The organism is Saccharopolyspora endophytica, assembly GCF_018070075.1.
GTDB lineage: Bacteria > Actinomycetota > Actinomycetes > Mycobacteriales > Pseudonocardiaceae > Saccharopolyspora > Saccharopolyspora endophytica.
This window is the reverse complement of sequence record NZ_JAGPXE010000015.1, coordinates 1-55,405: the sequence shown is the minus strand read 5'-3', so window position 1 is coordinate 55,405 and position 55,405 is coordinate 1. Positions and strand designations below refer to the sequence as shown.

Sequence of the window (55,405 nt, the reverse complement as noted above, 5' to 3'; positions counted from 1 at the left end):
CCGTTGCGGGGAGGGCATCATGGACCACGAGCACCACCACGGCGGTGTCGAGCAGCAGGACAAGCGGGCGTTGACCCGCTCGGCGATCAGCGCCACGGCGCACTGCCTGACCGGCTGCGCCATCGGCGAAGTCCTCGGCATGGTCATCGGAACCGCGTTGGGCTGGGGGAACCTGGCCACGATCGTGCTCGCGATCGCACTGGCGTTCCTGTTCGGCTACAGCCTGACGATCCTCCCCGTGCTGCGCGCGGGCGTCGGCCTCGGCGCGGCCATCGGCGTCGCCTTCGCCGCCGACACCCTGTCGATCACCGTCATGGAGATCGTCGACAACCTGTTCATGGTGCTCATCCCGGGTGCGATGGACGCGGGACTGACCAGCTGGCTCTTCTGGCTCTCGCTGGCCGCCGCCCTGGCCATCGCCTTCGTCCTCACGGTCCCGGTCAACCGCGCGCTGATCAGCCGAGGCAAGGGCCACGCCGTCGTGCACCAGTACCACTAGGAACTGTTGAGTTCATGCGTTGCGTGGCGGTGCGGGTAGCGGAACCTGAGCGCCTGCCCAGGAGCTGCCGAGCCGTTCGGCCCGGTGTCAACCTGAACCGGGCAACGCCGCTGGTGACAGGCCCGGTTAGGCTCAGGCCATGCCGATGTCTGTTCGTCTCGCCACCAAGGAGGACCGGCCCGCGATCCTCGCACTGCTCCAGTCCGCGCAGGAGAGCGCGGTGCCCGAGGCCAAGCGCGGGGAGCAGGGGTTCGTCCCGGGTGAGTGGGACGAGGAGGCGCTGGAGGCGTTCGCCGGCGGTCCCGGCACGTTCCTGGTGGAGGACAAGGACAAGCTCGCCGGGGTCCTGCTGACCGCCGAAGGCGACAGCGCGCTGCCCGGGCCGGGGCAGCGGACCGCGGTGCTGACCAAGAACCTCGAGGGTCCCGTCCTGCACTGCGGCCCGGTGGTGGTCGCGCCGAAGTACCGCGGCAAGGGCGTCGTCCGGATGCTGCTGTCGGGCATGGCCCTCATGCTCGGCGACCGGTACCCCAGCGCCGCGGTGTTCGTCGAGAACACCAACCAGCGCGCGGTGAAGGTGAACCGGGCGCTCGGCATGAGCAAGCACACCCGGTTCACCCTCGACGACCGCGCCTACACGGTCTTCACCTTCACCCCGGCGGACTTCAGCCCCCGACCGGCCAGGTGATCACCCGCCGAGGCGCGCGAGAGCCTCGGCGCTGCTCAGGCAACCGCCGGTCGTGAGGTTCAGGTTCGCCACGGCCGCCTCGTGCGCGGCCGGGTCCGCCGCCGTCGTGCAATCGGTGATCACGTGGGTGGTGAAGCCCAGATCGGTGGCGTGGCGGGCGGTCTGCTCGACCGTCAGGTTCGTGGCGACGCCGGTGATGAGCAGCGTGTCGATCCCCCGGGCGGTCAAGCGGTCGGCCAGGTCGTTGCCCGCGAGGCCGGAGAGCTTCTGGTTGTCGACCACGTCCAGGGCGCCGGACATCTCCGGGATCAGCTGCGCGCCGGGGGAGTCGGGGCGGAAGAGCTCCTGCGCCTCGCCGACCGCGCGCATGAACTCGGTGTTGCGCACCAGCCGCCCCTCGCCCTCCGGGACGGTGAAGCGGGTGAACACCACCGGCGCGGCCGCCTCGGCGTGGAAGCGCGCCGCGCGCTCGACCACGCCGCTGCGGGCCACCGGATCGGCCAGCATGCCGCCGAAGAACCCCTCGGGCTTGATCACGTTGACCTGCCAGTGCAGCGCCAGAACCGCGTGTGAACCGTTCGCCATGCCGGAATCGTGCCCGATGAAACCGCCTGGTGGTGGGAGGGCGCGGAATCCCGGCTCCCACATAGTGGATCTTGAGGCGGCGTCGCGGCGGTGGTCGTATGCTCCCGTCCACAGTGCTCGAACCGAGCACTGTGGACGGTGAGGAGTGGCCGATGCGGCATGCGCTCAGGTGCGCGCTGCTGTTGCTGACGTTGGTGATCGTCGCCCCCGCGCAGGCCGGTGTCGCCGCCGCGCAGGACGCCGGGCAACCCGTGATCAGAGTGGGAACCGAGGGCACCTACCCGCCCTTCTCGTTCCACGACCCCCGATCGGGTGCGCTCACCGGCTACGACATCGAGGTCGTGGAGGCGATCGCCGAGCGCGCGGGCTGGCGGCTGGAATTCGTCGAAACCCAGTGGGACGCGGTGTTCCCCGCGCTGGACTCCGGCCGGATCGACGTCGTGGCCAACCAGGTCTCCAAGAACGCCGAACGCGCGGCCAAGTACGGGTTGTCCTACACCTACACCTACTCCCACGGCGTGATCGTCCGGCGCACCGGCGACGAGAGCATCAAGACCCTCGACGACCTCCGGGGCAAGGTCACCGCCGAATCGGCCACCAGCAACTGGGCGGACATCGCCCGCGACGCCGGTGCCCGGGTGGAGTCCGTCGAAGGCTTCGCCCAGGCGGCGGCGCTGCTCACCCAAGGCCGGGTCGACGCGATCGTCAACGACAACATCGCCGTGCTCGACTACCAGGCGAGCACCGGATCGGGTGACGTCGAGGTCGCGGGCAAGGCCGGTGCGGAGACCAGCGAGCAGGTCCTCACCTTCCGGCAGGACGACCGCGAGCGGCTCGACGAGGCCAACCGGGCGATCAGCTCGCTCAAGGCCGACGGCACGCTGCGCGGCATCTCCGAGAAGTACTTCAAGGCCGACGTCTCGGTCCCCGACGGCGGCAGCGCCGACCTGTCGCAGGGGCGCGATCACCTGTCCACCTGGGAGGTCGTGCGCAACACCGCGTGGCCGATGTTCGTCGGCCTGGTGCAGGTGACGCTGCCGCTCACGGCGCTGAGCTTCGCGATCGGGCTGGCGCTGGCGCTGCTCGTCGCGCTGGCGCGGATCTCGTCCTACCGGGTGCTCTCCGGGCTGGCCCGGGCGTTCATCTCGATCATCCGGGGAACGCCGCTGCTGCTCCAGCTGTTCATCGTCTTCTACGGGCTGCCGCAGCTGGGCGTGAAGTTCCCGCCGTTCACCGCCGCGGTCATCGCCTTCAGCCTCAACGTCGCCGGCTACGCCGCCGAGGTGGTGCGCTCGGCGATCCTGGCGGTGCCGAAGGGGCAGTTCGAGGCGGCCGCGACGATCGGGCTGAACTACCCGCAGACCCTGCGCCGGATCATCCTGCCGCAGGCCACCCGCACCGCCGTCCCGCCGCTGTCGAACACCCTGCTGTCGCTGCTGAAGGACACCTCGCTGGGCTCGGTGGTGCTGCTGACCGAGCTGTTCCGCGAATCGCAGCTGGCGGCGGCGGAGAGCAACGAGTTCCTCGCGCTGTACGCGTTCGCGGGGCTGTACTACTGGGTGATCTGCGTGGCGCTGTCGGCGGCGCAGAAACGACTGGAAACGCGACTGGACAGGTACGTGGCCCGATGACCGAAACCGAGCACACCCCCCGCATCCGCGTCCGCGGGCTGGAGAAGTCCTTCGGCGACCGGCACGTCCTGCGCGGCATCGACTTCGACTCCCCGGCCGGGACCTCGACGGTGGTCCTGGGAGCCTCGGGCTCGGGCAAGTCCACGCTGCTGCGGTCGCTCAACGCCCTGGAGGTCCCCGAACGCGGTGTCGTCGCCATCGACGACGTCGAGGTCGACTTCGCCGGGCTCGCGACCGGCAGGGCCGGACGCCGGGAGACCGAGCGGTTGCGCGGGCAGAGCGGGATGGTGTTCCAGGCCCACAACTTGTTCCCGCACCGCACGGTCCTGGAGAACGTGGTCGAAGGCCCCGTCATCGCGCAGCGCCGCCCGCGCGAGGAGGTCGTCGCCGAGGCCCGCGCGCTGCTCGACCAGGTCGGTCTGGGCGACCGGGGCGACACCTACCCGTTCCAGCTCTCCGGCGGGCAGCAGCAGCGGGTCGGCATCGCGCGGGCACTCGCGCTGAGGCCGAAGCTCGTGCTGTTCGACGAGCCCACCTCGGCGCTGGACCCGGAGCTGGTGGGCGAGGTGCTGGCGGTGATCAAAGACCTCGCCTCGCAGGGCTGGACCACGGTGATCGTCACGCACGAGATCCGCTTCGCCCGTCAGGTGGCCGACCAGGTGCTCTTCCTCGACGAGGGCGTGATCGTCGAGAAGGGCACCAGCGACGAGGTCATCGGCGATCCCCGGGAGGACAGGACCCGCCGCTTCCTCAGCAGGATCCTCGACGCGGGCTGACCGCCGCTGGGGAACCGCTCAGTCGTGGTCGCCGTCGACGTAGAGCCAGGACTTGCCGCGGCGGGTGAAGCGGCTGTGCTCGGTGAGCGACCCGGTCGCACCGTCGAGGCGGTAGAGGGCGCGGAAGTCCACCGTTCCCTCGGCGTCGAAGGGACCGCCGCCGGTGCGGCTGAGGATCTCCAGGCGCAGCCACCGCTGCGACGGGTCGAGGTCGAGCTCCGCCGGGCGCGTCTTCGGGTGCCAGGTGCGCAGCAGGTAGTCGGCGTCGCCGACCGCGAACGCCGAGTAGCGCGAGCGCATCAGCTGCTCGGCCGTGGCCGCTTCGCGCTCACCGGCGTGCAGCGGTCCGCAGCACTCGCCGTAGGGCTCGCCGAGTCCGCAGGGGCACAGATCCTTCACGCTCACCTGGGAAGTTTCTCATCCGCCTCCCCGGTGCCGCCGGGTGCGCTCGATCGCGGCGGCGCGGTTGCGCAGGATCTCGTCGTTGAAGATGCGGGCGCGCTGGGCCAGCGAATCCCGGATCAGCGGGTGGGTGGCGGCGACGTCGGTGGATTCGGCGGGATCGGTCTCGAGGTCGACCAGCATCTCGCGGCCCAGCTCCGGCCAGACCGTCGCCGGCCACAGCAGCTTCCACCGGTCCTGGCGCGCTGCGGCGACGTTCCACACCGCGTCCGGGTCGACCTCGCCCGTCGGGCCCTCCTCCAGGTCGCCGTAGAAGTACAGCGTGCGACCGGGCGGCATCGGCTCGCCCGCCAGCGCGGGAGCGATGCTGATGCCGTCGATGGGCCGATCAGCCGGAGGCGGGGGAGCCCCGGCCAGGTCGATCAGCGTCGGCAGCACGTCCACGAACGAGATCGGGTAGCGGTTCTCGGCGACCGGGACCCGGCCGGGCCAGCGGACCATGAACGGCACCCGGAGACCGCCCTCGAACGGATCGGTCTTGCGGCCCCGCAACCCGCCGGTGCTGCCCTCGAACCACGGCCCGTTGTCGCTGGTGACGATGACCAGCGTGGACTCCACCAGCTCCAGCGCGCGCAGCTCGTCGAGCAGCCTGCCCACCTGCCGGTCGGCCTCGCGGATGACGTCGGGGTAGCGGCCGTCGGCCCCACCGGTCTCCTCGGGAACGTGGAACGGCTGGTGCACGGAGCTGTGCGGGACGTAGGCGAAGAACGGCCGTTGGCGCGCGACGCTCCTCCGGATGAACGCGATCGCGGCGTCGGTGTACTCGCCCGCCAGCCGCTCCTGACCCTGCTCGGTGTTGACGTCGTCCACCGCCACCGCATCGCCCCGGTACAGCGGCAGCCGCTGCTGGTCGCCCCACCCCTGGTCGTTGCTGTAGGGGATCCCGCAGAAGTGGTCGAAACCGTGCGCGGACGGCAGGAACCGGGGCCGCGCGTCCCACGGGTTGCCGGTCAGCCGCGGATCGCCCAGGTGCCACTTGCCGAAGATCCCGGTGGCGTACCCGGCCGCCCGCAAGGCCTCGGCGACCGTGTGCTCGAACTCCGGCAGCCCGCGGTCCTCCTCCGGCCACAGCACCTGCGGCAGACCGACGCGCTGCGCGTAGCGGCCGGTCAGCAGCGCGGTGCGCGACGGGGTGCAGATCGGCGCCCCGGCGCAGGCCTGCCGGAAGGTCATCCCCGCGCCTCCGACGGCGTCCATGCGCGGCGTGGCGACCGGCGAGCCGTACCGGCTCAGGTCGCCGTAGCCCAGGTCGTCGAGAACGATGAGCACGATGTTCGGTCGTGATCCCGAGAGCGCACCGGACATGTCAGCACCCCCTGACGCGGTCGCGGTCTCGATTCTCCCTGGAAGACGGCGGTTTTCCCGTTCTTGCCACCCGGTCAGCGCACGAAACTCGATCGTCTGGCCCAGCGCGGGGAGCAGGTGTGAGACGATTGCCCGACTCGACGAGGGATCGGCCGTGGTCACGGACATGGTTCGAGGTGATCGCCGCTCCTGCGACGAAGAGCTGCCCGACCCGAGGCACCTTCGTCCCCGCAGGAGCAGACCATGACCACGATCAGCTGGTCCGAGAACGGATCACCGAACTCCGCCCGTTGGCATTCCGAGAACTCGGCCCCCGCGCCGGCCAGCGTTGTCGTCGTCGACGACCGCACCACGGCGAAAGCCGCGCACCGCACCGCCGAGGCGGGCACCGCCATGATCTGGCGCGGTGACTTCCACGCGGCGCGCCGCCTCGTGCAGGACCTGGACCGCCGCCTGCGCCGCCGTCCTGAGCCCGAGGGCGACGCGGCGTCGCTGTTCCGCGCGCACCGCGCCGCGCGCGCCGAGCGGGCGGAGCTGCTCGGCCGGGTGCTGCTGGTGCTCGAACCCGACCGCACGCTGGCGCTGGATCGCGCACCCGACGTGCGCGAGGCGTGCCTGCACGCCTACGGCCCGCCCACCGGCGAGCCGATGTGCGTGTCCGCGCCCGAGCTGCTCGGAGTGGTCAGCGCCCACCAGTGGCACGAGAAGGGCGTGGACGTTCCCGCGCTCGGCGAGCGGATCCACCCCGACTACGGCGTTTTCGCGCCCGTCCGCAGCGAGTACGTCGACCTCGTCGCCGCAGCGCCGCTTCCGGTCGAACCCCCCGTCGCGTTCGACCTGGGCACCGGAACCGGTGTGCTCGCAGCGGTTCTCGGCAGGCGCGGCGCGCGCGTGGTGGCCACCGACATCAACCCGCGCGCCGTGGCGTGCGCCCGCGCCAACCTCCACCGGCTCGGCCTCGCCGAGCGGGTCACGGTCGAGGAGACCGACCTGTGGCCGAGCGGACGTGCCGACGTCGCCGTGTGCAACCCGCCCTGGATCCCCGCGCGACCCACCTCGGCGCTGGAACTCGGTGTCTACGATCAGGACTCGGACATGCTGCACCGGTTCATCGACGGCCTCCGCGAGCACCTCAACCCCGGCGGGGAGGGCTGGCTGGTGCTCTCCGACCTCGCCGAGCGGCTGGGCCTGCGGACCCGCGCCGCGCTGCTCGACCGCATCGCCGCCGCGGGGCTGGAGGTGCGGGACCGCTACGACACCGCGCCGAGCCACCCCAAGGCCTCGGACACCACCGACCCGCTCCACCAGGCCAGGCGTGACGAGATCACCTCGCTGTGGCGGCTCAGCGCAGGAAGTCCAGCAGCAGGCCGGTGACCTCGGCCGGCTTCTCCAGCTGCAGGAAGTGCCCGGCCCCGGACAGCAGCGCGGCGCTCGACGGCGCTGCGATGCGGGACCGCGCGACCGCGAAGAAGCGCGGGTCGATCGCGCCGTCCCGGTCGCCGTGGAGGTAGAGCAGCGGGCTCCGGGGTTCGGCGAGCGCCGCTCGGCTGCCGCGCGAGGCGAGGGCGCGGTAGTAGGACACGACGGCCTTCGCCCGGACCTGGTCGGGGACGGCGCGCGCGAGGTGGGCGAGGTCGTCGGTGGCGTCGTAGCCCGGTGACCACGCCCGCCACAGGTGCCGGGCCAGCCGGGTGAAGTTCCGCTCGGCCAGGCCGGGGACCTGGTTGTAGGCGATGTACCAGGAGTGCCGCGGCTGCCTGACCAGCCCCGACAGCCAGGCCCGGGCCACCGCCCGGGTCGGGTTCATCCAGGCCAGCGGAGGCACTGCCAGGAGGGCGACGCGCGCGTAGGGCGAGCACGGGTCGGCGGCCAGCGCACCCGCGGTGATCGCGCCCCAGTCGTGGCCGATCAGCGCGGTCGAGGAGTCGCCGCCCAGGCGTTCGTACAGCGCGACGGCGTCGGCGGCGAGCGCGCTCACCGAGTAGTCGCCATCGACCGGGACGTCCGAGGGCGCGTAGCCGCGCAGGAACGGCGCCACCACCCGGTACCCGGCCTCGGCCAGCAGCGGCCCGACCGCGCGCCACGTCCACGCGGTGTCGGGAAAACCGTGCAGCGCCACCAGGAGTTCACCGTCCACCGGCCCCCATTCCAGGACCCCGACGTCGTGCGTCGGCAGGCGGACGGTGCGCTCGCGAGGGGTCATGACCGGCGACGCTAACCGCTGGGAGCGCCCCGCGGCGATGGTGGATCGATCCCGCCGGTGAAAGCCGAGTGCAAGCGGGGGAACCTAGCGTCGGTGATCGACTTGGGAGACAAGATGACCACGATCGATCTATCCGACCTCGACTTCTGGGCCCAGCCGCGCTCGGAGTGGGACAAGACGTTCGCGGCGCTCCGCGCGGCCGACGAACCCGTGTTCTGCCCGCGCGACGACGGCCCCGGCTTCTACGCGATCACCCGCTACGACCAGATCGCCGAGGTCAGCCGGAACCCGCAGGCGTTCAGCTCGGAACCCATCGCCGTCGGCCTCGACGACCCGCCGCCGGAGGTGGCGGAGCTGCTGGGGTCGATGATGAGCATGGACGACCCGCGTCACGCGCGGCTGCGCCGCATCGTCGCCCGCGCCTTCACCCCGAGGATGATCGCCAGGGCGACCGACGACGTCGCCCGGCTGGCCGGCGAGATCGTCGACGCGCTGGTGGAGCGGGGGCCGTGCGACTTCGTCGCGGAGGTCGCCCAGCCGATGCCGCTGGAGATCGTGTGCCGGATGATGGGCGTTCCCGAATCCGCCCGGCCCGAGGTCGTCGAGGCGACCAACGCGTTCATCGCCGCCATCGGCGACCCCGACCACCAGGACCCGAGCGGCAAGCCCCGATCCGCGGTGCTGGTCGACTGCGCGCGGTTCATGCACGAGCTGATGGGCGAGCTCGCCCGCGACCGGCGGGCGCACCCGGCCGACGACATCGTCACCGCGATGGTCCGCGGCGACGTCGACGGCGAAGCGCTCAGCGACGCCGAGCTGGGCAAGTTCTTCGTGCTGCTGGTCGTCGCCGGCAACGAGACCACCCGCAACGCCCTCTCGCACGCGCTGGCGCTGTTCACCGACCACCCGGAGCAGCGCGACCTGCTGCTGTCCGACCTCGACGAGCGGATGCCCGCCGCCATCGAGGAGGTCATCCGCTACGCGACACCGGTCAACTGGATGCGGCGCACCGCGACGCGCGACGTGGACCTGCTCGGCCACCGCTTCCGCGCCGGTGACCGGCTGATCATGTACTACGCGTCGGCCAACCGGGACGAGACGGTCTTCGTCGACCCGTACCGGTTCACCATCACGAGGAACCCCAACCCGCATCTCGGTTTCGGCTCGCGCGGCCCGCACTTCTGCCTGGGCGCGCACCTGGCGCGACGCGAGATCGCGGTGATGCTGCGGGAGCTGTTCACCCGGGTGCCCGACATCCACGCCACCGGCGAACCGGTCCGCCAGCGGACCAGCTTCGTCAACGGGGTGCTGGAGCTCCCCTGCGCGTTCTAAGAGCGCGGTTCAGCGCCCGGCGGCGCGCAGCGCGGTGCGGATCATCGGCCACTGCAACGGCAGCCTGGCCAGGGTGCCGGCGAAGAACGCCGCCGGTGCCGCTCCGCCCTTGCGCTTCGCGCGCTTGCCCGCGTCCACGCTCATCTTGACGTTGCCGGGGAAGACACCGGCGAGCAGCGCGGCGCTGGCGAGCCCGGCGGCGCCGCGGGTGCGCGGGTGCAGCAGCCCGGCGGCGCACGCCAGCTCGGCGACTCCGGAGACCTCCACGACCCGGCGGGGCGCGGGCAGCGCGGACGGGATCAGCGGTTCGAAGATCTGGGGCCTGACCAGGTGCAACGTCCCGGAGGTGGCGAACAGCGCGGCGAGTCCGACGATCGGGAGGTCCAGCGGTGCCGGGCGTGAGGTCATGGTGCCGAACATAGTTGACCTGGTCGCGCGCGAGGGGACGAGATAGGTCACACCTGCCGTCGGCCACCTGGCCTGATGAGGCGCGATGTCCGGGTGGTCGGGACTTTGTCCCCTGTGCGGGTCCCCGGGTGGCCTGGATTCTCAAGAGTCGGTCGGGGCGCGGTGCGTTAGGCGGCCGTACCGTCCTGACCGGGGCGGATCCAGTCGGGGGAGGAATCAGATGGGTGTCGCGCAGAGAGCTCGCACTGACGTTCGGGCGCTGGAGGTCGAGTGGTCGCCCGTCGAGATCGGGGAGCTCGGCGAGGCGGTCTCGCGCGCTCCGTCGGTCCACAACAGCCGGCCGTGGTCGCTGACGCTGCACCGGCGCACCGCCGTGCTGCGCGAGGACCCGGCGCGGCGCATGCAGCACGATCCGGAGGGTCGTGACCAGCGCATCTCGTGCGGTGCGGCGGTGATGAACCTGGTGCTGGCGGTGCGCAGCCTGGGGTGGAGCGCGCAGGTCGAGCTCGGAGCCTCCGGGGGACTGGTCTCCGCGGCCGTCAACGCCGGTGAGCCCGCCGACCCGAGCCCGAGGGAGGCGGCCTGGGCTCGCGCGATCCCGGAGCGCCGCAGCCACCGGGAGCCGTTCTCGGGCAAGCCGGTGCCGGAGCTGCTCCGCGAGAAGATCTGGGACGCCGCCGCGGGCACCCGCTGCGGCGGGCGCTGGATCAACTCCGACGCCGAGGCCGCCGAGGTCGCGGGGATGCTGAGCCGGTCGGCCACCGGGTTCCAGGCCGACGCCGGCTACACCCGGGAGTTGGCCGGGTGGGTGACTCCGGAGGGCAAGCGGTTGCGCAGCGAGTCCGAGGGGCTGGGCGGCCTGGCGGCGGCCGGGCTGACCGCCATGACCACGCGCCTGCCCGACGAGCCCGTCCTGGCGCGGTTGCTCCGCGAGGAGTCGGTGCTGCTGGTGGGCACGCGCGGCGACCGCGCGATCGACCACCTGCGCGCGGGTCAAGCCGTCGAGCGGGCGTGGCTGGAGGCCGCCGGATCCGGCCTGTCGGTGTCGATGATGACCCAGCCGCTGCACGTGCCGGAGGTCCGCGCCGGCCTGGCCGAACGCCTCGGCACGTCCCTCATCCCGCAGGCGATCATGCGCTTCGGCTACCCGAAGGGCTCCTGAACCCCACCGGCGTCTCGCGTCCGGTGATCGTGGGCGGTTCTGGTCCGAACCGTCCGCGACCGACGTCTGCCCGCTCGGTTCGGGCCCCGACCGCTCGCCACCGGGCGGTCGGCGCGCTCGGAAAAACGGGAAAATCCGCTGGCTCTGTTAACGGAAGGTGATCTTCCGTTCACCTCGGCTATGTGCCGGTGTGCCTTCCTCCGCGTGCGCGCGCCCCCTGGTTCCGTTGCTGTCCCGGAGGGCGAGGTTTGTCGGGTTGTGGCAGGTCGCGCGGCCTGAATTCGGTTCTCCTCCTGGGAAAAATCAGAACTGGCGAGTATTGGTCACCGGGCTTCTCCGTCCGGGGGCGGTCGGCCACCGTATGGATCCAGATGTCCCACGGGATGGACCGGTTCGTCCCTCGATCAGAGGACAGAGGTGCCTGTGAGCGCGAACGGAACGGATGCCGATCGTCCGGGCGGGAGCACGGAGGTCTCCGCCGGTCCGCAACGCCGCGCGATCTGGGTTCCCGAACCCGCCGAGCTGTCCGATGTGGAATTGCTGCTGGACGGCGCTTTCCCGCCGCTGCGCGGATTCCTCACCGCCGACGAGGTCGAGTCGGTGCGCACCCGCCAACGCCTCGACGCCGACGTGCCCTGGCCCGAACCGATCACTCTGACGGTCCCGGAAGAGATCGCCGCGGCCGAGGAGATCGAGCTGCGCGACGTCGAAGGCGCCCCGGTCGCGGTGATCCGCAACGAAGCCCCGTGGTCCGACGAGGCCGGCGCGCACCCGGCCGGCCCGCTGGTGGCAGCCGAGGAACCCACCGGAGTGCTGCGCCGGATGCGCCCGCCCGCCGAGCGGGTCCGGGCCGCGCTCCCGGCCGGAACCGTGCTCGGCGTGCTGCCGGAGTCCCCGCTGCACCACCGCGAGCTCGCCCAGATCCGCCAGCTGGCCGCCGAGCTCGACGCGCACGTCCTGATCCTGCCGCGCATGAGCGGACCGCGTCCCGAAGCGCTGGTCCAGTCGGTGCTGGCCGCCCGCCCGGAACTGCCCGAGGGCACCACGATCGTCCCGGTCCCGCTGGTGCGCCGCGCCGACCCGAAGCGCGACGCCCTGCTCGCCGCGCACGTCGCCGCCGCCTACGGCGCCACCCACCTGCTCTCGGCCGGCCCTCTCGAACAGGCCCCCGTCCAGGCGATCGAAGCCCCGGAGGTGGTGCGCGACCACGCCGACCGCTGGCGCCCCGCCGCGCAGGTCGCCCCCTCCGAGAGCCGTCCCGGGCTCAGCGACGAAGGCCTGCGCGAACTCCTCGACAGCGGCGCTGCGCTGCCCGACTGGTTCACCACGCCCGCCATCGCCGAGCAGCAGCGCAGGCTCCACCCGCCGTTGACGGCGCGCGGGTTCACCGTGTTGTTCACCGGGCTGTCCGGCGCGGGCAAGTCGACCTTGGCCCGGGCGCTGCGCGACGAGCTCAGCAGGCACGACCACCGCGCGGTGACGCTGCTCGACGGCGACGTGGTCCGCCGTACGCTGTGCGAGGGACTCGGGTTCTCCGCCGAGGACCGCAGCCGCAACGTCCGCCGCATCGGCTACGTCGCCGCCGAGGTCACCCGCCACGGCGGTGCGGCGATCTGCGCGCCCATCGCGCCGTACCACGCCGACAGGGACGCGGTGCGCCGCATGGTCCACGAGGCGGGCGGGTTCGTGCTGGTCCACGTGGCCACGCCGCTGGGGGAGTGCGAGCGGCGCGACCGCAAGGGGCTCTACCGCAAGGCGCGCAACGGGTCGCTGCCCGAGTTCACCGGCGTCTCCGCTCCCTACGAGGTCCCCGACGACGCGGACCTCGTCCTGGACACCTCCGAGCTGTCGCAGGACGAGGCCGTGGGGCACGTCGTGACCTTGTTGCGCGAGCGGGGCTGGGTGCGGTCGTGGACCTCGGTGTAGCGGCGACGGGGCTGCTCACCGGCCTGATGGTGGGCGTGACCGGCATGGGCGGCGGTGCGCTGACGATGCCGCTGCTGACGCTGGTCTTCGGCGTGCCACCGCTGGCCGCGGTGTCCTCGGACCTGGTGGCCGCGGCGGTGATGAAACCGCTGGGCGCGGCGGTGCACCTGCGGCGCCGCACGGTGCAGCCCAAGCTGGTCGGCTGGCTGTGCCTGGGTTCGCTGCCGTGCGCGGCGGCCGGGTCGTTGCTGGCGGGATCGCTGGGCAGCGGGGCCGAATCGGTGCTCAAGGAGATCGTGGGCGGCGCGGTGCTGCTGGCCGCGATCACGCTGTTCGCCAGGATGCTGCTCTCGCGCCGAACCTCCACATCGGACGGAACGCGGGTGCGCCCGGCGCCCACGGTGCTGCTCGGCGCGGTCGCCGGCCTGGTGGTGGGCACGACCTCGGTGGGCTCCGGGTCGATCATCATCGTGGTCCTGCTGCTGCTCAACCGCGGGCTGAGCTCGGCGCGGTTGGTCGGCACCGACCTCGTCCAGGCGGTGCCGCTGGTGCTGGTCTCGGCGATCGGCCACCTGTTCGCCGGTGATGTCCACATCGGACTGGTCGGTTCGCTGCTGGCGGGCTCGATCCCCGGAGTGCTGGTGGGATCGCTGATCTCGGCGCGGGTTCCCGACCGTCCGGTGCGGGTGCTGCTCGGTGGGATGCTGGTGACCACCGGGCTGATGATGGTCGGCGCCGACGTCCTGCCGGGCGTGTCGGCGGGACTGCTGGTCGTGCTGCTCGGCGCGGTGATTCCACCGCTGCGCAACGCGATGTCGTCGCGGCGGGAGACCGCCGCGAGTGATCACAGGGAGGTAGTGGGGTGAGCGACGACCACGAGCTGGCCGCGCGGCTGGCGCGGCGAGCGGGCGAGCGCCTGGTCGAGCTGCGAGAGGAGTCCGCGGCGGAACCCCGGGCGCTCGGTGACGCCGGTGACGCCGCGGCCCACCAGCTGCTCGTCGAGGCGCTCGCGCAGGAGCGCCCGGCCGATCCGGTGCTGTCCGAGCACGGCGTCGCCGGTCCGGAACGCGTTGCGGGAGAACGAGTCTGGATCGTCGACCCGCTCGACGGCACGCGCGAGTTCACCGAGCCCGGCCGCGCCGACTGGGCGGTGCACGTCGCGCTCGCCGAACGCCACGAGGTCATCGCCTCCGCCGTCGCCCTGCCCGCCCAGGGCGTCGTGCTGGACACCGGCGCACCGCCGAAGCAGCCCACGCGCGCCATCGAGCGCCCGCGCATCGCGGTCAGCCGCAGCAGGCCGCCGGAGTTCGTCACCGCGATCGCCGCCGAGATCGGTGCCGACCTGGTCCCGATGGGGTCGGCGGGCGCCAAGATCACCGCCGTGGTCCTCGGCGAGGTCGACGCCTACCTGCACGGCGGCGGCCAGTACGAGTGGGACAGCGCCGCTCCGGTCGGCATCGCCCGCGCCGCAGGACTGCACACCAGCCGCCTCGACGGCACCGAACTCGTCTACGACCGCCCCGACCCGTGGCTGCCCGACCTGCTGGTCTGCCGCCGCGAGCTGGCCGTGGACCTGCTCGCCGCCCTGTCCGACCGAATCGAGGGGAGTCGCTGATGCCCGCCGGGCTGTCTCGTCTGGACGTACTGGAATCCGAGGCGGTGCACCTCATCCGCGAGGTGGTCGCCGAGCGCGACCGCCCTGCGCTGCTGTTCTCCGGCGGCAAGGACTCCGCCGTGCTGCTCAAGCTCGCGGAGAAGGCGTTCGCCCCGGCGCCGATCCCGTTCCCCGTGCTGCACGTCGACACCGGGCACAACTTCGAGGAAGTCCTCGACTTCCGGGACCGCCGCGCCGCCGAACTCGGCGTGCGCCTGGTGGTCGCCTCGGTGCAGGAGTCCATCGACGCCGGACGCACCACCGAACCCGAGGGCCTGACCAGCCGCAACCGGCTGCAGACGGCCTCGCTGCTGGAAGCCATCGCCGAGCACCGCTTCGACGCGCTGTTCGGCGGCGCCCGCCGGGACGAGGAACGCGCCCGAGCCAAGGAGCGCATGCTCTCCTTCCGCGACACCTTCGGCCAGTGGGATCCGCGCAACCAGCGCCCCGAGCTGTGGAACCTCTACAACGGGCTGATCCACCCCGGCGAGAACGTGCGCGCCTTCCCGCTGTCGAACTGGACCGAGCGCGACGTCTGGACCTACATCGACCACGAGGACGTCGAGCTGCCGTCGCTGTACTTCGCCCACAACCGCAAGGTCTTCGAGCGCGACGGGATGCTGCTGGCCGACAACCCGTTCCTGCTGCGCGGAGCCGACGAGCAGCTGGTCGAGCGGTCCGTGCGGTTCCGCACCGTCGGCGACATGACCTGCACCGGTGCCGTGGAGTCGACGGCGGCGACGGTGTCCGAGGTGATCGCCGAGATCGCCGCGACCAGGATCTCCGAGCGCGGCCAGACCCGCGCCGACGACCGCACCAGCGCGGCGGCGATGGAGGACCGCAAGCGGGAGGGATACTTCTGATGACCACCACCGAACCGGTCTTCGCCCCGGCCGACAGCCTGCTGCGCTTCGCCACCGCGGGCGCCGTCGACGACGGCAAGTCGACCCTGATCGGGCGGCTGCTGCACGATTCCAAGTCGCTGCTGGCCGACCAGCTCGAACAGCTGGAGGTGGCCAGCAAGGAGCGCGGGGACGAGCAGCTCGACCTGGCCATGCTCACCGACGGGCTGCGCGCCGAGCGCGAGCAGGGCATCACCATCGACGTCGCGCACCGCTACTTCGAGACCGCGCGGCGGGCGTTCATCATCGCCGACACGCCCGGCCACGCCCAGTACACCCGCAACATGGTCACCGGCGCCTCCACCGCGGACCTGGCGATCGTGCTCGTCGACGCCCGCAACGGGCTGACCGAGCAGAGCCGCAGGCACGCGGTGCTGGCCGGTCTGCTGCGCGTGCCGCAGCTGGTCCTGGCGGTGAACAAGATGGACCTGGTCGACTACGACGAGTCCGTCTTCCGCGCCATCACTGAGGAGTTCGCGGCGTTCACCGAGCGGCTGAACCTGCGCGAGGTCACCGCCATCCCGATCTCGGCGCTGCGCGGCGACAACGTCGTGGACCGCTCCGCGGCGATGCCCTGGTACGACGGGCCGTCGCTGCTGGAGCACCTGGAGCAGGTCGAGGTCGTCGACGAGACGGGCCTGTTCCGGCTGCCGGTGCAGTACGCGATCCGCGCGCAGGAGCAGGACTACCGGGGTTACGCGGGCCAGATCGCGGGCGGATCGATCGCACCCGGCGAGGAGGTGCTGCACCTGCCCTCCGGGATGCGCAGCCGCGTGGTCGCCGTCGACACCGCCGACGGGGAGCTGGAACGCGGTCGGGCACCGCAGTCGGTGGCGTTGCGGTTGGCCGAGAACATCGACGTCGGCCGCGGCGACCTGCTCTGCGCGGTCGACCAACCCCCGACCGCGGCCGAGGAGCTGACGGCCTCGGTGTGCTGGATGTCGCCGAAGGCCCCGCTCACCCCTGGCACCCGGTTGCTGCTCAAGCACACCACCCGCGTGGTCAAGGCGATCGTCACCGAGGTCCGCGAACGGCTCGACGTCACCACCCTGGAGCGCGGGCCGGCCGAGTCGCTGGAGCTCAACGACATCGGCGAGATCACCGTGCGGCTCGCGCAACCGGTGTTCTGCGATCCCTACGAGCGCAACAGGTTCACCGGGGGAGCGGTGCTCATCGACGAGTCCAGCCATGCGACGGTCGGTGCCGTCCTGATCACCGACGCTCGCTGAAAGACCCGAACAGCACGACGAAGGAGCGACAATGGTCAAGATCATCGGAGCCGGTTTCGGCCGGACCGGAACCGCGTCGATGAAGGCGGCGCTGGAGCACCTCGGCTTCGCGCCGTGCTACCACATGTTCGAGGTCATCGCGCAGCCCGAACGCGCGAAGGACTGGGACCGCGCCCTGGACGGGGAGGTCGACGACTGGGAGACCGTGCTCGGCGGCTTCGAGTCCACCGTGGACTGGCCGGGCTGCACGTTCTGGCGCGAGCTCATGGACTTCTACCCGGACGCCAAGGTGCTGCTCACCGTGCGCGACCCGGAGCGCTGGTACGACAGCGTTTTCAACACCATCTACCAGTTCGTGCAGGAGCCGCCGTCCGACGACGACTTCAGCACCAGGATGCGGCCGACCATAGAGCGGATGATCTGGAACGGAACCTTCGACGGCCGCTTCGACGACCGCGAGCACGCCATCAAGGTCTTCGAGGCCCACAACGCCGCCGTGCAGGAAGCCGTCCCGGCCGACCGGCTGCTGGTCTACAAGGTCGGCGAGGGCTGGGAGCGGCTGTGCGAGTTCCTCGGCGTCCCGGTCCCCGGGCAGGCCTTCCCGCACGTCAACGACTCCGGCTCGATCCGCGACCTCGTCGAGAAGACCCAGCGGGAGGGCAAGTTCACCTCACCATTCGAATCCTGACCACAACTGCTCGAGGATATTGCTTTGCTTTGCGGTGCGGGTAGCGGAACCTGAGCGGCTTCGTGGTCTCCGTGCGCCACTCCTGATGTATGCCAATACACGGCGTCGCGGCGTACTCGCCACGAAACCGCTGGCGAACCCGCGGCGGTGCGGGCTGAGTCCCACACCTGGAACAGCGGCTTCGCCGCACACATGAACAGTTCGAGCCTCGTCGAGGAGACCTATGTCCGCCAACAAGTTGGACCGCAGATCGGTGCTGCGGATGCTGGCCGCGGCGCCGCTGGTGCCCGCGGCGTTATCGGGCACGGCGCAGGCCGCGCCCCGGTCGTCCGCCGGTGTGCTGGGCGCTGACCTGGTCAGCCGTCCGGACCTGCACCCGCCGCTGATGGAGATCATCACCCCCGCGGCGGGCACCGAGCCGGGGCACGTGCTGCTCACGCCCACGGGTGCGAGCACGATGGACGTCAACGCGCCCGCTCCGCGCGCGCCCATCCAGCCGGGTTCGATGCTGATGGACGACACCGGGCAGGCCGTCTGGTTCGGCCCCGCGACCGAGGGCGTGAACTTCGACCTGAAGGTCCAGCAGTACCAGGGGAAACCGGTTCTGACGTTCTGGGAGGGCAAGGTCGTGGTGCCGCCCGGGTTCGGCCACGGCAAGTTCGTGCTCCTGGACGAGACCTACACCCGCATCGCCGAAGTCGCCCCGGTCAACGGGCTGACCGGTGACCTGCACGAGTTCATCATCACCCCGCAGGGAACGGCCCTGCTGATCGCCTACCGCGAGGTGCGGGTGGACACGACTCCCGTTGGCGGGCAGCCGAACTCGAAGGTCCTCGAGAACGTCGTGCAGGAGATCGACATCGCCTCCGGTGAGCTGGTCTTCGAGTGGAACAGCCTGGAGCACGTCGGCCTGGACGAGTCGTTCTACCCGGTCCCCAAGGACCCGGAGGCGTTCCACGACTACATCCACCTCAACGCGATCTGCGAGGACGGCGACGCGCTGCTGATCTCGGCGCGCTGCACGCACGCCGTCTACCGCATCGACCGCCGCAACGGCGACGTGAAGTGGCGGCTGTGCGGGCGCAAGAGCGATTTCACGATGGGCGACGACGCGGCGTTCGCCTGGCAGCACGACGTCCGCCGGCACGCCGACGGTTCGATCAGCCTGTTCGACAACGCCGACGCGGCAGGGCGCGGCAAGTCGCGCGGCATGACGCTCAACGTCGACGAGTCGGCCAAGACCGCGACGCTGCTGCGCAGCGCGGAGAGCCCGGAGGGCCTGCTGGCGCCCAACCAGGGCAACGCCCAGATGCTGCCCAACGGGCACATGTTCGTGGGCTGGGGCGGCAAGCCGTACTTCAGCGAGTTCGGCCCGAACAACGAGGTGCTGTTCCACGGCCGCTTCGCGGAGTCGATGGGCTCCTACCGCGCCTACCGCGCCCAGTGGGTCGGCAAGCCCACCGATGCCCCGGCGGTCGCCGGGAAGCCGGGTGACGGCGTGACCAGCGTTTACGCCAGCTGGAACGGCGCCACCGAGGTGACCGGCTGGCGAGTCCTCGCGGGCCCGGACGAGCAGGACCTCACCCCGGTCCTCGACGCCCCCAAGGCCGGCTTCGAAACCAAGATCGACGTCCAGGGCCCCCACGCCTTCGCAGCGGTGGAAGCCCTCGACGCAAGCGGAGCGGTGCTCGGAAGGTCCGCAGCAGTAGCAGTGGCGTGAGGGAGGGCGGTTCCGGTCCGAGCTGACCGGACGTCGATCGCGGACGGTTCGGACCGGGACCGCCACCAGGAGATGACCGTGACCAGGATGAATCGGGAGGAGGGTTAGGATGCTTTAGACCCGAAGGAGTGCTGATCGTGACCAGGCGCGGACAGGACGCGAGTGGACGCGATGCGGCGGTTCCACAGGCGGAGGACGAGCGGGAGGTTCGTCGTCGGTGTCGGCGGGCGCTCGGGGTGACCACGCTCGGGTTGATGCTGGTGCTGGTCAACGCCACTTCGCTGAACCTGGCGCTGCCCGCTCTGTCGGCGTCCTTCCAGGTCCCCGCTGCCACCGCCGACTGGTTCCTGGTGGCGTTCATGCTCAGCAACACCGCGTCGATCCTGGTGTTCAGCCGCATCTCCGACATGCTGGGGCGGCGGACGATCTACCTCGCCGGTCTCGTGAGCTTCACCGTGATCAGCCTGCTGTGCGCCCTCGCGCCCAACGCCACCGCGCTCATCGTGCTGCGGGTGCTGCAGGGCATCGCGGCGGCCACCACCGTCACCAACACGACCGCGATCCTCACCGACGTCTTCCCGCCGGACCGCCTCGTGCGCGGCCTGAGCCTGAACATCACCGCCGCGTCGATCGCCCAGATGATCGGCCCGGCGCTGGGCGGGCTGCTGGTGACCTTCGCCGACTGGCACGCGCTGTTCCTGGTCAACGTGCCCATCGGAATCCTCGCCGTCGTGCTGGCTGCGAAGCTGCTGCCGAAGATCCCGCGCGCACGCGGACCGCGGGAGCGCTTCGACGTCGCTGGAGCGGTGCTCTCCAGCGCGGGCCTGGCCGTGCTGCTGTTCGGTATCAACCGCATCGGGCCGTGGGGCGCGACCGACCTCCGGGTGCCGGGGGCGATCCTGCTGGGCATCGCGCTGCTGACGGCGTTCGTGCTGGTGGAGCTGCGGATCTCGGCTCCGCTGCTGGACTTCCAGCTGGTCCGCCGCCCCGGGCGCGGCCAGGCGTACGGGGCCGCGTTCTTCAACTCCTTCTGCCGCGCCGGAGTCGTGGTCCTGGTGGGCCTGCACCAGCAGATGGTCGAGCACCGCACGGCGCTGGAGGCCGGCTTCGTGGTGATGCCGCTGGCGCTGCTGATGATGCTGTGCGCGCCGCTGAGCGGACGGCTGTCCTCGCGGTGGTCGGCGCGCACCCTCTCCAGCCTCGGCGCGCTGCTGGTCGTGCTCGGCACCGCCGGCCTGGCCGGCCAGCTGGCGACGCCCGGTGCGCCGCTGGTGCTGATGGCGTTGTGGCTGGGCCTCATCGGAGGCGGAACGGGGCTGTTCACCGCCCCCAACACCGGCGCGATCATGGCCGGTGTCAGCAGCGACCGCCGGGCGGTGGCCAACGGGATCCGCTCGATGCTGTTCAACAGCGCCCAGGCCGCCGGAACCGCCGTCGCGCTGCTGATCCTGACCACCTGGCTGGGCTCCTCCGGCGTGGCCTCCTACGCGGCGGACGCCGACGACCCGGCCGTGCGCACCGGTTTCGCGGTGGCCGCGGCCGCTACGGGGCTCGCGGCGCTGGCGGGATTCGTCCTGTCGCTGGCGCGCGGCGGCCCGTGGCGGGCGCGCTGATCACTCCATGACGTGCGCGGCGATGTGCGGCAGGTCGTGGGCGAGCCGGTCGCGCTTGGCGGTGAGGTAGCCGAGGTTGTGCTCGTTGGCCGGTGCCAGCAGCGGAAGGCGTCGCACGACGGCGATGCCGGAGGTCTCCAGCGCGTCGACCTTGTCCGGGTTGTTCGACAGCAGCCGGACCGAGCGCACCCCGAGCCGCCGGAGGAGCCTCGCCGCCGGGCCGTAGTCGCGGGTGTCGACGGGATAGCCGAGGGCGGTCGCCGAGTCCACGGTGTCCAGTCCCCGCGAGTCCTGCAGCACCTGGGTGCGCACCTTCGCCACCAGACCGATCCCGCGCCCCTCCTGCCCGCGCAGGTAGACCAGCACCCCGGAGCCCTCGTCGGCGATCCGGTCCAGGGCGAGGCGGAGCTGATCACCGCACTCGCAGCGCAGCGCCCTGAAGACATCGCCGGTCAGGCATTCCGAGTGGATCCGCACCAGCACGTCCTCGCTCGCCGAACCGAGGACCAGCGCCAGGTGCTCGACCCCGTCGACCGGGTCGCGGAAGGCGATGCAGCGGAAGTTCGCGCGTCGCGTCGCCAACTGCGATTCGGCGACGTCCTCGTCACGGATGGTGTCCTCGCGCCTGGTGGCTCGCTCGTGCATCCGGTCCTCTCGTCACCTGGTCCAGCAGTCATTACGCTCGGTCGAAGTCTCGACAGTAACCGGCAGACCACCGGAGGTCACCTTGTTCACCGTGACGGTTCGTGACCACGTGATGATCGCCCACAGCTTCCGGGGCGAGGTCTTCGGTCCCGCGCAACGCCTGCACGGCGCGACGTTCGTGGTGGACGCGACGTTCACCCGCGAGGAGCTGGACGCCGACAACATCGTCGTCGACATCGGACGCGCCACCGACCAGCTCGGCGAGGTGCTGGCCGGGCTGAACTACCGCAACCTCGACGAGGAACCGGAGTTCGCCGGGGTCAACACCTCGACGGAGTTCCTGGCGAAGGTCATCGCCGATCGCATCGCCGACCGCGTCCACGAGGGAGCCCTCGGCGAATCCGCGCGCGGGCTCAGCGGCCTGCGCGTCGCGCTGCACGAATCGCACGTGGCCTGGGCCGGCTACGAGCGCGCGCTGTGAGACTCCACTTCGTCGTCACCGCCGGCGACCGGCCCAGCGGCGGCACCGTCTACGACCGCCACGCCACCGCGGGCCTGGCGGCGCTGGGCTTCGACGTGCGCGAAACGGAGATCGCGGGAACCTGGCCGCAGCCCGGCGACGACGCGCGCGAGCGGTTGGCCGAGGTGCTCGCAGCAGTGCCGGACGGGGGAGCGGTGCTGATCGACGGGCTCATGGCCTGCGGTGTTCCCGAAATCCTCGGCACCCACGCCGACCGGCTGCGCACGGCCGTCCTGGTGCACCTGCCGCTGGCCGAGGAAACCGGGCTCGACCCGGCGACCGCGGCGCGGCTGGACACCGCCGAGCGCGCGACCCTGCGCGCCGCCGACCTCGTCCTCGCCACGAGCCCGCAGGCCGCGCAGCGGCTCGCCCGCCACCACGGTCTCCACCGCGTGCGCACCGCAACTCCGGGGACCGAACCCGCAGCGCTCGTGCCCGGAACCGACGGGGTGTCACGACTGCTGTGCGTCGCGTCGCTGACACCGCGCAAGGGCCACGACGTGCTCGTCGAAGCCCTCGCGGGCCTCCCGCTGACCTGTGACTTCGTCGGCCCGGCCCCCGATCCCGACCGCGTGCGGCGGTTGCTCGAACACCACGAGGGGGTCCGCTGGCGCGGGCCGCTGCACGGAGCGGAGCTCGCCGACGCCTACGCCGCCGCCGACCTGCTCGTGCAGCCCTCCCTCGCCGAGACCTACGGCATGGCCGTCACCGAAGCCCTGGCGCGCGGCATCCCGGTGATCGCCAGCGCCGTCCCGGACGCGCTCGGCGACGGGGGCCTGCTCCTGCCGCCCGGGGACACCGCGGCCCTCGCCGACGCGCTGCGGCGCTGGTCCGACGACCCGGACTTCCGGTCCCGGCTCCGCGAGTCGGCGCTGCGCCGCCGCGATCAGCTGCCGACCTGGGATTCGACAGCGCGACAGCTGGCCGCCGCGCTGACTAGCCTGGAGGCATGACCGCCGCCGGTTTCGCCCCGGAGTGGCTGGCGCTCCGCGAACGCGCTGATGCCGAGGCCCGCGCGGCGGACCTGCTGGGACCGCTCCGCGAGTCGCTGCCGGACTCCGAGCTGGTCATCCACGACCTGGGGTGCGGCACCGGTTCGATGGGCCGGTGGCTGGCCGGCCGGCTCGACCGCCCCCAGCACTGGGTCCTGCACGACCGCGATCCGCGGCTGCTCGCGCTCGCCGAAGCCGCCTTGGCGACCGAGGGCGTCACCGTCGAAACCCGGCGAGCCGAGATCGCCGGACTGCGCGCGACGGACCTGGCCGGAACGTCGCTGGTCACCGCCTCCGCGCTGCTCGACGTGCTCACCGGGACCGAAGTCCGCTCGCTGGCCGCCGCCTGCGTCGAGGCCCGCTGCCCCGCCCTGCTGACCCTCACCGTCGTCGGGCACGTCGAGCTCGAACCGCCGGAGCCGCTCGACGAGCGGTTCCAAGCGGCGTTCAACCAGCACCAACGCCGCCACCTGCTCGGACCCGACGCGGTGCCCACCGCCGTCGCGGCGTTCGAGGACCTCGGCGCGCGGGTGCTGACGCGCCCGAGCCCCTGGCTGCTCGGCCCGGGACCGCTGACCGAGGAGTGGCTGCGCGGCTGGGTCGGTGCGGCCTGCGAGCAGGAACCCGAGCTGGCCGCAGCGGCACCCGGTTACCTGCGGCGGCGATCCGGTGACCTGCGGGTCCTGGTCCACCACGCCGACCTGCTCGCGATACCGGGGGACCGGGCGTGATCCGCCGGCTGTGGCCCTGGCTGCGCGTGCTCGTCGCGGCCGGGATCCTCGCGCTGCTGGCGTGGCGGCTGGGCACGGACGCCTTCCTCGACGGGCTGCGCGCCCTCGACGTCACGACCGCGCTCGCGGCGCTGGGCATCGGGTTGGCGACCACGGTGTGCAGCGCGTGGCGGTGGTGCGTGGTCGCGCGCGGTCTCGGACTGCGTCTCCCGCTGCGCGCGGCGGTCGCCGACTACTACCGCGCGCTGCTGCTCAACGCCGTGCTGCCCGCCGGGGTGCTGGGCGACGTGCACCGCGCGGTCAGCCACGGGAATCGCTCCGGAGACCTCGGCGGTGGTGTTCGCGCCGTCGTGCTCGAACGCTTCGCCGGGCAGATCGCGCTCATCACCGTTGCGGCCGTCGTGCTGCTGACCGGCCCGGCGCTGCCGTTCGCACTCGCTCCGGGGCTGGTCGTCGCGGCGGTGGTGGCGGGGCTGAGCCTGCTCGTCCCGGCGGTGCGCCGCGCGGCGGTGACGTTCTGGCGCGACGCGCGTCGCGGGGTGCTGACCCGGCGGGCCCTGACGCCCGTGGCGGTCTCCTCGGTCGCGACCGTCGCCGGGCACCTGGTGCTGTTCCTGGTCGCCGCGCGGGTCGCCGGCGCGGACGTCCCGGTCGCGACCCTGCTGCCGCTGCTGGTGCTCGCGCTGCTGGTGATGGCGCTGCCGATCAACGTCGGCGGCTGGGGACCGAGGGAGGCGTTCCTGGCGGTCGCCTTCGCCGCCACCGGGTGGGACCCGGCGCAGGGCTTGGCGACCTCGGTGGCCTACGGGGTGCTGGCGGTGATCGCCGCGCTGCCGGGCGTGTTCGTGCTGGTCAGCCGTTCAGTCGAGCGCCGCCAGGTGGCCGCCGAACGCCGCCACGAGCCCGGCGAGCAGGTCTCGGCCCTTGCGAGCTGAGGCCCGCGACGGACTGCCGATGACGCCCGACCCCGAGTAGCGCGGCAGCCCGGTCGTGAGCAGGTGCCTGCGGTCGTCGGCGAGGTGATCACCGGTCTCGTAACCGGGGCGGACCAGATCGGGGTGGGCGTGCAGCAGGATCGAGGTCTCCACCTCGCCGGCGTGCATGTCGCTGCGCGCCGGTGTCTCGACGCCGGCGGCCTCCCTCGCCTCGTCCCAGTCGCGCGCCGCCGGGAACAGCGCCATGTCCCCGCCGGCCTCCTGGACGACGTTGGACAGCACGTAGTTCCCGCCGTGGCCGTTGACCAGCACCAGCTTCGGCACGCCGGAGCGGCGCAGCGACTCGAACACGTCGGTGACCACCAGGTGCAGGGTGCGCGCGGAGATGCTCACGGTTCCCGGCCAGGCGGCGTGCTCCTGCGAGCACGAGATCGTCACCGGCGACAGCAGCTGCACGGGGTGGGCGGCGGCGACCTCCCGGGCGATGGTGCAGGCGATGACGGTGTCGGTCACCAGCGGCAGGTGCGAGCCGTGCTGTTCGAGGCTGCCGATCGGCAGCACCGCGACCTCGGCTCGCCGGTCGCGCACGTCGTCGGTCGTGTCACGGACGAGCATGACCCGCACGGTAGTCAATCCGGTGGCACAGCGCCGGAAGCTCGCCCGAGAGCAGTTCGGGCAGGTCGTCGAACGGGCTCGTACCGGTGATCAGGGCGTCGAAGGCCGGGTCGGCGAGCAGGTCCAGCGCCAACGACATCCGCTCGGCGTGACCGCGACGCGGATGCGCGACCACGCCGACCTGGCTGCTGCGGATCGTGAGCCGCCGGGAGTGGAAGAACTCGCCCAGCGGCAGGCCCACCTCCGCGTCCCCGTACCAGCTCAGCTCGACGACCCGCCCCTCCGGCGCGAGCAGTTCCAGCGCGCGCACCAGGCCCTGCCGGTGGCCGCTGGCGTGCACGACGAGATCGCACTCCTCGCGGGCGCGCTCGGGGGTGGCGAAGTCGACGCCGAGGGCGCGCGCGGTCGTCTCGCGGGCCGGGTCGACGTCGACCAGCTGCGCCCGGACACCGGGGACGCGGGCGAGGATCGCGGCCACGGCGCACCCGACCATGCCACCACCGACGACCGCGATCCGGTCACCGACCAGCGGGGCCGCGTCCCACGCCGCGTTGACCGCGGTCTCCACCGTTCCGGCGAGCACGGCTCGCTCGGGCGGGACCTGCGGGGGCACGACGGTGACCGCGTCGGCGGGCACCACGTAGCGGGTCTGGTGCGGGTACAGGCAGAACACGGTGCGGCCCTCCAGCTCGGCGGGCCCGCGTTCGACCACGCCGACGTTGAGGTAGCCGTACTTGACCGGCCACGGGAACTCGCCCTCCTGGAACGGCGCCCGCATCCGCTGGTGCTGGGACTCGGGGATTCGCCCGCGCAGCACGAGGCCTTCGGTGCCCCGGCTGATCGCCGAGTGCAGGGTGCGCACCTGCACCTGATCCGGCGAACGCTCCGGCAGCGCGGCGCGCCGGATCTCGCACACGCCCTCCGCGGTGACCCACAATGCTCGCGTGGCCTCTGCCATGGACGACCTCCGAGAACCAGAGTGGCGATGATCGAACTCCACCGCAACACAGCCGAGCACCTGACGTGGGCGGCCGTCCAGGTGTGCGCGCTCGGCGCGGTCGCCGCGACCGCCGGTCTGGGACCGGCCGGTTGGGGCGCGGGGATCGGCTGCGCGATCGTCACCCTGGTGCTGCTGCGCCGCTCGATGCGCCGGCACGACCGGACCTCGCTCGGGCACGCCGACCGCATCACGCTCGTGCGGGCCGCGCTGACCGCGGTGATCGCAGCGCTGGTGGTCGACGGGGCGGGGCCCGCGATCATCGTCGCTCTCGGCGTCCTCGCGCTGATCAGCGATTTCCTCGACGGTCGGCTGGCCCGGCGCACCGGCACCGTCTCGGTGTTCGGGGCGCGGCTGGACATGGAGGTCGACGCGTTCCTCATCCTGGTGCTCAGCGCGCACGTCGCCGTCGCGTTCGGGGTGTGGGTGCTGTCGATCGGGGTGATGCGCTACGTGTTCGTGGCCGCGTCGTGGGTGCTGCCGCGGCTTCGCGGGGAGCTGCCGCCGAGCTTCGCCCGCAAGACCGTGGCCGCGGTGCAGGGGATCGTGCTCGTCGTGGCGTCGTCGGGGATCGTGCCGCACGCGGGGGCGCTGGTGGCCTGCGCGCTGCTGGCTCTGGTGTGGTCGTTCGGGCGAGACGTGCTGTGGCTCAGCCGTTCTCGGACGTGATCTTCGGGAAGTAGCGCAGCACGGCGACATCGCCGAGCCGGGTCACGTCTTCGAGGTGGAAGCGGCGTGCCGGACCGCCGGGGAAGTCGTCCGGTTTGAGGAACCTCGGCGCGCCCGCCTGCCCGATGAGCATCGGCGCGATCGCCATCCGGATCTCGTCCGCCAGACCGGCTTTGAGGAACTCGGTGTGGATGCAGGTCCCGCCCTCGACCATGAGCCGTTCGACGCCCCGCCGGGCGAGGTCGTCCACGAGCGCGGCGAAGTCGATTTCCCTTCCCAGTGAAGCGATTTCGGCCAGATCGCCCACGCGGTCGCGCGCTGCCCGCGCGCCGTCGTCGGTGGTGTAGACGAGCTTGCCGCCGCCGCGCTGCCACAGCCGCAGGGCCGGGTCGAGGTCGCCGCTGCCGGACACGACGACCTTCAGCGGGTGCTCCGGCAGGCCGCGCGCGGTCCGCTCGGCGCACCGGCCGGTGCTGCGGACCAGCAGTCGCGGGTCGTCCCGGCGCACGGTGCCCGCGCCCAGCAGGATCGCGTCGGACTCGGCGCGCACCTGGTCGACGTGGTCGAAGTCGTCCGCGTTGGACAGCGGGAACCGCTGCGGGCCGACGTCGTCGATGAAGCCGTCCGCGCTGACGGCGACGCTGAGCAGAACGTACGGGCGCGACACGTCCGCCACCGTACCCAGTCGTGATCGAACCCGGCTCGCTTAAACAAAGTGTTGACAAGGTCCGGTGATGGCCGCCACTATTCTGTGGAACGGAAACAAAGATCCACGATACGGAATTAGGACGGTCGCGATGAGTCACGCACTGCCCTACGAGGTCAACTGCTCGATCCTGCTCACCGACCTGCCGCTGCTGGAGCGACCGGCCGCCGCGAAGGACGCCGGCTTCGACGCCGTCGAGTTCTGGTGGCCGTTCGACACCGCGGTGCCCGCGCAGCGCGACGTCGACGCCTTCGTCCGCGCCGTCGAGGACGCGGGAGTGCGGCTGGTGGGGCTCAACTTCTTCGCCGGGAACATGCCCGGCGGCGACCGCGGGCTCGTCTCGTGGCCCGCGCGCAGCCAGGAGTTCCGCGACAACGTCGACGTCACCGTTGAGATCGGCGAACGCCTGGGCTGCACCGCCTTCAACGCCCTCTACGGCAACCGCGTCGACGACGCCTCCGCCGAGGAGCAGGACGCCCTGGCCGTGGAGAACCTAGCGCTCGCCGCGAAGTCCGCCGCCCGCATCGGCGGAACGGTGCTGGTCGAGCCGGTCAGCGGCCCCCAGCCCTACCCGCTGCGCACCGCAGCCGACGCGCTGGCGGTCATCGACCGGGTGGAGGCCGAGGCCGGGGCTACCAACCTCGGGCTGCTCGCCGACCTCTACCACCTGGCGGTCAACGGCGACGACGGCGACCAGGTCATCGCCGACCACATCGGGCGCATCGCGCACGTGCAGATCGCCGACAACCCGGGCCGCAACGAACCCGGCACGGGCTCGCTGCCGCTGGAGCGGCAGCTCGCCGCGCTCGAACGCGGCGGTTACCGCGGCTGGGTCGGCCTGGAGTACAAGGCCAGCGGCCAGGCGGGCCCCTTCGACTGGCTCCCGCGCGAACGCCGCAGCTGAACCAAGAGATCCGAGGAGGAAACAAGCAATGAGCTCGATCGCGTTCATCGGCCTGGGCGTCATGGGCAGCCCCATGGCCGTGCACCTCGCCAACGCCGGCCACGACGTGACCGGTTACAACCTCACTCCCGACAAGTACGGCCCGCTCAAGGCGGCGGGCGGGAGCTCCGCCGCCTCGATCGCCGAGGCCGTCGCGGGCGCCGAGATCGTCTGCGTGATGGTCCCCGACAGCCCCGACGTGCGCGACGTGCTCACCGGTGAGGGCGGGGTCTTCGCCAACGCCAAGCCCGACGCGCTGATCATCGACTTCTCCAGCATCCGCCCCGACGTCACCATCGAGCTCGCCGGCACGGCCGCCGAGAAGGGGTTCCGGCTGCTCGACGCCCCGGTCTCCGGTGGCGAGGCCGGTGCGAAGAACGCGGCGCTGTCCATCATGGTCGGTGGCTCCGAGGCGGACTTCGCCGCCGCGGCGGAGGTCTTCGACCACGTCGGCAAGACCGTCGTGCACGTCGGGCCGAGCGGTGCGGGTCAGACCGTCAAGGCCGCCAACCAGCTGATCGTGGCCTCGAACATCCAGGCGCTGGCGGAAGCCGTGGTGCTCGTCGAGTCCTACGGCGTGGACACCGAAGCCGCGCTGGAGGTCCTCGGCGGCGGGCTCGCCGGGTCGGCGGTGCTGGAGCAGAAGCGGCGCAACATGCTCGACCGCAGCTTCGCCCCCGGTTTCCGCATCGACCTGCACCACAAGGACCTGGGCATCGTCACCGCCGCCGCCCGCGAGTCCGGTGCGGTCGTGCCGCTGGGCTCGCTGCTCGCGCAGCTGATGGCCTCCGCTCGCGCCAACGGTGACGGCGGGCTCGACCACTCCGCGCTGCTGCGCGGCGTCGAACGACTCTCCGGTCTCAGCGACACCTGACCACCAGCCGAAACGAGGACGAACATGACGCGCATGCGCACCGTCGACGCCGCCGCCCTCATCCTGGAGAAGGAGGGCGCCACGCAGACCTTCGGGCTGCCCGGCGCCGCGATCAACCCGTTCTACAGCGCCATGAAGAAGCACGGCGGCATCCGCCACGTGCTCGCCCGCCACGTCGAGGCCGCCTCGCACATGGCCGAGGGCTACACGCGGACCGAAGCGGGCAACATCGGCGTCTGCGTCGGCACCTCGGGGCCGGCGGGCACCGACATGATCACCGGGCTGTACTCCGCTTCGGCCGACTCGATCCCGATCCTGGCCATCACCGGCCAGGCCCCGGTCGCCAAGCTGCACAAGGAGGACTTCCAGGCGGTCGACATCCAGTCGGTGGCCCAGCCCGTCACCAAGTGGGCGGTGACCGTGCTGGAACCGGCCCAGGTCCCGGGCGCGTTCCAGAAGGCGTTCCAGCTGATGCGGTCGGGCCGGCCGGGTCCGGTGCTCCTGGACCTGCCGCTGGACGTGCAGCTGGCGGAGATCGAGTTCGACATCGACACCTACGAGCCGCTGCCGGTCGCCACACCGGCTGCGACCCGCGCGCAGGTCGAGCACGCGCTGGAGATGCTCAACGCCGCGGAGCGGCCGCTGATCGTCGCCGGGGGCGGCGTCATCAACGCCGACGCCTCGGACCTGCTGGTGGAGTTCGCCGAAACGCTGGGCGTTCCGGTCGTGCCCACGCTGATGGGCTGGGGCGCGATCCCCGACGACCACCCGCTGGCGGCCGGCATGGTCGGCTTGCAGACCGCGCACCGCTACGGCAACGCGACGATGCTCGCGTCGGACTTCGTGCTCGGCATCGGCAACCGCTGGGCCAACCGGCACACCGGAGGTCTCGACACCTACCGCGAGGGCCGGACGTTCGTCCACGTCGACGTCGAACCCACCCAGATCGGCCGGGTCTTCGCGCCGGACTACGGCATCGTGTCCGACGCCCGGGCCGCGCTGGAGGTCTTCGTCGAGGTCGCGCGCGAGTGGCGGCAGCAGGGCAGGCTCGCCGATCGCGGCGGGTGGAGCCGGGAGTGCCAGGAGCGCAAGGCCGAGCTGCTGCGCAAGACCGACTTCGACGCGGCGCCGATCAAACCGCAACGGGTGTACCAGGAGATGAACCGCGCGTTCGGACCCGACACCCGCTACGTCTCCACGATCGGGCTCTCGCAGATCCAGGCCGCGCAGATGCTGCACGTCTACCGGCCGCGGCACTGGATCAACGCGGGCCAGGCCGGTCCGCTGGGCTGGACGGTGCCCGCCGCCCTCGGAGTGGCCACCGCCGACCCGGAGTCCACAGTGGTCGCGGTCTCCGGCGACTACGACTTCCAGTTCCTGGTGGAGGAGCTGGCGGTCGGCGCGCAGTTCAACATCCCGTTCGTGCACGTGCTGATCAACAACGCCTACCTCGGGCTGATCCGGCAGGCGCAGCGCGGCTTCGACATGGACTACTGCGTGCAGCTGTCCTTCGACAACATCAACGCGCCGGAGCTCGCCGGCTACGGCGTCGACCACGTCAAGGTCGTCGAAGGGCTGGGCTGCAAGGCGCTGCGGGTGTTCGAGTCCGAGGGCATCTTCGACGCGCTGGAGCAGGCCAAGAAGCTCGTCGCCGAGCACCGGGTCCCGGTGGTGGTGGAGGTCGTCGTCGAGCGGGTCACCAACGTGTCGATGGGCACCGAGATCGACGCGGTCAACGAGTTCGAGGAGCTGGCCGAGTCCGGCGCCGACGCTCCGACCGCGGTAGCGGGCCGGTCGTGAGACTGGTCAGGGTGGGCGAACCCGGCGCCGAGCGGCCGGGGGTGTTGGACGCTGCGGGCCTGGTCCGCGACGTGTCCGGGTTCGCCCACGACATCGACGGGGACCTGCTCGCCGATCCCGAACGCCTCGCGGCCATCGACGCCGGTCGCGAGGCGCTCCCGGAGCTGCCCGCGACGCGCTTCGGTCCGCCGATCGCGCCACCGGGCAAGGTCGTGGGCATCGGCCTGAACTACCGCTGCCACGCCGCGGCCGCGGGTGCCGAACCCCCGGCGGAACCGATCGTGTTCCTCAAGCCCAGCAGCGGGATCACCGGTCCGAACGACGAGATCGTGCTGCCGCCCGGCAGCGCGCACACCGACTGGGAGGTGGAGCTGGGCGTCGTGATCGGCACCCGGCTGCGCTCCTGCCCGGACCCGGCGGAAGCGCTGCGCTCGGTGGCCGGCTACGTCGCCGCCAACGACGTCACCGAGCGGGCGCACCTCACGAGCGGGCCGACGTGGGTGCGCGGCAAGTGCCACGACACCTTCAGCCCGCTGGGCCCGTGGCTGGTCACCGCCGACGAGATCCCCGACCCGCAGGCCCTGCGCCTGGACCTGCGGGTGAACGGGACCGATCGTCAGCGGGGCAGCACGGCCGACATGGTCTTCGGAGTCGCCGAGCTGCTCTCGCACCTCAGCGGCCTGATGACGCTGCACCCGGGGGACCTGGTCCTGACCGGAACCCCGGCCGGAGTCGCGGCTCTGCACCCGGAGCCGCGCCCGTACCTCCGTCCCAGCGACGTGGTCGACATCGAGGTCCAGCACCTCGGGCGCCAGCGCACCACGGTGCGGGGATAGGGGCCCGAGGCGGGAGGCGAGCGCACTGCCGGGCGCGATCCTCCCGCCTCGGGAGCACCCAGCGGCTCAGCCGGGTTCGGCCGCGTCCAGCGCCGCGCGAATCCGGTCCGGCTCGCCGCTGCCGGTCGTGGGCAGCCGCAGCAGCGGCAGCCGGCGGGTGCGGAAGATCTGGTCCTCGGTCTCGTCCCGCTCCCGTTGCGCGGGCTCGTTCTCGTGGAACGCGAAGCCGTCGACCTCGACGGCGAGGACCGGTTCGTTCGTCACGCGGTTGTAGAGGACGAAGTCGACCGACGCCCGGCGCTGGACGTACCTGCGCTGCCGGTCGGTGAGGTCAGCGGTGTCGGGGAACAGGTTCTTGAGCAGCACCTGCGTGACGACGGTCAGGTGCGAGTAGAGCTCCTCGGCCAGGACGTCGTGCAGCGCGGTCCACGCGATGTCCCCGGACCGGTGACCGGGCGGATCCGATCGGCCAAGGCCCTCAACCGGTGCGAGTAGCGGCTGTAGAGCAGGTCGAACACCGAGATCACGGAGCTGTCGACGACCTCGTCGTCGGGGTTCTGGTACCGGATGTGGCCGACGAGGTCCTTGATGTGGCGGCTCGTGGGCAGCCGGGAGATGATCTCGCGCCAGTAGTCCAGGATCCGCGCCGCGCCCGCGGATCGGGCGGCGTTGGTCACGACCTTCACCCGCTCGGCCGGGTAGTCGCGGTACCGGTCCGCTCCCCGCACCGAGTAGCGCACCCGGCACCACGCCGGGCTTCCGGAGGAGCGGAAGGTCAGGATCTCGCGGGCGCTGCTCCACACGACCCCGTCGACCTCGACCCGCGCGTCCGCGTCGAGCGCGGTGGCCGAGGGGTCGCGCAGGACCCGGACCTTGTCGGCGCCGTAGGGGTAGCTCTTGCCCCCTCTGAAGGTGACGGTGGTCCGGTCCTCGCCGGTCCGGTACGCGGTGACCTCGGCGGTCCTGTCCTCGAACCGCCCGTGCCGGTTGAGGATCAGGACCGCTTCGCGGCGCGGATCGATCACGCTTCCCCCAGGTCTGTCGCTGGCGAGAGGCGGTGCTAGGAAAGCGAGAGCGGCCCGGGAGGCGAATGGCCCAAGATCCCCCGACCGGGCCAAGTGGGGTGCTGACGGCGAGCGCGCCGAACGTCCCGGAGCCCGTGAGCGTTCCGCTTCGGCCGCGCCAGCTGGGTGAGTGACGGTGTTGGCGCGGACCGTGCTTTCAGGACCGATCTTCATCGCTCGTCCGGGTGATCAACGAAGCTCCAACGGGTGATCAAGTGGATGGTTTGCCGCGTGTTTTGATCCCCTTTTTCCGCATCGTCGCAGGTCAGGGGAAATGTCCAGGTCTCAGAGGGCGATTCGCTCGCGTGGCGGTGATCTCGGGGTGGGTCTAGCGTTCGCTCCGCAATTGATCTCAGACCTTTCGTGGAGACGTGACCCTTTTTCGCGCGTTGTCCACTGGAGAAAGTGGGGTAGCGGTGCGCACCTTCCGTGAAACGGCCTACTGGACAGCGGTTCTCGCCATGGGCGCTGGAATGCTGATCGGAGCGCCGGCGTCCGCCGACAGCACCGACAACGACGGCGTCAACATCGGCAACGACAACAACCTCAGCGTGCTGCCGGTTCAGCTCTGCGGCAACAACGTCGCGGTGCTGGGCGCGGTGGCGCCGATCGGCTCGCCGCAGGACGTCGAGTGCGTGAACGCGCCGATCGTCGACCACCCGCAGAAGCCGGACCACCCGGACCACCCGGACCACCCGGAGAAGCCGGAGAAGCCCGAGCACCCGGAGAAGCCGGACCACCCGGAGAAGCCCGACCACCCGGAGAAGCCCGACCACGAGAAGCCCCCGGCGCACCAGCCGCCGTCGGACTCCGACGAGGTCGAGGACGTCGCCGAAGAGCTGCCCACGGCCCCGGCGCCCGAGGTGACCGAAGGCCACGTGGCGGTCACCGGCTAGGGGCTCTCGAACCTCTCGACGGCGCCGGCCGGCCCGCGGACATCCGCGGACCGGCCGGCGTTCTCATGCTCGCCCGCGACTCGATCCGGCCCCCCGCGGAGTTTCGGTACGGTGGTGGCGGAAGTGATCGTCGGTGAGGAGCGGGGCATGGGTCTGTTCGGCGGGATGATGGGCAACGCCTCGGGGATCGACCCCCGGGCGGCGGCGAAGGAGTACGGGCGGCTGCTGGCGCAGGACGAGCAGATCCACGCCGCCTACCAGCTGATCCGGGACTCGCTGATCTTCACCGATCGGCGCCTGATCCTCGTCGACAAGCAGGGCGTGACCGGCCGGAAGACCGAGTACCACTCGATCCCGTACCGCAGCATCACCCACTTCTCCGTCGAGACCGCAGGCACTTTCGACCTCGACGCCGAGCTCAAGATCTGGATCTCCAGCACCGCCGAGCCGGTGTCGCAGCAGTTCGGCAAGGGCGTCGACGTCTACGAGGTGCAGGCCCTGCTCAGCACGTTCGTCGCCCGCTGAGCTCGGAATCCGTTCCTGGACTCGTCGTGCGTCGCGGTGCGGGTGGCGGAACCTGACACCTCTCCTCACCGGCATACTGCCCCGATGGATGTGCACACCAGGATCGTCGACGCCGCGATCCAGCGGATGGCGACCGCGGGCTACGAGGGCCTGTCGATCAGCTCGGTGGCCCGGCTCTCGGGCCTGTCCCGTCCGACGATCTACGCGCACTTCGGAACCCTGGACCAGCTCGCCGCCGAGGCGCTGGAAGCCGCTGCCGTCCAGGTGATCTCACGGGTGATAGAGCGGGCGCGCGAGGAGGCGTCGTCGGCCGCCGACTACGTCGTGGAGGTCATGGTCGCGGCGCGCTCGGAGTTCCGCAGCAGCCCCGCTCTGGCGCCGATCGCGTTCCCGCAGCGTGGCACGATCCTGTTCGACGGCGACGCGGTCGGCCCGGGCGCCCTGGAGCTGTCGCGCTCGTTCCTGCTGCCGCTGCTGGAGTTCCAGCCGGAGCTGGAGGACGAGCTGGAGGAGATCGCCGAGACCTGCCTGCGGTGGCTGGTGTCGCTCGTGCAGTTCGAGAGCGAGCGATCGCGCTCGGACTCGAAGCTGCGCGCCTACCTGCACCGGCATCTCGTCCCGGGATTGGGCGTCACCTCCTGACCTTTACATCGTTGACAACAGTTGTAAGGCTGCGTCAACGACAGAAAGGGCCGGTGTGCGCGCTCCAACCTCCCGCCGCCGCTTCATGGGCATGGCCGCTCTCGGTTCCGCCTCAGCTCTCGGGCTGACCACCATCTCGACACGACACTCCGCCCGGGCCGCCGAGCACTCCCCGGCGGTGGTCATCGGAACCGGGTACGGCGCCGCGGTCACCGCGCTGCGGCTCGGCGCTGCGGGCGTGCCCACCGTGATGCTGGAGATGGGCCGGTTGTGGAACACCCCGGCCGAGGACGGCAAGATCTTCTCCGACATGCTCGCCCCGGACCGGCGGGCGATGTGGTTCAAGAACCGCACCGAAGCCCCGCTGGCCTCGTTCCTGTGGCTGGACATCGCCAACCGCGACATCGAGCCCTACGCGGGCGTGCTCGACCGCGTCAACTACGGCGACATGTCGGTCTACGTCGGGCGCGGCGTCGGCGGCGGATCGCTGGTCAACGGCGCGATGGCGGTGACCCCGAAGCGCTGGTACTTCGAGGAGATCCTGCCCGAGGTCGACGCCGACGAGATGTACGGCAGGTACTTCCCGCTGGCCAACTCGATGCTCGGCACCAACCACATCGACCAGGACTGGTTCGAGACCTGCGACTCCTACCAGTTCGCACGCGTGTCCCGCGCCGCCGCCGAGAAGGCCGGGTACAAGACGACGTTCGTGCCCAGCGTCTACGACTTCGACTACATGCGGCGCGAGGAGGACGGCCTGGTGCCGCGCTCAGCGCTGGCGTCGGAGGTCATCTACGGCAACAACCACGGCAAGCGCTCGCTGGACCAGACCTACCTCGCCGCCGCCCTGGGCACCGGCAACGTCACCATCCAGACGCTGAGCGAGGTCCGCGACATCGCCCAGCAGCAGGACGGCAGCTACGCGCTGTCGGTGCGCCGGATCGACGAGCTGGGCAACGTGCTCGACGTCCGGCAGCTGACCACCGACTACCTGTTCCTCGGCGCAGGCAGCCTCGGGTCGACCGAACTGCTGGTGCGAGCCCGCGACACCGGCAAGCTGCCCAATCTCGGCGAAGCGGTCGGCGAGGGCTGGGGCACCAACGGCAACGTGATGCTCGGCCGCGCCAACCACATGCGCGACCTCGTCGGACCGCTCGAATCGGGCATGCCGGCGATGGGCATCGACGCGTGGGAGGACCCGGTGAACCCGGTGTTCGCCGAGATCGCGCCGGTCCCGGCCGGTGTGGAGACGTGGGCGAGCCTGTACCTGGCGATCACCCGCAACCCGGAGCGCGGCTCGTTCCGCTACGACCCCGGAGCCGACCGCGCCGTCCTGCAGTGGCGCGAGGAGCAAGGGCAGCCGTCGATCGACGCGGCCGAGCAGCTGTTCGACCGGATCAACTCGGTCAACGGCACCAGCTACCGCTACGACCTGTTCGGCGACACCAGGGCCTTCGAGAACCGGTTCACCTACCACCCGCTGGGCGGACTCGTCCTGGGTGAGGCCACCGACCTCTACGGCCGGGTCAAGGGCTACCGCAACCTCTACGTCACCGACGGCTCGCTCATCCCGGGCAGCACCGGCGTCAACCCGTTCGTCACCATCACGGCCCTCGCGGAGCGCAACATCGCCCGCGTGCTGGCCGAGGACGTCCGCACCCGCTGAAGCACCGGTGGGCTCGGCCGGAGCCGAGCCCGCCGGACCTCAGCGCACGACGTCGAAGACGTTCTTCTGGATCCCGTTGGAGTAGACCTCGTGCTCGACGAGCCGGAGTTTCTGGGCGTCCTTGTCGGAGCTGCTGAACAGGCGCTTGCCCGCGCCGAGCAGGAGCGGGAAGACCAGCAGGTGGTAGCGGTCGATGAGCCCGACGTCGGAGAGCGCGCGGTTGAGGGCCGCGCTGCCGTGCATGATGATCGGCCCGCCCTCGGTCTCCTTGAGCGCGGCGACCTCGTCCACCGAGCGCAGGATCGTCGTCGGTCCCCAGTCGCCGACCAGCGCGTCGTCGGTGAGCGAGGTGGACACCACGTACTTGGGCATGTCCTTGTACTCGGCGAAGTCCTCCATCGACGGCCAGACCGGGCTGAACGCCTCGTAGCTGACCCGGCCCAGCAGCATCGCGGTGGCCTCCTGCTGCTCCCGGCCCTTGATCTCGAACGCCTCCGGCAGGAACTCGACGTGCTTGAAGGTCCAACCCGAGTTGCGGTACCCGGGCTCGCCACCGGGCGCCTCCACGACGCCGTCGAGCGAGACGAAAGCCGAGCTGATGAGGGTGCGCATCTGAAGAACTCTCCTTGATCTCGAATGTCTGCCCGTGTGGACTCCCGGCCGGGCGAAAACTCATCGGTCGGGGCGCTCGTGCAGCTCAGCGGAGGGAGTTCCACTCCGCAGAACAATTCTGTCGGACCCTTGCCGGAAAAATGGAGGCGTTCGAGCATGTCCGACATGCGATTGCCAGGCGAGGCGCACGCGCTGGTGCGGCACACCCACCAGGAGCGGGTGCTGCGCGCGCTCCGCGAGCGGGGCGCGCTGAGCCGCGGTGAGATCGCCAGGGCGGTGGGCCTGTCACGCACCACCATCTCGGAGATCACCCGTGACCTGCTGCGACACGGCGCCGTCGTCGTGGTCGACACCGATGCGGCGTCGCGCGCGGGCAGCGGCCGGCCCGCCGAGCGGCTCGCGCTGGACCCCAACTCCGGGCAGTTCCTGGGCGTGGACTTCGGGCACCGGCGGGTGCGCGTGGCCATCGCCGACGCCGCCCACGAGGTGCTGGCCTCGGGGCGTCAGACCTACGACGACAGCACGGGGTGGCCGGAGCGCATCGAGACCGCCTTCGCGCTCATCGACCGCCTCGGCGCCGAGCGGGGCGTGCACTTCCGGGCCCTGCAGGGCATCGGCATCGGTGTCACCGGTCCGCATCCGCGCTCGTCGGCCCCGCACGCCCCGGAAGGCGCGTTCGGCCCGGGTTTCGCCGCCGCGCGCGACGACGTCGACGTCTCCTTCGCCGAGCGCTTCGGGGCGCCGGTGATGGTGGACAACAACACCCGCCTCGCGGCGCTGGCCGAAGCGCTCGCAGGTGACGCCAGCGCCGAGAACGTGCTCTACGTGCGGCTGTCCGACGGCGTCGGGGGAGCGTTGGTGATCGGTGGGCGGCTCGTGCCCGGCGCCACCGGTCTGGCGGGCGAACTCGGCCACGTCACCGTCGTGCCGGGTGGTGGCCGCTGCCGCTGCGGCAAGGACGGATGCCTGGAGACGGTCGCCTCGGTCCCGGCGATGCTGGCGGCCTGCCGGCAGCGCGGCGCCGACGTCGGTTCCCTCGACGAGCTGGCGAGCTCCACCGATCCCGTCGTCGAGGAGGTGCTGCGCGACGCGGCGCGTGCGCTGGGGCGGGCCGTGGGCGTGGTGGCGATGGTGTTCAACCCGGCCGAGGTCGTGATCGGCGGCGACATCGCCCGGCTGGCACCGGTGATCGTCGAGCAGACCAGCGACACCGTCGGCGCCGAGCTGTTCCCGTGGGTCGCCGCGAAACCGGCCTTCCGCTGCGCGCGGCTCGCCGACGACGACGGCGCCACCGGCGCGCTGGCCGCGCTCTTCCGCAGCTCACCCCTGCTCGCCGACTACCCGGAACCGGCGCCGATCCGCGCACTTCCGGCCTGAAGGAGTCCCCCACCATGGCAGTTCTCAGCGAGCGCGACGCCGCGCCGAAGGCCGATCCGGGGCCCGCGCCGCGCCGGCGCAGCGCACCGCTGGTGCTCAACGCCGCCTCGATCCTGCTCGGCATCGGGGTGTGGTGGGCGCTGGCGGCGCTGGGCATCAAGATCCCGGCACCACCCGAGGTCGCGGCCAGGGCGGTCGAGATGGCCGCTGACGGAACGCTGCTGGACGACACCGCGGCCAGCCTCGGGCGGGTGCTGGCCGGGTTCGCGCTGGGCACCGCGCTGGCGGTCGTGATGGGCTTCCTGATGGGCTGGTACCGGCCGGTGCGCGCGCTGGCCGAGCCGTGGGTGCAGTTCTTCCGCACCATCCCGCCGCTGGCCATCATCCCGCTGGCGATCGTGCTGATGGGCATCGGCGAGGTCCCGAAGATCTTCGTGATCTTCCTGGCCGCGTTCCTGGCCTGCGTCATCTCGACGCTGCAGGGAGTGGTCACGGTCGACCCGACGCTGATCAACGCCGCGCGCGTGCTGGGCGCCGGCGACGCGACGATCTTCGGCCGCGTCGTGGTGCCGGCGTCGGCGCCGTTCATCCTCGTCGGCATGCGCGTCGGCCTCGGCTCGGCGTGGGCGACGGTGGTCGCGGCCGAACTCATCGCCGCGCAAGAGGGTCTCGGCTTCCGGATGCAGAACGCCCAGCTGTACTACGACCTACCGACGATCTTCGTCAGCCTGATCACCATCGGCGTCCTGGGCCTGGCCATGGACCGGCTGCTGCTGCTCGCCGAACGCAAGCTGACCGGATGGCAGGAGCAGCGGTGAACCCCAAGATCGCCCTGGACGGCGTCACCAAGTCCTTCGACCTCGGCCGCCATCGGCTCGTCGCGCTCGACGACGTGTCCCTGGAGATCGCCGACAACGAGTTCGTCACCGTCGTCGGCCCCTCCGGGTGCGGCAAGAGCACCCTGCTCAACATCCTCGCCGGGCTGGAGGAACCGACCGCGGGACGCGCCCTCGTCGACGGCGTCCCGGTCTCCGGCCCCGGGCCGGACCGCGGGGTGATCTTCCAGCAGTACGCGCTGTTCCCGTGGCTGACCGTGCGCGGCAACGTCGAGTTCGGCCTCAAGATCGCGGGCGTGCCCCGGGACGAGCGGCGGGCGCGCGCGGAGCACTTCATCGACGTCGTCGGGCTGACCTACTTCGCCGACGTGCTGCCCAAGGCCCTTTCGGGCGGGATGCGCCAGCGCTGCGCCATCGCCCGCGCCTACGCCGTGAACCCCGCGATCCTGCTGATGGACGAGCCCTTCGGGGCACTCGACGCGCTGACCAGGGTCAAGCTCCAGGACCAGCTGCTCAGCGCGTGGGACCAGGAGCGGCGAACGGTCCTGTTCATCACCCACGACGTCGACGAGGCCGTCTACCTGGCCGACCGGGTGATCGTGATGGCTTCCCGGCCGGGCCGCATCTACGACGCCGTCGAGGTCGACCTGCCCCATCCGCGCACCGAGGAGGTCCGGCTGAGCGCGGAGTTCACCGCGCTGCGCAACCGGGTCTGGAACTCCGTCTACCACCAGGACAACGACCGCGCCCTCCCGGCGCGGGACTGAGAGGACGCCATGACCAGCAGGAAGAGATGGCTCGCCGGCGCGCTCGCCGGACTCGTCGTGGCGCTCACCGGGTGCGGTGGCGGTTCGGAGGCGTCCAACGAGGTCCGGTTCGGCTACATCGGCGACTACAACGGAGCCAGCCTCCTCGCGGTCGCCGAGGACCAGAAGCTCTGGGAGAAGCACGGTCTCGACGCCACGGCCAGCGTGTTCACCAACGGACCGCTGCAGATCCAGGCGCTGGGCAGCGGTGACCTCGACTTCGGCTACATCGGGCCGGGCGCGATGTGGTTGCCCGCCTCCGGTCAGGCCAAGGTCGTCGCGCTGAACACGCTCGGCAACGCCGACCGCGTGATCGCCCAGCCCGGCACCGGCAGCATGGCCGACCTGCGGGGCAAGACCGTCGGGGTGCCGCAGGGCACCTCCGGGGAGATGATCCTCGACCTCGCGCTGCGCCGGGCGGGCATGACCAAGGACGACGTCAAGGTCGTGCCGATGGACGCCTCGACGATCGTCTCCGCCTTCTCCGCCAAGCGCATCGACGCGGCCGGGTTCTGGTACCCGGCGATCGACACGATCCGCAAGCAGGTCCCGGGGCTGGTCGAGCTGGCCCGCAACTCCGACTTCCGCGGGGAGATGGAGTTCCCGACCGTCTTCGTCGCGGGCAACGACGTCGTCACCGGTCAGCAGGACAAGGCCCGGCGCGTGCTGGCGGTGCTGCGCGAGGCGATGCGGTACCGCTCGGCCAACGCCGAGCGCACCGTCGAGCTGACCGCCGAGCTGCTCAAGAAGGACCCGGCGCAGGTGCGCGCCGACGCCGCCAACGTGCAGGTGCTCGGCGCTGAGGAGCTGGACCGGCTGACGGCCGACGGCACTGTCCGGAACTGGCTGTCCACGATGGACTCCTACTTCGCCGGGACCGGCCAGCTCGAACGGAGCACCGGGCCCGAGAACTACTACACCGGCGACCTGTTCACCTCGGCGGGCCAACCGTGAACCAGCGCAACATCCTGTTCCTGATGACCGACCAGCACCGGGCCGACACCCTCGGCGCCTACGGCAACCCGAGGGCGGCGACGCCGAACCTCGACGAGCTGGCCGCCACCGGCACCCGCTTCGACCGCTGGTACACCCCGACCGCCATCTGCACGCCCGCGCGCGCCAGCCTGCTCACCGGGCAGGCGCCGTTCCGGCACAAGCTGCTGGCCAACTACGAGCGCAACGTCGGCTACATCGAAGACCTGCCCGAGGGGCAGTTCACGTTCTCGGAGGCGTTGCGGGGCCGCGGTTACAACTGCGGGCTCATCGGCAAGTGGCACGTCGGGACGCAGAAGTCCGCCGGTGACTTCGGTTTCGACGGGCCGGACCTCCCGGGCTGGCACAACCCGGTCGACCACCCCGACTACCTGACCTACCTCGCCGACAACGGCCTGCCGCCGTACGAGATCAGCGACCGCATCCGCGGCACCCTGCCCAACGGCGGTCCGGGCAACCTGCTGGCGGCGCGGCTGCACCAGCCGGTGGAGGCGACCTTCGAGCACTACCTGGCGACCCGCGCCATCGAGATGCTGGAGCGCTACGCCGCCGATGTGCGCGAGCACGACAAGCCGTTCTTCCTGGAGCTGAGCTTCTTCGGCCCGCACCTGCCCTACATCATCCCCGACGAGTACTTCGACATGTTCGACCCGCAGGAGGTGCCGCTGCCGCGTTCGGTCGCCGAGACCTTCCACGGCAAACCCCCGGTGCAGCAGAACTACAGCGCGCACTGGACCTTCGACACGATGCCGCTGGAGACCACCCGCAAGCTGATCGCCGTGTACTGGGGGTACGTGGCGCTCATCGATCACGAGATCGGCCGGGTGCTCGACGCGATGCGCCGCCTGGGCCTGGCAGAGGACACGGCGGTGTTCTTCACCTGCGACCACGGCGAGTTCACCGGTTCCCACCGGCTGCACGACAAGGGACCGGCGATGTACGAGGACATCTACCGGACGCCGGGCATCGTGCGCGTGCCCGGCGAGCCCGGGGGAGTGGCGCGGTCGGAGTTCGTCAGCCTGCTGGACTGCACCGCCACCATCCTCGAACTGGCCGGCATCGACCCGGAACCCGCCGTGGATTCCCGCAGCCTGCTCCCGCTGGTGTCCGATGAGGACGGTGTGGAGTGGCCCGAGGAGATCGTCTGCGAGTTCCACGGGCACCACTTCCCGTACCCGCAGCGGATGCTGCGCACCGACCGGTACAAGCTCGTGGTCAACCCGGACTCGGTCAACGAGCTCTACGACCTCGAAGCCGACCCGGACGAGCTCATCAACCGCTACCCGCACCCGGAGATGGCGGAGGTCCGAGCCGGTCTGATGCGCCGGCTCTACGACCTGCTCCGGGAGCGGGGCGACAACTTCTACCACTGGATGACCTCGATGTACGAGGTCGGGGAAGTCGGCTACGACCCCACCCTCAGCGGCCTCGACGAGGACAGCTACCAGCGCTGATCACGCCGTCACCACGCGAGCGCCGTCCCCCTGCCGCCGCCGGTAGGCGGTGGGGGAGACGGCGAACTCGCGCTTGAACGCCTTGCTGAAGGCGAACTCCGACTGGTAGCCGACCTGGCGGGCGATCGCCGACAGCGGCTGGTCGTCGCGGGCGAGCATTCGGCCGGCCTGGGTCATGCGCCACCACGTCAGGTAGGTCAGCGGCGGCGAGCCGACGAGGTCGGTGAAGCGCTGGGCGAAGGTGGCGCGGGAGAGCCCGGCCTCGGCGGCTAGTCCCGCCACCGTCCACGGCGCGGCGGGGGAGTTCTGGATGAGGCCCAGCGCGGTGGAGATCGCGGGGTCCCGCAGCGCTGCGGCCCACCCGCCGCGGCCCTGCTCGGCCTGCCTGCGGTACCAGGTGCGGACGATGTAGAGCAGCAGGAGGTCGAGCAGCGCGGGAACGGCAGCGCTGGAACCCGGTGCGCGCTCGTCCATCTCGGACCCGAGAAGGGCCACGATGGACTGAACCCGGGGCTCCCCGCCGATCTGCGCGGGCAGGTGGATGACCTCGGGGAGCGCGGCGATCAGCGGGTGCGGCCGGAGGTCGTCGAGGTAGTACGAGCCGCAGAGCATCGAGGTCATCTCCCCGTCGCCCTGCGGGATCAGCAGATCGTCGTCGCCGGTCTCGGGCATCGCGAACTGGGGGCTCGCCGGGTCGTCGACCAGCGCGTGGCTGCGGCCGTGCGAGACGAAGACGACGTCGCCCACGTTGAGCCGGATCGGCTCCCGCTCGTTCGGCGGCAGCAGCAGCGCGGAGCCCTGCAGGAGCACGTGGAAACCGGCGCCGCCGATGCGGGAGAACCGCATGCCCCACGGCGCCCGCAGGGAGCAGCGCGCCGCGGTCGGCGCTCCCGCCCGCATCGACGCGATGGCCTCGCCCACGATGTCCACAAGTCGAGGCTAGCAGACGATCGGACATGAGGAACGGCTTCTGAGATATGGATCGTCTGAGTCGGGCTCCCTAGCGTGGATCGCATGACAGCAGTGGACGACTTCATCAACGAACCGGGGATCGACGCGTTCGCACCGGACGCGCTGGTCCACGACAACGGTCGCGAGTTCCGGGGCGCGGCCGCCATCGGGCGCTGGCTCGACGAGGAGCTGCACGCCGTGAACGCGACCATGCGGGTCAGCGAACGCGAGGTGGTGCACGGCATCGAGGTCGTGACCGCGGCCGTCGACGGCACCTTCGACAAGACCGGCCTGCCCGACCCGCTCGTGCTCACCTACTACTTCAGGTCGTCGGGCCCGAAGATCGGCGCCCTGCTGATCGTCCGGAACGAGCAGCGCCATGACGCGTGACCTCGAAGGCCGGCGCGCCCTGGTCACCGGCGGGACCAAGGGCATCGGCGCGGCGATCGTGCGACGGCTCGTCGAGGCGGGCGCCGCGGTGGCCACCACGGCCCGCTCGGCGGCTCCGACGGTCGCCCCGGTGTTCATCGCCGCCGACATCAGCACGCCCGACGGTGCCGCTCACGTGGCCTCGGAGGCGCTGGCGGAACTGGGTGGTGTGGACATCGTCGTGCACAACGCGGGCGGGCACTCCAGCGGGACCAAGCCGGGCGCGGACTACGACGAGGAGGACTGGCGCGAAGCGCTGGAGGTGAACCTGCTGGCACCGGCGCGGATCAACCGAGCTCTCGTGCCGTCGATGGTGGGCCGAGGTTCCGGCGCGATCGTGCACGTCACCTCGATCGCCCACCGGATCCCCTCCGCGGCCCCGCTGCCCTACGCCAGCGCCAAGTCCGCGCTGGCCACCTACAGCAAGGGGCTGGCCAACGACCTGGGACCGCACGGCATCCGCGTCAACTCGGTCCTGCCGGGCTTCGTCGAGACCGAAGGAGCCCGCCACCTCCTGGAGCAGATCGACACCGACCTGAACGCGGCGCGCGCGGAGCTGATGCGCGGGCTCGGCGGCATCCCGCTGGGCCGTCCCGGTCGCCCGGAGGAGGTCGCCGAGCTCGTCGCGTTCCTCGTCTCCGACAGGACGTCCTGGATCACCGGAACCGAGCACCGCGTCGACGGAGGCAACATCCCCACCCCGTGACCGCGGTTCGCCGCTCAGGCGATCGGCGCGCGGGTTCCGGCAGCTGGGTGAGCTGCCGGAACCCGTTGGTGCGCGCGTGGGTTCAGTGCTGGTGCTCTGATGGTCCCTTGCTGCGGACGAGGGCTCGGACGTTGTCGAGGCGGCCGCAGTCGGCGTCGATGAGTTCGCGGCGCTTGGCCGTGAACGCCTCGCCGAGCTCGGCGCGGTGGTCCGCATCGACCTGCGCCCGCGCGTCGTTGAGGACGGTGCGCTCCTCCTCGTCGAGGTGGTGGGTCAACGACTCGCTGAGCTCCTCCAGCCGGGAGTCCCACTCCTCGGATCCCGGTTCGCCGCACTCCATGAGCGCCAGCAGCGCTTCGTGGCCCTCCGCGTGCTCCTCGGCCCCGTGGTCGACGTCCTCGGCGTCCTCGGCGGAGAGCTTGCGCACCACCGGGTACACCTCGGATTCCTCGGCCTCGGCGTGCGCGACCAGGAGTGCGGCGATCTCGCCGAGCGCGGACCTGCGGTCTCCCGCGGAGCTGCGCAGGGTGCGCAGCAGGTCTTCGAAGCGGCGGTGATCGGCCAGGATGAGTTCGACGACGTCCTCGGACACGGTGGTCCCCTTCGGCCTGTGGTGGGGTTCGGGCTCCTGCGGATCATCGAGGATCACCGTGTGCCTGGCAAGGAAGTGCGCTCAGAGCTTCGTCGGAGTCGGTGCGTCGCTGAGGTCCCGCTTGTAGGTCTCGGCCAGCATGTAGGTCGACACGAACGAGATCAGGCACAGCACGACGACGTACCCGGCGATGGACAGCGAACTCCCCGTCGCCGCGAACAGCGCGGTGCAGATCATCGGGGCGATGCCGCCGCCGAGGATCGCCGCGATCTGGTAGGCCAGCGAGGCGCCGCTGTAGCGGAGCCGGGTGCTGAACAGCTCCGAGAAGAACGCCGACTGCGGCCCGTAGACGGCGGTGCGGCAGGCCTGCACGACGAGCCCGGCCAGCAGGAACAGCCCGATCGAACCGCTGTCGACCAGCATGATCCAGGGCACCGCGAACAGGGCGAGCGCCAGCATCCCGCCCAGCGACATGCCACGCCGGCCCAGGCGGTCCGAGAGCAGGCCGAACGCCATCATCAGCGGGATGTCGACGGCCGCCAGCAACGCGTTCGCGCTCAGGATCGTGGTGCGCTCGTAGTCGAGGGTCTTGGTGGTGTAGGAGACGATCCAGGTGGTGCCGACGTAGAACGTCGCGTTGGTGGCGAGGAAGGACCCGGCGGCGAGCAGGATCGTCTTCGGGTGCTCGCGCAGCACCTCGATCACCGGCATCCGCTGGGCGCGCTCCTTCTCGTCGCGCTGCACGGCCTGCTGGAACACCGGGCTCTCGCTGATCTTGAGGCGGATCGCGAAGCCGACGACGATCAGCGCCGCGCTGCACAGGAACGGAACTCGCCAGCCCCACGCGAGGAAGGTCTCCTCGGACATGTTCGCCGACAGCGCCGTGAACGTCAGGTTGCCCAGCAGCAGGCCCGCCGGCACGCCCACCTGCGGCCAGCTCCCGTAGAAACCGCGCTTGCCCTTGGGCGCGTGCTCGACGGCCATGAGCGCGGCTCCGCCCCACTCGCCGCCGACGCCGATGCCCTGGGCGAAGCGCAGCAGCGTCAGCAGGATCGGGGCCCACACGCCGATCGTGGCGTAGGCCGGCAGCAGCCCCATCAGAAGCGTCGCGACGCCCATCAGCATCAGCGAGCCGATGAGCATGGGTTTGCGCCCGAGCTTGTCGCCGTAGTGCGCGAACAGCACGCCGCCGATGGGGCGGGCGAGGAAGCCGACCGCGAAGGTCGCGAAGGCGGCGACGGTGCCCACGACGGGGTCGAACTTCGGGAAGAACAGCTGGTTGAACACCAGCGCTGCGGCGGTGCCGTAGATGAAGAAGTCGTACCACTCGATGGTGGTGCCGATGAGGCTGGCGAGCGCTACTCGTCGCGCGCTCGTCGCGGTGGCGGCCATTCGGTCGACCTCCGGGGGAGTTGAGGCGGCTGTGACCCAGATAACTAACGGTGTAAGTTTTAGGGACGGTAGCGATCCGGGCGAATCATCACAAGAGGTACTTCTCGACCGCATCCGGATGAGAAAGTTTCGGAAAACTGACCGATCCTTACGCCGCTCGGCCGTCTCCTTCGGCTGGGTCAACTCGAAGTGGTTGCGCTTCAACGTGAAAACGTCGTGAAAGTGAGGCGTTGGACGTTTCCAGGTCCGAAACCATTTCGAAAACAAGTGTTTGACCGTGCCTCGACGCCACCGCATACTCGGTCGGTCGGATCTCCCGTCAGCGCGGTCGAGAGGATGCGGTGGGCATGCCAGCGAGAACGAGGGCGCGCGGAGGCGTCGCCGGTGCGGTCCTGGTGGCGGCGGTTCTGGTGGCCCCTGCGACGGCCTCCGCTCAGCCCACGTGCTCGGGCTACGTCGGGCTCACCTTCGACGACGGGCCCGGCGACACCACCGCGGAACTGCTGGACGTTCTGCGGCAGAACGGCCTGCGCGCAACGATGTTCAACCGCGGTGACAGCGCCGATGCCCACCCCGCGCTGGTGGCGGAGCAGGTCGACGCGGGGATGTGGGTCGGCAACCACAGCTACGGCCACCAGCACATGACGCGGCTGACCCGGTCCGAAATGGACGATGAGATCTCACGCGCGCAGACGGCCATCGCCGGCGTGGGTGGCGGGACCCCGAACCTGTTCCGCCCGCCCTACGGCGAGACCGACGAGACCCTGCACGAGGTCGCCGCGTCCCACGGCCTCACCGAGATCATCTGGGACGTCGACTCCCTGGACTGGAACAACGCCACGGTCGACCAGATCGTGGAGGCCAACGCCCGCCTCACCGACGGCCAGGTCATCCTCATGCACGACTGGGCGCCCAACACCCTCGAAGCGATCCCCAGGATCGCGGAGGTCCTGGAGGGCAAGGGGCTCTGCCCGGGAGCGATCTCCCCGCGCACCGGTCAAGCGGTCGCCCCCGACGAACTTCCGTGACGGCGGTTCCGGTCCCGACCGTCCACGATCATCGCCCGCTCTGCCCGTTCAACTCGGACCAGAACTGACCGCGGGTGAGGAACGGGTGGGCGTGGGTCAGGACCTCGGCGGTGCTGCGCCAGGCCTGGACGTGGTCGGCGTCCGGGATGGAGGCGAACGGCGTGCTGGTCCGGGTCGCGAAGGCGCGCATGGGTTCGTGCCAGGGATCGGCAGTGCCCGCGTACATCAGCAGCGGGACGGGGCTGCGCTCCAGCGACTCGTGCACGCCAGGTTCGTGGCGGAAGGCCTCGTAGTTCGCCCGCAGCGCCTCGGGGCCGACGGCGTCGATGACGGCCGCGTACGCGGGGTTGGTGCGCGCGCCCTGCTGCATCAGCGGCCAGGGATCGGTGTCGGCGGGAAGCCCAAGGTCGTCGAGCATGGCCTCGACCGCCGAGCGGAAGCCGTTGATCGGGTCGAAGGCGCCGGCGATCAGGCGGGTGAGCCGCTCCGGCGCGTGCACCGCGACGGCGTAGCCGGTCAAGGCGCCGAGCGAGTAGCCCCAGAACGCGGCCGCGCCCAGGCCGAGGTCGTCGAGGACGGTTGTGACGGACTCCGCGCGGCGGGCCAGCGAGTAGTCGGCGGGCGTCACCGGGGCGGAGCTCGCGCCGAGCCCGAGCGGATCGACCGTGATCACCGTGTGGGTGGTCGCGAGAACCGAGGTGTAACCGGCCTTGGTCCACTGCTCGCCGGTCTGGAACATGCCCGGGTGCAGCACCAGCGGTGGCCCGTCACCGACGACCTCGTAGGCGATCTTCATTCCGCTGCGCTGCGCGATCGGCACCTGCTCCTCCTCGATCCGGGTCCGGCGAGCATGGCACGACTCGGCCCCGGGGTGGAGGCTTCCGAGGAAACTCCCACTCCCGGGGCCGGGTTCGGGATCGCCTAGCGCATGGCCGGGATGTCCGGCAGCGCGAAGACGATGAGGGCGCTGCCGTGGCCGGCTCCGAGCATTCCCGGGAGGAAGCCCTCGATCCAGCCGCCCCAGCCGACCGGTACGGCGACGTACTGCTTGTCGTCGACCGAGTAGGTCATGGGGCTGCCGTGGTGGCCGCTACCGCACTGGAACTCCCACAGCTTCTCGCCGTTGCGGGCGTCCAGGGCGACGAACTCGCCCGAGGGCGTGCCGGCGAAGACGAGGTCTCCGGCCGTGGTCAGCACCGAGGAGCACATCGGCAGGTTGTTGCGCCAGCGCCACTTCTCCTCGCCCTTGGAGTCGAAAGCGCTGATGCATCCGCGCATGTCGTCGGCGTCGACCTGGACTCCCGCGCCCCAGTAGGGGATTCCTTCGCGGAACTCGCGGCGACGTCGCGTGGCGGTGGCGCCGACGTCCTGCACCGGGACGTAGAACAGCTCGGTGCGCGGGCTGTAGGCGGCGTGCGTCCACTCCTTCGCACCGGCCGGGCCGGGGTAGAAGTGGACCGGTTCGCCTTCGGCGTCCGGGTACTTCCTGGGCGTCACCTTGCCGTCGCGGGTGATGGTGCCCCAGTCGATCCGGTCCACGTAGGGCGTGACCGAGATCAGCTCGCCGTTGGTGCGGTCGAGCACGAAGAAGTAGCCGTTCTTGTCGAAGTGGCCGAGCATCTTGCGCCCGTCCTGGTCGAACAGGATGTTCTCCATGGTGCTGTCGTAGTCCCACACGTCGTGCGGGGTGCACTGGTAGTGCCAGCGGATCTCGCCCGCGTCGACGTCGACCGCGATGACGCTGTCGGTGTAGAGGTTGTCGCCCTCGCGGACCGCGCCGTCGAAGTCGGGTGCCGGGTTGCCCGTCCCCGCGTACAGCAGGTTGGTCTCCGGGTCGAACGTGGCGGTGACCCACGGGTTGGCGCCGCCGCGCGCCCACGCCTCGCCGTCGGCCGGCCAGGTGTCCGAACCCGGCTCGCCCGGCTTCGGGATCGTGTAGCAGCGCCAGCGGTGCTCGCCGGACTCCAGGTCGAAGGCGTCCAGGTGGCCGCGCACGCCGAACTCGCCGCCCGAGCTGCCGACGATGACCATGCCCTTGACGATCAGCGGAGCGAGCGTCGCGCTCTCCCCGGCCCGCACGTCGCCGGTGGTCTTGTCCCAGAGCTTCTCGCCCGTGACGGCGTCGAGCGCGAGGAGGTGGGCGTTGGGCGTCACGGTGAAGACCTTGCCCTTGGCCACCGCGACACCGCGGTTGACGTTGCCGCAGCACAGCGACACGTCGTAGGGCACGGCGTGCTTGTAGCGCCACAGCTGCTCACCGGTCTTGGCGTTGAGGGCCCACACCCAGCCGTCCCAGCCGGAGACGTACATGACGCCGTCGACGACCAGCGGCGTCGCTTCGAACGCGTAGGTCGACGCACCGGCGATCATGCCGGCGGTGCCCGCCTGGAAGATCCAGGTGGGGCCGATGCTCTTGACGTTCTCGGTGTTGATCTCGTCGAGCAGGCTGTAGCGCTGCCCGTCGTACGCGCCGTAGTAGGTGAGCCAGTTGTGCGCTTCGGAACGCGCGTCGAGCAGCCGTTCGTATCCGACGCTCATCGCCACGTCCGGTGCGTTCCGGGGCGCGCTGGTCAGCATGCCCTGGTTGATCGCCTCACCGGCGTCCACGTATTCCACGGTCATGGTTCGGTCCTCCCTACGGGCGCGGCTGGTCGGGGCGGTCGAGGCGGGCTTCCGGCGGTACTTCGCCGAGCACGACGATGGCGCCGGTGAGGCCGCGGCCCTCGTCGTTGCCGGTGGGGGAGCTGAACCAGTAGTAGCCGGGGCCATCCAGGTTGAGCTTGGCCATGCCCTTGGAGTGGTTGACCAGCCAGATGAACTTGCTGTCGCCGTTGCTGGGCAGCAGCGCGCAGTGGGTGTTCAGGTCGTCGTTGATGAGCGTCAGCTCGAGGTCGCCGCCGTGCGGGAGGATCAGGATCGAAGGATCCCAAGCGATCTCGTCCGGTTCGATGCGAACCGTGGCCTCCATCGTGCCGTCGGCCCGTTCGGTGGCCTGTTCGATGTTCCCGGTGCCGAGCACCCGGCCGATCGTCGCCCCGTTCTGGACGTCCAGACCGACCGCGTTGAGCATGTCGGTGCGTTCCTTCGCTGTCGTCATCGGACCTCACCTCCTCGTGAATCCGTCTCCCGAACGCACCCGAAGATGATGTGCTGCGAACCGAATTCGTGAAAGCGGTTCGAGAAAGTCAGGTGTGCGAGGGAGAACAGCAGTGGGTCAAACCAATTTCCCTGTACCGAATCGGACATTACGCCGGGTGCGGGGTGGCCAAAACCGGAGACCGCCGGACCGGGCGCCCGTACCGCTCGCAAGGCCGGAACTACCGCTCAGACACCGAACCTGCCGAGGTTCATGACCTTGTCCCAGGCACGGGTGAAGTTGTGCACGAACGTCGCTTCGTCACTGGCGTAGACCTCGGCGATCGCGCGCAGCTCGGAATTCGACCCGAAGGTGAGGTCCACTCGGCTCGCAGTCCACCGAACGCGACCGGTCGCCCGGTCTTTTCCCTCGAAAGTGCCTGATTCAGGAGCCCATTCGGTGCTCATGTCGAGGAGGTTGGTGAAGAAGTCGTTGCTGAGCCTCCCGGGCCGGGTGGTGAGGACGCCGAGCGGTGACCGGTGGTGGTTGGCGTTGAGCGCGCGGAGTCCGCCGATGAGCGCGGTCATCTCGGGCGCGCTGAGCGTGAGCTGGTTGGCGCGGTCGACGAGGAGGTGCTCGGCGGGCAGCGGAGCGTGCGGGCCGGTGTGGTTGCGGAATCCGTCGGCGGTGGGCTCGAGCGCGGCGAAGGAGTCGACGTCGGTCCACTCCTGGGTGGCGTCGGTGCGCCCTGGCGTGAAGGGCACGCGGACGCCGTCGGATGCGTGTTCGATGGCCGCGCAGCCGGCGAGGACGATGAGATCGGCCAGCGAAACCCGTTTCCCCCCGGTCTGTTCGGTGTTGAACCGCTCCTGGACACCCTCCAGGGCGGCGATCACGGGCCCGGTGGTGTCGGGATCGTTGACCTGCCAGTCGCGTTGCGGCGCCAGCCGGATGCGAGCCCCGTTCGCGCCACCCCGCTTGTCGCTGTCGCGGTAGGTCGCCGCTGACGCCCAGGCGGTGAACACCAGCTGCGGCACGGGAATGCCGTGGTCGAGGATTCGGGTCTTGAGCCGGGCGATGTCGTCGGCGTCGACGGGGTCGTGGTCGGCTTCGGGCACGGGGTCCTGCCAGATCAACCACTCCGCCGGGACCAGTGGTCCGAGGTAGCGCTGCCGGGGTCCCATGTCGATGTGGGTGAGCTTGAACCAGGCGTGCGCGAAGGCGTCGGCCAGCTCGTCAGGCCTGGCGAGGAAGCGGCGGGCGATCTTCTCGTAGGCGGGGTCCTCCTGCAGCGCCAGGTCGGTGGTCAGCATCGTGGGCGTGCGGGTCGCCGACGGGTCGTGGGGGTCGGGAACGGCTCCGCGCCCTCGGCCCTCGCGGGGCACCCACTGCCAGAGCCCGGCCGGGCTGAGCACGACCTCCCACTCGTAGGAGAACAGCGTCTCCAGGAACGAGTTGTCCCACCGGGTGGGCGTCGGGGTCCAGATCCCCTCCAGGCCGCTGGAGATGGCATCGGCACCCGTGCCGGTGCCGTGGCCGCTCCTCCAACCCAGCCCCTGCTCCTCCAGCCCCGCGCCTTCCGGCTCAGGACCCAGGTGACGGGCGGGATCGGCGGCTCCGTGGGACTTGCCGAAGGTGTGCCCGCCGACGATGAGCGCGACGGTCTCCTCGTCGTTCATCGCCATCCGCCCGAACGTCGTGCGGATGGCCTTGCCCGCGGCGATGGGGTCGGGCAGCGTCGAGGGTCCCTGCGGGTCGACGTAGATCAGGCCCATCTCGTCGGCCGCGAGGGGTTGCTGGAGGTCGCGGACGCCGGTGTGGCGCTCGTCGGCGAGCCAGGTGCGCTCCGGGCCCCAGTAGACGTCGGCTTCGGATTCCCACACGTCCTCGCGGCCTCCGGCGAAGCCCAGCGTGGTGAAGCCCATGGATTCCAACGCGCGGTTGCCCGCGAAGACCATGAGATCGGCCCAGGAGATGTTGCGGCCGTACTTCTGCTTGACCGGCCACAGCAGGCGCCGGGCCTTGTCGAGGTTGCGGTTGTCGGGCCAGCTGTTGGTCGGCGCGAAGCGCTGCATCCCCGTGCTCGCCCCGCCTCGGCCGTCGCTGATGCGGTAGGTGCCGGCGCTGTGCCACGCCATGCGCAGCACCAGCGGCCCGTAGTGGCCGAAGTCGGCCGGCCACCAGTCCTGCGAGGTCGTCAGGACCTCGTCGATGTCGCGGGCCACGGCGTCGAGGTCGAGCTTCGCGAACTCGGCCGGGTAGTCGAAGTCCGGACCCAACGGGTTGGCCGCGGGGTGGTGCTTGGCCAGGATCCGCAGGTCGAGCCGGTGCGGCCACCAGTCGCGGTTGTCCCCGCCCGCCGCCGGGTGGTTCCGGGCGCTCTCGACGCGCCGCCGCACGCTCTGGTCGTAGTTGCGCGTGACCGCCACGGCATCGGGGTTCTCCGGCATCGCGCACCTCCCTCCGGCGCCTTCAGATGTCCAGCGCCCGCCGCACGGCAGGGGCGTTGCGCCGGGAGACCGGCACCATCGCGTCCGCGCCGGTGTCCATCACCAGCAGCAGTTCGCCCTTGCACCGGCGTTCGACCTCGCGGACGCGTCCCACGTTGACCACGTACCGGCGGTGCACTCGCAGGAATCCGGCGTCGCCCTGCTCGGCTTCGAGCTTGTCGAGGCTGCCGGAGGCGGCGCGCAACCGTCCCTGGTCGGTGGACAGCCAGACGTCGTTGCCCTCCGACTCGGCGAAGGCGACCTCCGAAAGCCGCAGCAGCACCATCCGGTTCTCCCGCATCGCCACGATCCGGTCCGGCCTGCCGCGGTGGTTCGCACCGCCTTCGACGCGCGGCAGCTGCTCGCCCTCGGCGACGCCGAAGGAGAACAGGGTGCCGACCAGGTGCCCGGACAGGAACACCGGCCGGATGCTCACCGAGCTGGGTTCGTCGCTGAGGTGGGTGTGGACCTGCGTCGTGCCGATCCAGTCGGGGTCGCGGGACGCCTGCTTGACGGCGTAGCGGGCGGCCTTGATCACCTCGGGCAGCCTCGGGTTCCACCGCACCGCCGGATCGGTCGCGGGCGTCGAGCTCGGCACGCCGAGCAGCACGCCTGCGGTGTCGTCGGCGATCACGACGCGTCCCGCCGGGTCCAGCGCGGCCAGCGCCACGACTGAGCGGGAACGGGCGTGCTGGAAGGCCGCGATCAGCTCAGCGCTGCCGTCCTTGGCGCGCTGCACGAGCGTGCGCTGGGTGCGGGTGGCGGCGTTGCTCAGCCAGGCGCCCGCCGAGGTCGGTGGTTCGCTGCGCCAGCAGGAGATGTTGAGCACCGCGATCGGCTCGCGCGTCACCACGTCCCGCACCGCCACGCCCGCGCAGGTCCAGTCGTGGAACGCCTGGCACCAGTGCTCGGCGCCGCGGACCACGACCGGCGCGTGCGACTCCAGCGCTGTTCCCATGCCGTTGGTGCCCGTTGCCTGCTCCGACCAGCAGAACCAGGTCGACAGGTTGGCTTCGGCGGCGATCTCGCGGGTGGCCGGATCGCCCCACTCGGCCAGTATCCGGCCCGTGGCGTCGGCGACGGTCACCACGCCGCCGCTGTTGCTCACCTCGTGCGCCACCGACGCCGCGCGGAACCCCAGTTCGGCGAACACGACGTCGTGTTCGAGCGTGTGGTCGACCTCCGCCACGGCGATCGGGGCCTTGGTGAGGCCGGGATCGACGCGGTACTGGTCGCGGCAGCGGTGCCAGGAGATCGCCACTTCCGGCCGCACGCCGCGGAGGTCGTCCTCCCCGCGCACGAAGCGTTCCCACGCCCCGTACACGGTGGTGTTGCCGGGGACGCGGGACATCGGGTCCAGCCGGTGCACCTCTGCCATACAAGACCGCCTTTGGTCTCCCACCGAGCCGACCGGGGAATCGGCGGATTCCACGCTGCTCCAGGGACTACCACCAGCTTATTCCCGAATCCCACACCAGCACGACGAGAAACCCCACCCGACCCCGAACCAGGCACCCCACCGCAGCACCCCGAACCCGACCCGGACCCCGCAACACCCCCGCGCCCCACCGGAGCACTGCCGGTACCCGAGCCCGGCACCCCGACCCTGAACCCGGCGCACCTCTCCCGACGAACCCCGGACCGGCAGCACCAGGACCCCGATTCCCACTGAAATCCGGTCCCCGGCTTCAGTGGAAAGGGAGTGTCCTGATCTTTGTGTGTGGGGCGGTGATCCGACAGGCTGGAAGCGTCCGCTTTCGGCTGGAAGGGGATCATCGTGACCGACGGCGACACGACAGCATCGCAGGATGACGACGAGGACCGG

The 55,405-nt window shown here is 71.1% G+C and carries 55 protein-coding genes and 1 pseudogene; 36 read left to right on the top strand and 20 right to left on the bottom strand.

The window, feature by feature from the left end; translation table 11 throughout:
• Window positions 1–19: 19 nt before the first annotated feature.
• Together KBO27_RS27965 and KBO27_RS27960 are read left to right on the top strand one after the other, a co-directional pair.
• Window positions 20–499 carry a DUF4396 domain-containing protein gene (locus KBO27_RS27965; protein ID WP_210972849.1) on the top strand — a complete coding sequence of 160 codons (480 nt, stop codon included), beginning with the start codon at window positions 20–22 and terminating at the stop codon, window positions 497–499.
• A gap of 139 nt (window positions 500–638) precedes the next feature.
• Window positions 639–1,187 (top strand): GNAT family N-acetyltransferase, encoded by a 549-nt coding sequence (locus tag KBO27_RS27960; RefSeq protein WP_210972848.1) that lies wholly within the window; start codon window positions 639–641, stop codon window positions 1,185–1,187.
• On the opposite strand, the gene KBO27_RS27955 is transcribed toward KBO27_RS27960, so the two are convergent.
• Entirely contained in the window at window positions 1,188–1,772 is a 585-nt protein-coding gene (locus KBO27_RS27955; protein WP_210972847.1) for a cysteine hydrolase family protein, read from the bottom strand. It abuts the gene before it with no gap.
• Window positions 1,773–1,924: 152 nt separating this feature from the next.
• Between KBO27_RS27955 and KBO27_RS27950 the strand changes: the two genes are divergently transcribed.
• Window positions 1,925–3,403, top strand: a complete 1,479-nt coding sequence (locus tag KBO27_RS27950) for an ABC transporter substrate-binding protein/permease (RefSeq protein ID WP_210972846.1) — start codon at window positions 1,925–1,927, stop codon at window positions 3,401–3,403.
• Entirely contained in the window at window positions 3,400–4,179 is a 780-nt protein-coding gene (locus KBO27_RS27945) for an amino acid ABC transporter ATP-binding protein (protein ID WP_210972845.1), read from the top strand. The genes KBO27_RS27950 and KBO27_RS27945 overlap by 4 nt, the downstream gene beginning before the upstream one ends.
• 18 nt (window positions 4,180–4,197) lie before the next feature.
• Here the strand turns inward: KBO27_RS27945 and KBO27_RS27940 are convergent, their stop codons facing one another.
• Window positions 4,198–4,584: a YchJ family protein gene (locus KBO27_RS27940; protein ID WP_372448888.1), complete on the bottom strand. Its 387-nt coding sequence runs from the start codon at window positions 4,582–4,584 to the stop codon at window positions 4,198–4,200.
• Window positions 4,585–4,596: 12 nt separating this feature from the next.
• Window positions 4,597–5,946 (bottom strand): sulfatase-like hydrolase/transferase, encoded by a 1,350-nt coding sequence (locus KBO27_RS27935; protein ID WP_210972844.1) that lies wholly within the window; start codon window positions 5,944–5,946, stop codon window positions 4,597–4,599.
• A 243-nt stretch (window positions 5,947–6,189) separates the two neighbouring features.
• Here KBO27_RS27935 and KBO27_RS27930 point away from each other — a divergent pair, with 243 nt between their 5' ends.
• Window positions 6,190–7,320 (top strand): methyltransferase, encoded by a 1,131-nt coding sequence (locus KBO27_RS27930; protein WP_210972843.1) that lies wholly within the window; start codon window positions 6,190–6,192, stop codon window positions 7,318–7,320.
• Here the strand turns inward: KBO27_RS27930 and KBO27_RS27925 are convergent.
• Window positions 7,289–8,149: an alpha/beta fold hydrolase gene (locus KBO27_RS27925; RefSeq protein WP_210972842.1), complete on the bottom strand. Its 861-nt coding sequence runs from the start codon at window positions 8,147–8,149 to the stop codon at window positions 7,289–7,291. The genes KBO27_RS27930 and KBO27_RS27925 overlap by 32 nt on opposite strands.
• 93 nt (window positions 8,150–8,242) lie before the next feature.
• Between KBO27_RS27925 and KBO27_RS27920 the strand changes: the two genes are divergently transcribed.
• A complete protein-coding gene (locus KBO27_RS27920; RefSeq protein WP_307870660.1) occupies window positions 8,243–9,481 on the top strand; it encodes a cytochrome P450 in 1,239 nt (412 codons plus the stop codon).
• A 9-nt stretch (window positions 9,482–9,490) separates the two neighbouring features.
• On the opposite strand, the gene KBO27_RS27915 is transcribed toward KBO27_RS27920, so the two are convergent.
• On the bottom strand, window positions 9,491–9,889 hold the full coding sequence (locus tag KBO27_RS27915) for a DoxX family protein (protein WP_210972841.1): 399 nt from the start codon (window positions 9,887–9,889) through the stop codon (window positions 9,491–9,493).
• A 220-nt stretch (window positions 9,890–10,109) separates the two neighbouring features.
• Here KBO27_RS27915 and KBO27_RS27910 point away from each other — a divergent pair, with 220 nt between their 5' ends.
• From KBO27_RS27910 to KBO27_RS27870, 9 genes are all read left to right on the top strand, one after another.
• The gene (locus tag KBO27_RS27910) at window positions 10,110–11,051 is read left to right on the top strand and encodes an Acg family FMN-binding oxidoreductase (RefSeq protein ID WP_210972840.1); all 942 of its coding nucleotides are present in this window, start codon (window positions 10,110–10,112) and stop codon (window positions 11,049–11,051) included.
• 423 nt (window positions 11,052–11,474) lie between these two features.
• A complete protein-coding gene (cysC, locus tag KBO27_RS27905) occupies window positions 11,475–12,977 on the top strand; it encodes an adenylyl-sulfate kinase (protein ID WP_307870659.1) in 1,503 nt (500 codons plus the stop codon).
• A complete protein-coding gene (locus tag KBO27_RS27900) occupies window positions 12,962–13,843 on the top strand; it encodes a sulfite exporter TauE/SafE family protein (protein ID WP_210972839.1) in 882 nt (293 codons plus the stop codon). The genes cysC and KBO27_RS27900 overlap by 16 nt, the downstream gene beginning before the upstream one ends.
• On the top strand, window positions 13,840–14,592 hold the full coding sequence (locus tag KBO27_RS27895; RefSeq protein ID WP_210972838.1) for a 3'(2'),5'-bisphosphate nucleotidase CysQ: 753 nt from the start codon (window positions 13,840–13,842) through the stop codon (window positions 14,590–14,592). Before KBO27_RS27900 ends, KBO27_RS27895 begins: the two co-directional genes overlap by 4 nt.
• Window positions 14,592–15,494, top strand: coding sequence for a sulfate adenylyltransferase subunit CysD (gene cysD / locus KBO27_RS27890; RefSeq protein WP_210972837.1), 903 nt, complete (start codon window positions 14,592–14,594; stop codon window positions 15,492–15,494). The genes KBO27_RS27895 and cysD overlap by 1 nt, the downstream gene beginning before the upstream one ends.
• Window positions 15,494–16,762: a sulfate adenylyltransferase subunit 1 gene (locus KBO27_RS27885; RefSeq protein WP_210972836.1), complete on the top strand. Its 1,269-nt coding sequence runs from the start codon at window positions 15,494–15,496 to the stop codon at window positions 16,760–16,762. The genes cysD and KBO27_RS27885 overlap by 1 nt, the downstream gene beginning before the upstream one ends.
• Before the next feature lie 31 nt (window positions 16,763–16,793).
• Window positions 16,794–17,450, top strand: a complete 657-nt coding sequence (locus tag KBO27_RS27880) for a sulfotransferase family protein (RefSeq protein ID WP_210972835.1) — start codon at window positions 16,794–16,796, stop codon at window positions 17,448–17,450.
• A 223-nt stretch (window positions 17,451–17,673) separates the two neighbouring features.
• Window positions 17,674–19,170, top strand: coding sequence for an arylsulfotransferase family protein (locus KBO27_RS27875; protein ID WP_210972834.1), 1,497 nt, complete (start codon window positions 17,674–17,676; stop codon window positions 19,168–19,170).
• Between the two features lie 137 nt (window positions 19,171–19,307).
• On the top strand, window positions 19,308–20,783 hold the full coding sequence (locus KBO27_RS27870) for an MFS transporter (protein ID WP_210972833.1): 1,476 nt from the start codon (window positions 19,308–19,310) through the stop codon (window positions 20,781–20,783).
• On the opposite strand, the gene KBO27_RS27865 is transcribed toward KBO27_RS27870, so the two are convergent.
• Window positions 20,784–21,428, bottom strand: a complete 645-nt coding sequence (locus tag KBO27_RS27865) for a GTP cyclohydrolase II (RefSeq protein WP_210972832.1) — start codon at window positions 21,426–21,428, stop codon at window positions 20,784–20,786.
• An 82-nt stretch (window positions 21,429–21,510) separates the two neighbouring features.
• Here KBO27_RS27865 and KBO27_RS27860 point away from each other — a divergent pair, with 82 nt between their 5' ends.
• Genes KBO27_RS27860 through KBO27_RS27845 form a run of 4 tightly spaced genes read left to right on the top strand, consistent with a single transcriptional unit; the run spans window position 21,511 to window position 24,606 of the window.
• Entirely contained in the window at window positions 21,511–21,909 is a 399-nt protein-coding gene (locus KBO27_RS27860) for a 6-pyruvoyl trahydropterin synthase family protein (RefSeq protein WP_210972831.1), read from the top strand.
• A complete protein-coding gene (locus KBO27_RS27855; protein ID WP_210972830.1) occupies window positions 21,906–22,901 on the top strand; it encodes a glycosyltransferase family 4 protein in 996 nt (331 codons plus the stop codon). Before KBO27_RS27860 ends, KBO27_RS27855 begins: the two co-directional genes overlap by 4 nt.
• Window positions 22,898–23,671 (top strand): methyltransferase domain-containing protein, encoded by a 774-nt coding sequence (locus KBO27_RS27850; RefSeq protein ID WP_210972829.1) that lies wholly within the window; start codon window positions 22,898–22,900, stop codon window positions 23,669–23,671. The genes KBO27_RS27855 and KBO27_RS27850 overlap by 4 nt, the downstream gene beginning before the upstream one ends.
• The gene (locus tag KBO27_RS27845) at window positions 23,668–24,606 is read left to right on the top strand and encodes a lysylphosphatidylglycerol synthase transmembrane domain-containing protein (protein ID WP_307870658.1); all 939 of its coding nucleotides are present in this window, start codon (window positions 23,668–23,670) and stop codon (window positions 24,604–24,606) included. The genes KBO27_RS27850 and KBO27_RS27845 overlap by 4 nt, the downstream gene beginning before the upstream one ends.
• Here the strand turns inward: KBO27_RS27845 and KBO27_RS27840 are convergent.
• Together KBO27_RS27840 and KBO27_RS27835 are read right to left on the bottom strand one after the other, a co-directional pair.
• Window positions 24,532–25,221 carry a creatininase family protein gene (locus KBO27_RS27840; protein ID WP_210972828.1) on the bottom strand — a complete coding sequence of 230 codons (690 nt, stop codon included), beginning with the start codon at window positions 25,219–25,221 and terminating at the stop codon, window positions 24,532–24,534. The two genes, KBO27_RS27845 and KBO27_RS27840, sit on opposite strands and share 75 nt — an antisense overlap.
• On the bottom strand, window positions 25,208–26,179 hold the full coding sequence (locus tag KBO27_RS27835) for a zinc-dependent alcohol dehydrogenase (protein ID WP_210972827.1): 972 nt from the start codon (window positions 26,177–26,179) through the stop codon (window positions 25,208–25,210). Before KBO27_RS27835 ends, KBO27_RS27840 begins: the two co-directional genes overlap by 14 nt.
• 27 nt (window positions 26,180–26,206) lie before the next feature.
• Between KBO27_RS27835 and KBO27_RS27830 the strand changes: the two genes are divergently transcribed.
• On the top strand, window positions 26,207–26,887 hold the full coding sequence (locus KBO27_RS27830; RefSeq protein ID WP_210972826.1) for a CDP-alcohol phosphatidyltransferase family protein: 681 nt from the start codon (window positions 26,207–26,209) through the stop codon (window positions 26,885–26,887).
• Here the strand turns inward: KBO27_RS27830 and KBO27_RS27825 are convergent.
• A complete protein-coding gene (locus KBO27_RS27825; protein ID WP_210972825.1) occupies window positions 26,868–27,554 on the bottom strand; it encodes a RibD family protein in 687 nt (228 codons plus the stop codon). The genes KBO27_RS27830 and KBO27_RS27825 overlap by 20 nt on opposite strands.
• Before the next feature lie 130 nt (window positions 27,555–27,684).
• On the opposite strand from KBO27_RS27825, the gene KBO27_RS27820 reads away from it, so the two are divergent.
• From KBO27_RS27820 to KBO27_RS27805, 4 genes and pseudogenes are all read left to right on the top strand, one after another.
• The gene (locus KBO27_RS27820) at window positions 27,685–28,497 is read left to right on the top strand and encodes a hydroxypyruvate isomerase family protein (protein WP_210972824.1); all 813 of its coding nucleotides are present in this window, start codon (window positions 27,685–27,687) and stop codon (window positions 28,495–28,497) included.
• 16 nt (window positions 28,498–28,513) lie between these two features.
• Window positions 28,514–29,410, top strand: a pseudogene (locus KBO27_RS27815) (2-hydroxy-3-oxopropionate reductase); the annotation flags it as partial.
• Between the two features lie 24 nt (window positions 29,411–29,434).
• Window positions 29,435–31,210 carry a glyoxylate carboligase gene (gene gcl, locus KBO27_RS27810; RefSeq protein WP_210972822.1) on the top strand — a complete coding sequence of 592 codons (1,776 nt, stop codon included), beginning with the start codon at window positions 29,435–29,437 and terminating at the stop codon, window positions 31,208–31,210.
• Window positions 31,207–32,046 carry a fumarylacetoacetate hydrolase family protein gene (locus tag KBO27_RS27805; protein ID WP_210972821.1) on the top strand — a complete coding sequence of 280 codons (840 nt, stop codon included), beginning with the start codon at window positions 31,207–31,209 and terminating at the stop codon, window positions 32,044–32,046. The genes gcl and KBO27_RS27805 overlap by 4 nt, the downstream gene beginning before the upstream one ends.
• 66 nt (window positions 32,047–32,112) lie before the next feature.
• Here KBO27_RS27805 and KBO27_RS34005 read toward each other — a convergent pair whose 3' ends face one another.
• Window positions 32,113–32,412 (bottom strand): DUF2726 domain-containing protein, encoded by a 300-nt coding sequence (locus KBO27_RS34005; RefSeq protein ID WP_307870657.1) that lies wholly within the window; start codon window positions 32,410–32,412, stop codon window positions 32,113–32,115.
• Between the two features lie 14 nt (window positions 32,413–32,426).
• Window positions 32,427–33,071 carry a hypothetical protein gene (locus tag KBO27_RS34000; protein ID WP_246538229.1) on the bottom strand — a complete coding sequence of 215 codons (645 nt, stop codon included), beginning with the start codon at window positions 33,069–33,071 and terminating at the stop codon, window positions 32,427–32,429.
• 455 nt (window positions 33,072–33,526) lie between these two features.
• Here KBO27_RS34000 and KBO27_RS34720 point away from each other — a divergent pair, with 455 nt between their 5' ends.
• The 4 genes from KBO27_RS34720 to KBO27_RS27780 all read left to right on the top strand — a co-directional run bounded on the left by KBO27_RS34720 (window position 33,527) and on the right by KBO27_RS27780 (window position 36,839).
• On the top strand, window positions 33,527–34,006 hold the full coding sequence (locus tag KBO27_RS34720; protein ID WP_307870656.1) for a hypothetical protein: 480 nt from the start codon (window positions 33,527–33,529) through the stop codon (window positions 34,004–34,006).
• Window positions 34,007–34,153: 147 nt separating this feature from the next.
• Window positions 34,154–34,531, top strand: a complete 378-nt coding sequence (locus KBO27_RS27790) for a PH domain-containing protein (RefSeq protein WP_210972972.1) — start codon at window positions 34,154–34,156, stop codon at window positions 34,529–34,531.
• Between the two features lie 84 nt (window positions 34,532–34,615).
• Window positions 34,616–35,173 carry a TetR/AcrR family transcriptional regulator gene (locus KBO27_RS27785; protein WP_210972819.1) on the top strand — a complete coding sequence of 186 codons (558 nt, stop codon included), beginning with the start codon at window positions 34,616–34,618 and terminating at the stop codon, window positions 35,171–35,173.
• 85 nt (window positions 35,174–35,258) lie between these two features.
• Complete coding sequence (locus KBO27_RS27780; protein WP_503454128.1) at window positions 35,259–36,839, top strand: GMC oxidoreductase; 1,581 nt, start codon at window positions 35,259–35,261, stop codon at window positions 36,837–36,839.
• A gap of 39 nt (window positions 36,840–36,878) precedes the next feature.
• Here KBO27_RS27780 and KBO27_RS27775 read toward each other — a convergent pair whose 3' ends face one another.
• Window positions 36,879–37,451: a dihydrofolate reductase family protein gene (locus tag KBO27_RS27775; RefSeq protein ID WP_210972818.1), complete on the bottom strand. Its 573-nt coding sequence runs from the start codon at window positions 37,449–37,451 to the stop codon at window positions 36,879–36,881.
• A 156-nt stretch (window positions 37,452–37,607) separates the two neighbouring features.
• Between KBO27_RS27775 and KBO27_RS27770 the strand changes: the two genes are divergently transcribed.
• Genes KBO27_RS27770 through KBO27_RS27750 form a run of 5 tightly spaced genes read left to right on the top strand, consistent with a single transcriptional unit; the run spans window position 37,608 to window position 42,917 of the window.
• Complete coding sequence (locus KBO27_RS27770; RefSeq protein WP_210972817.1) at window positions 37,608–38,828, top strand: ROK family transcriptional regulator; 1,221 nt, start codon at window positions 37,608–37,610, stop codon at window positions 38,826–38,828.
• Between the two features lie 14 nt (window positions 38,829–38,842).
• Window positions 38,843–39,646, top strand: coding sequence for an ABC transporter permease (locus KBO27_RS27765; protein ID WP_210972816.1), 804 nt, complete (start codon window positions 38,843–38,845; stop codon window positions 39,644–39,646).
• Window positions 39,643–40,431 (top strand): ABC transporter ATP-binding protein, encoded by a 789-nt coding sequence (locus KBO27_RS27760; protein WP_307870655.1) that lies wholly within the window; start codon window positions 39,643–39,645, stop codon window positions 40,429–40,431. Before KBO27_RS27765 ends, KBO27_RS27760 begins: the two co-directional genes overlap by 4 nt.
• A 9-nt stretch (window positions 40,432–40,440) precedes the next feature.
• Window positions 40,441–41,424, top strand: a complete 984-nt coding sequence (locus tag KBO27_RS27755; RefSeq protein WP_210972814.1) for an aliphatic sulfonate ABC transporter substrate-binding protein — start codon at window positions 40,441–40,443, stop codon at window positions 41,422–41,424.
• Window positions 41,421–42,917, top strand: a complete 1,497-nt coding sequence (locus KBO27_RS27750; protein WP_210972813.1) for a sulfatase family protein — start codon at window positions 41,421–41,423, stop codon at window positions 42,915–42,917. Before KBO27_RS27755 ends, KBO27_RS27750 begins: the two co-directional genes overlap by 4 nt.
• Here KBO27_RS27750 and KBO27_RS34715 read toward each other — a convergent pair whose 3' ends face one another.
• The gene (locus KBO27_RS34715) at window positions 42,918–43,847 is read right to left on the bottom strand and encodes an AraC family transcriptional regulator (protein WP_210972812.1); all 930 of its coding nucleotides are present in this window, start codon (window positions 43,845–43,847) and stop codon (window positions 42,918–42,920) included. It abuts the gene before it with no gap.
• A gap of 84 nt (window positions 43,848–43,931) precedes the next feature.
• On the opposite strand from KBO27_RS34715, the gene KBO27_RS27740 reads away from it, so the two are divergent.
• The gene (locus KBO27_RS27740; RefSeq protein WP_210972811.1) at window positions 43,932–44,258 is read left to right on the top strand and encodes a hypothetical protein; all 327 of its coding nucleotides are present in this window, start codon (window positions 43,932–43,934) and stop codon (window positions 44,256–44,258) included.
• Window positions 44,248–45,003 (top strand): SDR family oxidoreductase, encoded by a 756-nt coding sequence (locus tag KBO27_RS27735; protein ID WP_210972810.1) that lies wholly within the window; start codon window positions 44,248–44,250, stop codon window positions 45,001–45,003. The genes KBO27_RS27740 and KBO27_RS27735 overlap by 11 nt, the downstream gene beginning before the upstream one ends.
• Before the next feature lie 82 nt (window positions 45,004–45,085).
• On the opposite strand, the gene KBO27_RS27730 is transcribed toward KBO27_RS27735, so the two are convergent.
• Window positions 45,086–45,595, bottom strand: coding sequence for a hemerythrin domain-containing protein (locus tag KBO27_RS27730; protein WP_210972809.1), 510 nt, complete (start codon window positions 45,593–45,595; stop codon window positions 45,086–45,088).
• Window positions 45,596–45,676: 81 nt separating this feature from the next.
• The gene (locus tag KBO27_RS27725; protein WP_210972808.1) at window positions 45,677–46,987 is read right to left on the bottom strand and encodes an MFS transporter; all 1,311 of its coding nucleotides are present in this window, start codon (window positions 46,985–46,987) and stop codon (window positions 45,677–45,679) included.
• Window positions 46,988–47,334: 347 nt separating this feature from the next.
• On the opposite strand from KBO27_RS27725, the gene KBO27_RS27720 reads away from it, so the two are divergent.
• Window positions 47,335–48,015, top strand: a complete 681-nt coding sequence (locus KBO27_RS27720; RefSeq protein ID WP_210972807.1) for a polysaccharide deacetylase family protein — start codon at window positions 47,335–47,337, stop codon at window positions 48,013–48,015.
• A 28-nt stretch (window positions 48,016–48,043) separates the two neighbouring features.
• Here KBO27_RS27720 and KBO27_RS27715 read toward each other — a convergent pair whose 3' ends face one another.
• From KBO27_RS27715 to KBO27_RS27695, 5 genes are all read right to left on the bottom strand, one after another.
• Window positions 48,044–48,835 (bottom strand): alpha/beta fold hydrolase, encoded by a 792-nt coding sequence (locus KBO27_RS27715; RefSeq protein ID WP_210972806.1) that lies wholly within the window; start codon window positions 48,833–48,835, stop codon window positions 48,044–48,046.
• 101 nt (window positions 48,836–48,936) lie between these two features.
• Entirely contained in the window at window positions 48,937–50,637 is a 1,701-nt protein-coding gene (locus KBO27_RS27710) for a PQQ-dependent dehydrogenase, methanol/ethanol family (RefSeq protein ID WP_210972805.1), read from the bottom strand.
• A 13-nt stretch (window positions 50,638–50,650) separates the two neighbouring features.
• The gene (locus tag KBO27_RS27705; RefSeq protein WP_210972804.1) at window positions 50,651–51,112 is read right to left on the bottom strand and encodes an MSMEG_3727 family PQQ-associated protein; all 462 of its coding nucleotides are present in this window, start codon (window positions 51,110–51,112) and stop codon (window positions 50,651–50,653) included.
• Between the two features lie 227 nt (window positions 51,113–51,339).
• The gene (katG, locus tag KBO27_RS27700; protein WP_210972803.1) at window positions 51,340–53,541 is read right to left on the bottom strand and encodes a catalase/peroxidase HPI; all 2,202 of its coding nucleotides are present in this window, start codon (window positions 53,539–53,541) and stop codon (window positions 51,340–51,342) included.
• A 22-nt stretch (window positions 53,542–53,563) separates the two neighbouring features.
• Window positions 53,564–54,958, bottom strand: a complete 1,395-nt coding sequence (locus KBO27_RS27695; protein ID WP_210972802.1) for a DNA-binding protein — start codon at window positions 54,956–54,958, stop codon at window positions 53,564–53,566.
• Between the last annotated feature and the right edge of the window lie 447 nt (window positions 54,959–55,405).

What these genes read in the sequence shown, in the direction of transcription:
- KBO27_RS27840 (WP_210972828.1), bottom strand. Translation starts at nt 25,221, where the DNA reads ATGCTCGTCCGTGACACGACCGACGACGTGCGCGACCGGCGAGCCGAG.
- KBO27_RS27945 (WP_210972845.1), top strand. Translation starts at nt 3,400, where the DNA reads ATGACCGAAACCGAGCACACCCCCCGCATCCGCGTCCGCGGGCTGGAG.
- KBO27_RS27960 (WP_210972848.1), top strand. Translation starts at nt 639, where the DNA reads ATGCCGATGTCTGTTCGTCTCGCCACCAAGGAGGACCGGCCCGCGATC.
- KBO27_RS27880 (WP_210972835.1), top strand. Translation starts at nt 16,794, where the DNA reads ATGGTCAAGATCATCGGAGCCGGTTTCGGCCGGACCGGAACCGCGTCG.
- KBO27_RS27835 (WP_210972827.1), bottom strand. Translation starts at nt 26,179, where the DNA reads ATGGCAGAGGCCACGCGAGCATTGTGGGTCACCGCGGAGGGCGTGTGC.
- KBO27_RS27955 (WP_210972847.1), bottom strand. Translation starts at nt 1,772, where the DNA reads ATGGCGAACGGTTCACACGCGGTTCTGGCGCTGCACTGGCAGGTCAAC.
- KBO27_RS27865 (WP_210972832.1), bottom strand. Translation starts at nt 21,428, where the DNA reads ATGCACGAGCGAGCCACCAGGCGCGAGGACACCATCCGTGACGAGGAC.
- KBO27_RS27935 (WP_210972844.1), bottom strand. Translation starts at nt 5,946, where the DNA reads ATGTCCGGTGCGCTCTCGGGATCACGACCGAACATCGTGCTCATCGTT.
- KBO27_RS27885 (WP_210972836.1), top strand. Translation starts at nt 15,494, where the DNA reads ATGACCACCACCGAACCGGTCTTCGCCCCGGCCGACAGCCTGCTGCGC.
- KBO27_RS27910 (WP_210972840.1), top strand. Translation starts at nt 10,110, where the DNA reads ATGGGTGTCGCGCAGAGAGCTCGCACTGACGTTCGGGCGCTGGAGGTC.
- KBO27_RS27965 (WP_210972849.1), top strand. Translation starts at nt 20, where the DNA reads ATGGACCACGAGCACCACCACGGCGGTGTCGAGCAGCAGGACAAGCGG.
- KBO27_RS27820 (WP_210972824.1), top strand. Translation starts at nt 27,685, where the DNA reads ATGAGTCACGCACTGCCCTACGAGGTCAACTGCTCGATCCTGCTCACC.
- gcl (WP_210972822.1), top strand. Translation starts at nt 29,435, where the DNA reads ATGACGCGCATGCGCACCGTCGACGCCGCCGCCCTCATCCTGGAGAAG.
- KBO27_RS27950 (WP_210972846.1), top strand. Translation starts at nt 1,925, where the DNA reads ATGCGGCATGCGCTCAGGTGCGCGCTGCTGTTGCTGACGTTGGTGATC.
- KBO27_RS27710 (WP_210972805.1), bottom strand. Translation starts at nt 50,637, where the DNA reads ATGACCGTGGAATACGTGGACGCCGGTGAGGCGATCAACCAGGGCATG.
- KBO27_RS27915 (WP_210972841.1), bottom strand. Translation starts at nt 9,889, where the DNA reads ATGACCTCACGCCCGGCACCGCTGGACCTCCCGATCGTCGGACTCGCC.
- KBO27_RS27785 (WP_210972819.1), top strand. Translation starts at nt 34,616, where the DNA reads ATGGATGTGCACACCAGGATCGTCGACGCCGCGATCCAGCGGATGGCG.
- KBO27_RS27770 (WP_210972817.1), top strand. Translation starts at nt 37,608, where the DNA reads ATGTCCGACATGCGATTGCCAGGCGAGGCGCACGCGCTGGTGCGGCAC.
- KBO27_RS27720 (WP_210972807.1), top strand. Translation starts at nt 47,335, where the DNA reads ATGCCAGCGAGAACGAGGGCGCGCGGAGGCGTCGCCGGTGCGGTCCTG.
- KBO27_RS27875 (WP_210972834.1), top strand. Translation starts at nt 17,674, where the DNA reads ATGTCCGCCAACAAGTTGGACCGCAGATCGGTGCTGCGGATGCTGGCC.
- KBO27_RS27735 (WP_210972810.1), top strand. Translation starts at nt 44,248, where the DNA reads ATGACGCGTGACCTCGAAGGCCGGCGCGCCCTGGTCACCGGCGGGACC.
- cysD (WP_210972837.1), top strand. Translation starts at nt 14,592, where the DNA reads ATGCCCGCCGGGCTGTCTCGTCTGGACGTACTGGAATCCGAGGCGGTG.
- KBO27_RS27780 (WP_503454128.1), top strand. Translation starts at nt 35,259, where the DNA reads ATGGGCATGGCCGCTCTCGGTTCCGCCTCAGCTCTCGGGCTGACCACC.
- KBO27_RS27925 (WP_210972842.1), bottom strand. Translation starts at nt 8,149, where the DNA reads ATGACCCCTCGCGAGCGCACCGTCCGCCTGCCGACGCACGACGTCGGG.
- KBO27_RS27850 (WP_210972829.1), top strand. Translation starts at nt 22,898, where the DNA reads ATGACCGCCGCCGGTTTCGCCCCGGAGTGGCTGGCGCTCCGCGAACGC.
- KBO27_RS27755 (WP_210972814.1), top strand. Translation starts at nt 40,441, where the DNA reads ATGACCAGCAGGAAGAGATGGCTCGCCGGCGCGCTCGCCGGACTCGTC.
- KBO27_RS27765 (WP_210972816.1), top strand. Translation starts at nt 38,843, where the DNA reads ATGGCAGTTCTCAGCGAGCGCGACGCCGCGCCGAAGGCCGATCCGGGG.
- KBO27_RS27790 (WP_210972972.1), top strand. Translation starts at nt 34,154, where the DNA reads ATGGGTCTGTTCGGCGGGATGATGGGCAACGCCTCGGGGATCGACCCC.
- KBO27_RS27830 (WP_210972826.1), top strand. Translation starts at nt 26,207, where the DNA reads ATGATCGAACTCCACCGCAACACAGCCGAGCACCTGACGTGGGCGGCC.
- katG (WP_210972803.1), bottom strand. Translation starts at nt 53,541, where the DNA reads ATGCCGGAGAACCCCGATGCCGTGGCGGTCACGCGCAACTACGACCAG.
- KBO27_RS27775 (WP_210972818.1), bottom strand. Translation starts at nt 37,451, where the DNA reads ATGCGCACCCTCATCAGCTCGGCTTTCGTCTCGCTCGACGGCGTCGTG.
- KBO27_RS27930 (WP_210972843.1), top strand. Translation starts at nt 6,190, where the DNA reads ATGACCACGATCAGCTGGTCCGAGAACGGATCACCGAACTCCGCCCGT.
- KBO27_RS27695 (WP_210972802.1), bottom strand. Translation starts at nt 54,958, where the DNA reads ATGGCAGAGGTGCACCGGCTGGACCCGATGTCCCGCGTCCCCGGCAAC.
- KBO27_RS27740 (WP_210972811.1), top strand. Translation starts at nt 43,932, where the DNA reads ATGACAGCAGTGGACGACTTCATCAACGAACCGGGGATCGACGCGTTC.
- KBO27_RS27725 (WP_210972808.1), bottom strand. Translation starts at nt 46,987, where the DNA reads ATGGCCGCCACCGCGACGAGCGCGCGACGAGTAGCGCTCGCCAGCCTC.
- KBO27_RS27705 (WP_210972804.1), bottom strand. Translation starts at nt 51,112, where the DNA reads ATGACGACAGCGAAGGAACGCACCGACATGCTCAACGCGGTCGGTCTG.